Raw genomic sequence first — 57,671 nt, 5'->3', positions numbered from 1 at the left:
GGGCCGGCGACATGGAGAACGCGGTGCCCGGATCGAGGTCCGGGATAAATGGGAAGTCAGTCCAAGCTGACGCTGCCCCCGCAACGGTGGGGCCGTTCCACGGCCGAGCCCGACACCAGCCCGTTCTCCCGAAGCAGGTCGCGGTGGGCGGCCGTGCGGTCGCCAGCCATGGCCGTTCCGGCGCCTTGCCGCCGGTGGTGCGTCCGTTTCCTCTGCCCATCGCCTTTCGATCCGGGATTGGGCATGCCATCTCTACTTTTTTTTCGCCGTTTCGGCCTGGCTGTGCTGCTCGGGCTGCTCGCCCCCTGGGCCTCGGCGACGCAACTGAACACCATCGTTTCCCGCTACAGCGCCGCCGAGTTCGCCGGCGCGGCCGCACAGTTCCAGCGAGATAATCCGCAGTGGCGGATCAGTGCGCGCACCCCGGAGCAACTCGCCGAACTCGATGAGTCGGCGCTGCGCGTCTGGCTGGGCGAGGGCCGGGCGCTGCTCGGCGTCGGCCTGTTCGGCGCCGAGGTGGAGCGCCTGGGCGCGTTGCTCGGCCAGGTCGCGCCGGCGGACAGCTTTCTCATGCATAGCGAGCACGCCCTGGTGCAGCTCAGTCGCAGTCGCGGGCAGCCGCTGTTCGATTCGCGCGAGACGGTCGAGACCCTGGGGCGGCTGCGCCCGCAAGGCGAGCTGGCCGGCTGGATCGCCCGCCGGCAGGCCGAACATCCGCGCCAGGCCGACTGGATCGCCGCGCGCAGTTATTGGCAGGCCGGCGGCATCGACAATATCGCCGGCCTGCTGGCCTGGCTGGCGGCCCGGCACGATCCGGGCGTGGCGGTGCCGGCCGTGCGGGCGCGCCCGCCGCTGCGCTTTTACCAGCAGGGAGCCTTGCGCGGCGAGGACGAACTGGCCTTCTCCGGCGACGCGCTGGTCGCGGTGATCGATCATGGCCGCGCCGACCGTGCCGGCGACCGCGAACTGAACGACGCCATCTGCCGGCGCCTGGAAAGCCAGGGCCTGGCCTGCGTCAGCCTGTTCGCCGACTGGGGGCCGGGCTCGCTGGCAGCGGTGCGCTGGCTGAAGGAGGGACGGCATCCGCCGCTCGCCGCCATCGTCGTGCTGCAGGATTTCGTGGTCGGCGGTGGCGAAGGCCGCGAGGAAGTCACCGGGCTGTTCGAGCGCTTGAACGTGCCGGTGCTCAAGGGCCTGCGCCTGGAGGATCGCGACGAGACCGGCTGGCAGTTGTCCGGCGACGGCCTGGCACGCGACAAGGTGCACTACCAACTGGCCATGTCCGAGCTGCAGGGCAGCGGCCAGGCCATGGTGCTGGCGGCCTGGCACGAGCGCCAGGACGATCCGCTGTCGGGCATCCGCTTCGGCGTCGCCACGCCGCTGCCGGCGCAGCTCGATGCCTTCGCCGCGCGCATCCGGCGCTGGTGCGTGCTGCAGCAGAAGGCCAATGCGGACAAGCGCCTGGCCATCGTCTATTACAATCACCCGCCGGGCCGGCACAACATCGGCGCGGATAATCTCGACGTACCGCAATCGCTGTTCGAGATCCTCACCCGGCTCAAGGCCGATGGCTACGATACCGGTCCGCTGCCCGAGTCGCCGACGGCGCTGCTCGACCTGCTGCAGGAGCGTGGCGTCAACTTGCCGGAGCAGGGCGATGCCCTGACGGCCATGGCGGACAAGGTGCAGACCCTGAGCGCCGGGGATTACCGGCGCTGGTTCGAAACCCTGCCGGCGGCGCTGCGAGCGGAGATGGTGCAAGGACCATTGGGTTACTGGCACGCCCAACTGCGCCGCGCCCTGGACAGCGGCCGCAGCGAGATCGCTCGCGGGCTCTTCGAGAGCGGTTCCGGCGAACTGCATCACGTGCTGGACGGCGTGGTCCATCCGGCGCGGCAGCGCGCCCTGGATCTGCTGGCCCAGCTCGAAGCGATTTACCGCGCCGCCCTGGACGCGCCGGGACAAGCCGACTGGGCGCAGGCCGAGAGGCTGGTGCAGGCGCTCGCCGCCACCGGCATCGAAGGACTGCGCGGCTGGGGCGAGGCGCCGGGACGGGTGATGGTGCAGGGCGAGCGCCTGCTGCTGCCGGGCATCCGCTTCGGCAAGGTGTTCGTCGGCCCGCAGCCGCCGCGCGGCTGGGAGATCGACCAGGAACTGCTGCACGCCAACCTGGTGTTCCCGCCGCCGCACCAGTACCTGGCTTTCTACCACTGGCTGCGCGACGATTTCCGCGCCGATGCGCTGATCCACCTCGGCCGGCACTCTACCTACGAGTTCCTGCCGCGCCGGCGCGCCGGGCTGAGCGACGAGGACTACCCGATGCAGGTGGTCGGCGACCTGCCGAGCATCTACCCCTATATCGTCGATGGCGTCGGCGAGGGCATCCAGGCCAAGCGTCGCGGTCTGGCGGTGATGATCGACCACCTGACCCCGCCGCTGGTGGCCACCCCGCTGTACGACGACCTGCTGCGCCTGCGCCAACTGATCGAGAGCTTCGAGGCCGGCAGCGGCCAGGTGGACGGCCCGGCGCGACGCGCGACCATCGCCGAGATCCGCCGGCTGATCGGCAGCGCCGGGCTCGAGCCGGAGCTGCGCCAGTCGATGGCCGAGCCGCTGGCGGCACGCGGCATCGGTTTCGAGCAGGCCGACGACGACCTGCTGGTGCACGAACTCGGCCACTACCTGACCGCCATCCAGGAGCGCTTCATGCCCATGGGCCTGCACGTGTTCGGCAAGCCCTGGCGGCAGGAGGCAGTGGACACCCTGGTCAGGTCCATGGGCGAGGGCGGCGAGGCCTTCCGCCCGGCGCTGGTCGACTCGCCGCGGGCCGAGATGGCGGCGTTGCTCAATGCACTGAACGGCCGCTTCGTCGCTCCCGGCAAGGGCAACGACCCGATCCGCACCCCCGAGGCATTGCCGACCGGGCGCAACTTCCACGCCCTCGACAGCAGCCTGCTGCCCAGCCGCATCGGCTGGCGCATCGGCAGCGAGATGGCGGCCAAGGCGCGGGCGCGCCCGCTGCCGGCGGATGGCCGTGAGGCGGTGATCCTCTGGGCCTCGGACACGGTGCGCGACGAGGGTGCGATGATCGCCTTCGGCCTCGCTCTGCTCGGCATCGAGCCGCAGTGGAACAGTCGCGGCATCGTCGAGGGCATCCGCCTGCGCGAGCTGGCGCCGGGCGAGCAACGCCGCGACCTGCTGTTCACCACCTCCGGGCTGTTCCGCGACCTCTACGCCGACCAATTGGCCCTGCTCGAACGCGCCGTGCTACTGGCGCTGAATGCCTCCGCCGAGCGCATCCGCCGCGACTACCCGGCCCTGCGCCCGGCGCTGGCCGAGGCGCTGGCACCCTTGCAGGGCGCGGGCGAGGGCGGCGGCGAGAGCCTGGAGGGCAACCGGGTGGCGGCGCACTGGGTGGAGGACGCCGCCGGGCGGCTCAAGAGCGGCCTGTCCGCCGGCGAGGCCGGGCGTCTGGCCGCGTTGCGCCTGTTCGGCGTGGCGCCCGGCGCCTACGGGGCCGGCATCAACCGGCTGGTCGAGCGCTCCGGCAGTTGGCAGGAGCGCGGCGAACTGGCCCGCGCCTACGTCACCCGCATGGGCCACGCCTACGGCCTAGAGCGGCAGGGCGAGGCGGCGCAGGCGGCTTTCGCCGACAACCTCAAACAGGTGCGGCGCACCTACCTGGGCCGCTCCAGCAACCTCTACGGGCTGATGGACAACAACGACGCCTTCGACTACCTCGGCGGCCTGAGCCTGGCGGTCGAGCAACTCTCCGGGCAGGCGCCGGAGAACTTCGTCGCCTGGCACAACGATCCGGCCCAGGTGCGCTTGCAGCCGCTGCCGCAGGCGCTCCTGGCCGAACTGCGCGGGCGCTTTCTCAATCCGGCCTGGATCGAGGCGCTGATGCGCCACGACTACGCCGGCGCGCGCACCATGGGCAGCGAGTTCCTCGAATACCTCTGGGGCTGGCAAGTGACCAACCCGGAGATCATCGGCGACAGTGTCTGGGAGGAGGTCAAGGCGGTGTACCTCGACGACCGCTACCAACTCGGCCTGGCCGACTTCCTCGAACGGGGGCCGAACGTCCATGTGAAGAGCAACATGCTGGCGCTGATGCTGGTGGCGATCCACAAGGGCTTCTGGCAGGCCGACGAGGCCACCGTCCGCCAGCTCGGCGAGCGCTTCGCCCGTCTGGTCGACGCCCACGGCCTGCCGGGCAGCGGCCATACCCGGCCGGATCATCCGATGCTGCAGTGGCTGCTGCCGCAGTTGCCGGCCGAGCTGCGCGCCGGTCTCGAACGGCGCCTGCGGGCCGCGCAGTTGCCGACGTCCGAGGCCAAATCGCCGAGCACACTCAGCGAGTTACAGCCGGCAGCACAAGACGAGGCGGCCGAACAGGACGAGCAGGCAGAGGCCGACAAGGGGAAAAACCTGGCTCAGGCGGCGGATGAGCACCTCTGGCTGGCGCTGGCCGGCCTGATGCTGCTGCTCGGTCTGGGGATCTGGCGCGGGCGTGGCCCGCGCGTTGCGAAAGGAGTGTGAGGATGCTGGACAGCGCGATCTTCGCCTGGATTCACCAACTGGTCGGCTGGCTGCTGGAGCCGGTCACCGTCGCCATGCTGGCGCTGCTGGCACTGGCGATCTGGGACGTCGGCGTGGCCTGCGGCGAGCGTTTCGGCGGCCTGGCGCGCTGGCGCCTGTTGCCGGCGGCCGAGGTCGAGCGGCGCGCCAGGCGGCGCCTGGAGCGTTCCGACCTGATCGCCCGGCTGGGGCCGATTCTCGGCCTGATGGGCACCCTGATCCCGCTCGGCCCAGGGTTGGCGGCGCTTGGCGAGGGCGACCTCAAGGTGCTCGGCGTGGCCATGCGGGTGGCCTTCGACGCCACCGTCATGGGCCTGCTCGGCGGCATGGCCGGCTTCGTGCTCGGCCGCCTGCGTCGGCGCTGGTACGACGAACTGCTGGACGCCATGGAGCGCGAGACGGAGGGAGCACGATGAGGCGCTGGCGATCGAGCCGTTTCGACGAGGTGGACACCGACCCGCTCGGCTCGGTGGCCAACCTGGTGGATCTTATGCTGGTGTTCGCCTGCGGCCTGCTGGTGGCGCTGGCCGCGCGCACCGACCTGCTGGCCCGGCTCGCTGCCGAGCGCCAGCCGCTGGCGGTGGAGCGCGGCCGCGAACTGCCGCGTCTGCCGGAAAGCGTCGAGGGGAGCGCCGGCCAGGGTCTGGAAAGTGTCGGCCAGGTCTACCGCGATCCGAAGACCGGCAAGCTGATCCTGATCGGCAAATAGCCGGCGGGGTTCCGGCCGCCGCCTTCAGGGCACATCTAAAAACTACCTGCGTGGTCATCGCTGCGTTAAAAACAGGCTCAAAATGCTATTTACAGCTCGTAAACTCCGCTTTTTCGCCTGTTTTTGCCTTGCGCTGACTGCCTCGCCTACGTTTTTAGAGGTGCCCTTCAGGGGCTGCTGGCGAACTTCAGGTCGGATGGCGACGGGAAGGGCAGGCTCTGGGTGATCCTGCCCGCCTTGCCGGTGTCCGGGTCGCGCTCCATGACGACGATCGCATTGCTGTTCTGGTTGGCGACCAGGATGAAGCGGCCGCTCGGATCGAAGGTGAATTCGCGCGGTTCTTCGCCCTGCACCGAATGCCGCGAAACCACGCTGAGACGCCCGTCGTCCGGATCGATCCGCAAGACCACCAGCTCGTTGGCGGTGCCGCGGTTGGTCGCGTAGAGGAAGCGGCCGTCCGGCGAGACGTGCAGGGCGGCGGCCTTGCTCTGGCCCTGGAAACCCTCGGCGGCGAGCGCGACGTTCTGCTTGGGCGTGAGTTTGCCGTCGGCATAGTCGAAGACAGCCACGCTTCCCTGCATCTCCAGGGTCAGGTAGGCCTGCTTGCCGTCCGGGCCGAACACCAGGTGGCGGGGCCCCGAGCCTGGCGGCAGTTCGACGAAGGGCTGCGCCTCGTTGGCGCTGAGCGGATGCTCGGGATGGGCCGCCGGGTCGTAGCGGTAGACGTAGATCCGGTCGGCGCCGAGGTCCTGGGCGAACACATAGCGCCCGTCCGGCGACTCGACCGCCGAATGCACGTGGGGCGACTGCTGGCGCTCGGGGTGGGCTTGGCTGGCACGGTGGGTCTTGACCTGGCTGACCGGCTGGAGACGGCCATCGGCATCCACCGGGATCACCACCAGGGTACCGCCCGGATCGGCCGCCACCGAATAGTTGGAGACGAACAGGTGCGTGCCGTCGTGGCTGACGCTGAGGTGCGCCGGTTCGCTGCCGAGCGACTTCACCTCGTTGATCTTTTCCAGGCTGCCCTTGGCCGTGTCGACGCGGTAAGAGGTGACGCGGCCGACGATGTCGCGTTGGCCCGGACCGTTCTCGTTGACCGCGAACAGATACTTGCGGTCGGGGGAAAAGGCCAGCCAGCTGGGGTTTTCCGTTTTCACCACCTGCAGCGGCTCGCGGGAGAGGGTCCCGCTACGGCTGTCGAAGTTGTGTACGTAGATGCCCTCGCTGGGGCCGGCGGTATAGCTGCCGATCCACAGCGGATAGGTGTTTTCCGTCGCCATGCCGGCGAAGGGAAGGGCTGCGAGCAGGCAGACTGCAGCGGCACGCTGCGATGTCGTTTTCGTCATCTGGGGGGATTCGCCTTCGGAGTCTTGTTGTTGTGGCCGGGCCGTGCGCCGGCCCTGGCCGGCGCATACGTGGACGGAATGTCCCTCCTAGCAGGATGGCATGGGCCCGGGCATGCCATCCGTTTTTCCGTGAAGCTCGGCCTCAGGCCGGCTCGACCAGCGGCCGGCCGGTCATTTCCCGCGGCTGCGGCAGGTCGAGCAGCTTCAGCATGGTCGGCGCCACGTCGGCCAGCACACCGCCCGCGCGGATGCGCAGCGCGCGCTTGCCCACGTAGATGAAGGGCACCGGCTCGCAGGTGTGCGCGGTGTGCGCCTGGCCGGTGCTTTCGTCGCGCATCTGCTCGACGTTGCCGTGGTCGGCGGTGATCAGCGCCTCGCCGCCGACCTTCTCCAGCGCCGCGACGATGCGCCCGAGGCTGGCGTCCAGGCATTCCACTGCCTTGACCGCCGCCTCGAATACCCCGGTGTGGCCGACCATGTCGCCGTTGGCGTAGTTGGCGATGATCACGTCGTAGCGCCGGTTTTCAATGGCCTCGACCATGCGCTCGGTGACTTCCGGCGCGCTCATCTCCGGCTTGAGGTCGTAGGTGGCGACCTGCGGCGAGGGGATCAGGATGCGTTCCTCGCCCGCGAACGGCTCCTCGCGGCCGCCGGAGAAGAAGAAGGTGACGTGGGCGTACTTCTCGGTCTCGGCGATGCGCAACTGGGTCTTGCCGTTGTTCGCCAGGTACTCGCCGAGCACGTTGGTCAGTTCCGTCGGCGGGAAGGCGCAGGGCGCCGGGATGCTCGCCGAATACTGGGTGAGGGTGACGAAGCCGGCCAGCCGCGGCACGTGCGGGCGCTCGAACTCCTTGAAATCGGCCTCGACGAAGGTGCGGCTCAGTTCGCGGGCGCGGTCGGCGCGGAAGTTCATGAACACCACGGCGTCGCCGTCTTCCACGCGCACCGGCGCGCCGATGGCGGTGGCCTTGACGAACTCGTCGCTCTCGTCGCGGGCGTAGGCGGCCTGCAGGCCGGCCGCGGCGGTTTCGGCGGCGTATTCGGCCTTGCCGTCGACGATCAGCCGGTAGGCCTGTTCGATGCGGTCCCAGCGGTTGTCGCGGTCCAGGGCGAAGTAGCGGCCGATCAGCGTGGCGATGCGGCCCTTGCCGAGCCGGGCGAAGCAGGCATCGAGCGTCAGGAGAGGGCTCAGGGCGCTTTTCGGCGGGGTGTCGCGGCCGTCGAGGAAGGCGTGCAGGTAGATCTTCTCGGCACCGCGCCGCACGGCCAACTCGGCCATGGCGGCGATGTGGTCCTGGTGGCTGTGCACGCCGCCTTCGGAGAGCAGGCCGAGGATGTGCACCGCCTTGCCGGCGGCGACCGCGCGGTCGACGGCGGCGCAGATGGCCGGGTTGTCGAAGAACTCGCCGTCCTGGATGGCCTTGGTCACCCGGGTGAAGTCCTGGTAGAGCACGCGGCCGGCGCCGAGGTTCATGTGGCCGACCTCGGAGTTGCCCATCTGGCCGTCGGGCAGGCCGACGTCCATGCCGGAGCCGGAGATCAGGCCGTGGGGGCAGGTGGCGAGCAGGCGGTCGTAGACCGGGGTGCGGGCGGCGTGAATGGCGTTGTGAGCAGGGCTATCACTGTGGCCGAAGCCGTCGAGGATGATGAGGACCAGCGGTTTGGGCAAGGCAGTCATGTTGCGACCCTCCTGGGAAGGCGAAGGCTGGGGGAGGGCCCGGTGGCCGGGCGCCTCGGGTTTCGATGGTGGGATGCGGTTCCCGGTTGGCGTGCGCGGGCGTGCCCCGGACCGGACGAAGGGCAGCTTTGGGGCAGAGTGGATCTGCGCCGCTGGCCGTGGCATGCGTTCACGCGTGATCGAGCACGGACCGGATTTCATAGGCACTGGCGAGCGATGCGGGCTTGCATGCGTGTTCTTATTGGTTTTGCGTAATTTTACGTAAATTTATTGGTTTTCAAGCCGGGTGGTCAAGTTTATATACGGTTTATTACGAATCTGAAGCGATTCAGCCATTCGCCGGATGCCGCCATGGAATGGGGCCCGTTCCACTATCGAGCGCCGCAGGCTGCGCAGTGGCGGAAACGGGCCGATGGGATGGCACGAAACCTTGGCCGACCGGCGATCGCCTGCCTAAGCGAGCCAGCGGGCGACGCCCGCCAGTTTGCGATAGTCGGATGGTGTCATGGCCTTGAGCGCCATGAAGTGGCGATTGAAGTTGGAGATATTGGTGAAGCCCACTTCGAAGCAGATATTGGTGATTGGCAGGTCGCTGTGCGCCAGCAGGTCGCAGGCGCGGGTGATGCGCAGGCTGTTGACGAACTCGACGAAGCGCCGGCCGGTCGCCTGGCGGAAAAACCTGGAGAAGTAAGTGGGCTGCATGCCGAGTTCCTCGGCGACCTCCTCCAGGCTCAGGTTCTCGTGGTAATGATCGAAGATGTAGTTGACCGCCTGGTTCACGCGCTGCTGGTTCCTTTCGCCGCCGATGCTCAGATAATGCTCGCTGGACAGCAGTTGGTAGCGGTCCGCCTTGGCGAGAAGACTCATGATCGACAGGAAATGGGCCAGGCACTCCAGTCCGCTGGAAGTCGCTATTTTCTGCATCAGGCGATGCGCTTCGCCGATGGTGTCGTTTCCCTGGAACTCTATGCCGAACCTGGCCCGTTGTAACAGGGTGTCGAGTTCGGTGAACTCCGGCAGGACATTGCGCGCGGTCTGGATCATGTCGTCGGTGAATACGACGACCATGTCCCGTTCCGGATAAATATCCTGCTCTTCCGTATGGCTGATCCAGTTATGCGGAAGGTTGGGTCCGGTCAGAATCAGATTTCCCGGATAGAAGTTGCCGATATAGTCGCCGACGAATACCTTGCCGCTGCTGTGGGTAATCAGATGCAACTCGTATTCCTTGTGATAGTGCCAGCAGACCAGCGGGTCCGGGAAGCCATGTTCACGATAGAGGATCGAGCTGTGTTCCTTGGGATTGATCAGTTCGTAGGAGGGGGATGATTGACGTCTGGCTCTGTTGTTCATCTTCTTTGGATTGGTTTCTTGTCGAGACGCACACGCCATAAACATAGATAAAGAAATTTGGCTTGTACACTTTGTTTTTTCGGTGCCGGCTGCGGGATTTTATAACTAATTGATTTATTGGTTTTTATTTTCCAGGAGTGAGGTTTCGCTCCGCCTTCGACGCTTTTCACGGTGCAAAAAAGTACAGGTTTTGAGGCGGTTATGAGTTTGTTCCGACGAGGGCGGCCGGGTGTAATTCCTCTCACCCTTGCTCCCCGTCGAACGATAGCGATTCGGGGGAGGGTCACAATAAAGATAAGAACGGGCCGATCGCACGATCGGCGCAGGAGTGAACAATAATGAAGTATCCATTGATCCCGGCCGTGCTTGCGCTTTCCATTACGCTTTCATCCCAGGCTTCCAATGCCGCTACCACGGTAACCATAGGTACCGTCAATAACGCCGACATGATCCTCATGCAGCAACTTTCCGAGGAATTCGAGCGTTCTCATCCGGATATCGATCTGAAGTGGGTGGTTCTCGAAGAGAACACCCTGCGCCAGCGCCTGACTACCGATATAGCCACCAAAGGCGGCCAATTCGATGTGGCGACGATCGGTTTATATGAAACCGGTATCTGGGGCGCGCGCGGCTGGCTGACTGCGCTGGAGAATCTGCCGGCCGATTACGCGCTCGACGATATTCTGCCGGCGGTGCGCGACGGTCTGTCCGTCGACGGCAAGCTGTATGCGCTGCCGTTCTATGCGGAAAGTTCGATGACCTACTACCGCACCGATCTGTTCGAGCAGGCAGGCCTGTCGATGCCGGAGCAGCCGACCTGGGAGCAGATACGCGATTTCGCCAAGGTATTGCACAAGCCGGAGCGGGAGCAATATGGCATCTGCCTGCGCGGCAAGGCTGGCTGGGGAGAAAACATGGCCCTGGTTTCCACCCTGGCGAACGCCTTCGGTGCCCGCTGGTTCGACGAAAAGTGGCGGCCGGAATTCACTGGCGCCGAATGGAGCGGCGCCATCGGTTTCTATGTGGATCTGCTCGGGAACTACGGACCGCCGGGGGCCTCCACCAACGGTTTCAACGAAAACCTCGCCCTGTTCAATTCCGGCAAATGCGCGCTATGGGTGGATGCCACGGTCGCCGGCTCCTTCGCCATCGACAAGAGCCAGAGCAAGGTGAGCGAGAGCGTCGGCTTCGCGCTCGCGCCGAAGCAGGTGACCGACAAGGGGACCAGTTGGCTCTGGGCCTGGTCCCTGGCGATCCCGGCCAGTTCCGATGCCAAGGAGGCCGCCACCGAGTTCGTCACCTGGGCCACCTCCAGGGACTACAGCCGGCTGGTCGCCGAAAAGGCCGGCATCACCGCCATTCCACCGGGGACGCGGCAGTCCACCTATGCCCTTGAATCCTACATGCAGGCCGCGCCTTTCGCACGCAAGACGCTGGAGTCGCTGAACCGGGCCAATCCACGCGACGCCACGCTCAAGCCGGTTCCCTATACCGGCATCCAGGTGGTGTCCATCCCCGAGTTCCAGTCGATCGCCACGCAGGTCGGCAAGCTGGTTTCCGGCGCACTGACGGGCCAGATGTCGGTCGAGCAGGCGATGAAAAGCGCCCAGTCGCTGACCGAGCGGGAAATGAAACGCGCCGCTTATTACAAATGAGCCGTCGGGTCGGGAGCACCGTCGCTCCGACCGCATTCTCCCGGCATCCGCAAAGAGGTCATTCATGAATATCTCAGGTCTGCAATCCGGGCTGACCCGGCTTGCGCAGCGAGTCAGTTCCCAGAAAGGGCGTTTTCCCGGCGCCTCGAACCAGCAACCCGGCACCGTCTCGGAGCACTCCAGGCGCATCGGACTGGCCATGGTTTCGCCGTCCGTGGCAGTGCTGCTGGCCTGGATGGTCGTGCCGCTGGCCATGACCCTCTGGTTCTCGCTGCTGCGCTACAACCTGCTCTATCCGGGCGAGAGCGATTTCGTCGGTCTCGAAAACTTCTACTACTTCCTGACCGACGAAGGCTTCGCGGCCGGCGCCTTGAACACCTTCCTGCTGGTCGTATCGGTACTGGCGATCAGCGTCGTCTCCGGCGTGCTGATCGCCGTGCTGGTCGACGGCCCCTTCTGGGGCCGCGGGGTGGTGCGCGTGCTGCTGATCTCACCCTTCTTCATCATGCCCACGGTCAGCGCCCTGGTGTGGAAGAACCTGCTGCTGCATCCGGTGTCGGGCGTGCTCGCCGCGCTCTGGCGCTTCTTCGGCGCGGAGCCGGTCGACTGGCTCGCGGAATACCCCCTCGAAACCATCATCATGATCGTCTCCTGGCAGTGGATTCCCTTCGCCGTGCTGCTGCTGATGACGGCGATGCAGTCGCTCGACCAGGAGCAGAAAGACGCGGCCCGCCTCGACGGCGCCGGAGCGCTGGCCACCTTCTGGCATATCACTCTGCCGCATCTGGCTCGCCCGATCGCCGTCGTGGTGATGATCGAGACCATCTTCCTGTTGTCGATCTTCGCCGAGATCTTCACCACCACCGGCGGCGGACCCGGCTACGAAACCACCAATCTGGCGTTCCTGATCTACACCCAGGCGTTGCTGCAGTTCGACGTCGGCATGGCCTCGGCCGGTGGCCTGGTCGCCGTGGTGATCGCCAATGTCGCCGCTTTCTTCCTGGTTCGGATGGTCGGCAAGAGCCTGACCGACAAGGCCTGAGGGAGTCCATCATGTTGACACTGAAACAGACGCGCAGCCTGCGTACGCTGGTGCTCGGCAGCCTGGCCTGGCTGCTCGCCCTGACCCTTTTCTTCCCGATCTTCTGGATGGTGCTGACCAGCTTCAAGACCGAGGTCGAGGCTTTCGCGACGCCGCCGCAACTGTTCTTCAGCCCGACGCTGGAGAACTACCTGCATATCGACAGCCGCAGCGACTATTTCCACTTCGCCTGGAACTCGCTGGTGATTTCCTTCGGCTCGACGCTCGCCGGCATGCTGCTGGCGGTGCCGGCGGCCTATTCGATGGCTTTCTTCGAAACCCGGCGCACCAAGTCGACGCTACTGTGGATGCTCTCCACCAAGATGCTGCCGCCGGTCGGCGTGCTGGTGCCGATCTACCTGCTGTTCAAGAGCGCCGGCCTGCTCGATACCCGCCTGGGACTGGTGATCGTCTACACCCTGATCAACCTGCCGATCATGGTCTGGATGGTGTACACCGCCTTCAAGGAAATCCCCAAGGACATCCTCGAAGCGGCCCGTCTCGACGGCGCCACCACGACCCAGGAGATCTGCCGCGTGCTGCTGCCGATCAGCAAGGGCGGGCTGGCTTCGACCATCCTGCTGTCGCTGATCCTGTGCTGGAACGAGGCTTTCTGGTCGCTGAACCTGACCTCTTCCGCGGCCGCGCCGCTGACCGCGCTGGTCGCCTCCTATTCGAGTCCGGAAGGACTGTTCTGGGCCAAGCTATCCGCCGTTTCGACGCTGGCCTGCGCCCCCATTCTCATCTTCGGCTGGCTGTGCCAGAAGCAACTGGTCCGTGGCCTTTCCTTTGGCGCCGTGAAGTAAGAGGTTATTCCCATGTCCGATCTGACAATAAAAAATCTGAAGAAGGGCTTCGATGGAACCGAAATCATCAAGGGCATCGATCTGGAAATCAAAGATCATGAGTTCGTGGTGTTCGTCGGACCTTCCGGCTGCGGCAAATCCACACTGCTGCGCTTGATCGCCGGCCTCGAGGAGGTGACCAGCGGCCACATTCATCTCGATGGCCAGGACATCACCGATGTCGCCCCGGCCAAGCGTAACCTGGCGATGGTGTTCCAGACCTATGCGCTCTATCCGCACATGTCGGTGAGCAAGAACATGTCCTTCGCGCTGAGCCTGGCGGGCGCCGACAAGGCCGAGATCGAGCGCAAGGTGAAAGAGGCGGCGCGCATCCTCGAACTCGAACACCTGCTGGAGCGCAAGCCGAAGGCGCTCTCCGGCGGGCAGCGCCAGCGGGTGGCGATCGGCCGCGCCATCGTGCGCCATCCCAAGGTGTTCCTGTTCGACGAGCCGCTTTCCAACCTCGATGCCGCGCTGCGCGTCCAGATGCGCCTCGAACTGGCGCGGCTGCACAAGGAGCTGAACGCGACCATGATCTACGTGACCCACGACCAGGTCGAGGCGATGACCCTGGCCGACAAGGTCGTGGTCTTCAACGGCGGCCGTGTCGAGCAGGTGGGCAGTCCGCTGGAGCTGTACCACCATCCGCTGAACCAGTTCGTCGCCGGCTTCATCGGCACGCCGAAAATGGCCTTCCTCGGCGGCTCGGTCAAGGCGGCGGACGCCTCGGGCGTCACCGTCGCGCTGGCCTGCGGGCCCGAGTATTGCCTGCCGCTCGATGGCAGCGCGCTGAAGGCGGGCGACAGGGTGACGCTCGGCGTGCGCCCCGAGCATCTGCAGATCGCCGCTGCGGAGCACAGTCCGTTCAAGGTGCGGCTCGATGTGTCCGAGCATCTCGGCGCGGACACCTATTGCTACGTGCGGACAGAGAGCGGCGAGCTGTTGACGGTACGCGCGCCCGGCGATTTCGCCGGGCAGTTCGGCGAGCGGGCGAGCCTGATCCCGGACCTGGCCCACTGTCACCTGTTCGATGCCGACGGCCGCACCCTGCCCAAACCGGGAGCATCGGCCAGAGCGGCCTGATTTCCCCACACGACCCTTTCCCTTTTTGGAGGCGCGCCTGCGGGCGCGCCGGGAGCCCCGTTGCCTGACGAAAGGCCGGGTTTTCCGATCTCAGACGGGCCCTGGCGGCCAGAGGTACGAAACATGAAACTGAATAGCGAAAATCTGTCGCAGCTCTCACAGTCCGTCCTGCGTCCGGCGTATGACCGCGGGCAGATCGGGCAGGGGATCGTGCACATCGGCGTGGGCGGTTTTCACCGCGCCCACCAGGCGGTCTATACCGAGATGCTGCTCAATCGGGGCAAGGCAGGCGAGTGGGGCATCTGCGGGGTCGGCCTGCGCCCGGAAGATCGCGGCATGCAGGAGGCGCTGGCCTCCCAGGACTATCTCTACACCCTCTACGAGCTGGGCGACGGCAGCGATACGCAGATCCAGGTGGTCGGCGCCATCGTCGATTTCCTGCTGGCCGACGACGATGCCGAGGCGCTGATCCGCAAGCTCGCCGATCCGGCAACCCGGATCGTCTCGCTGACCATCACCGAAGGGGGCTACTGCACCGACGACAGCACCGGCCAGTTCAATGCCGACTTGCCGCAGATCCGCCATGACCTGGCCAATCCGCAGCGGCCGCGGACGGTATTCGGCTTCCTGAGCGAGGCCCTGGCCCGGCGCCGGGCGGCGGGCATCGAGCCGTTCACCGTGATGTCCTGCGATAACCTGCCGCACAACGGTCGGGTCGCGCGCAACGCCCTGCTGGGGTTCGCCAGGCTGCGCGACGCCGGGCTCCACGACTGGATCGCTGGCAAGGTCAGCTTCCCGAATGCCATGGTCGACCGGATCACGCCGATGACCAGCGATGCGCACCGTGTCCGGCTGCGCGAGGAAACCGGTATCGAGGACGCTTGGCCGGTGGTGGCCGAGCCTTTCCTGCAGTGGGTGGTGGAGGACGATTTCTGCAACGGCCGTCCGGCCTGGGAAGAGGTCGGCGTGCAGTTCACCGAGGATGTCACGCCTTACGAGGCGATGAAGATCCGCCTGCTCAACGGCAGCCACCTGGCGATGGCCTATCTCGGCGCCCTGCTCGGTCATCGCCACGCGCACGAGGCGATGCAGGATGGGCAACTGCGGGACTACGTCCGCGCCTACATGGACCGGGATGTCACGCCGCTGCTGGCCGAAGTGCCCGGCATCGATCTGGCGGAATACAAGGACACCTTGATCGAGCGTTTTTCCAATACCGCGATCTGCGACCAGGTCAGCCGGCTGTGCTCCGACGGCTCGTCCAAGTTCCCGAAGTTCGTGCTGCCGACCCTGCTGGAGCAGATCGAGGCGGGGGCGCCGTTGCAGCGCACCGCGCTGATCGTCGCCGCCTGGTGCCACTACCTGCGCGGCATCGACGAGCGGGGCGAGACCTACCCGATCCCCGATCCGCGTGCCGCCTGGCTGCGGGAGGCGGCCTGCGTCGAGGAGCGCCTGGTCGAGACTTTCCTGGGGCTGGAGGAGGTGTTCGGGCACGAGATCCCGGCTTCCGAAGCCTTCGTCGCCGCCTTCCGCCTGCAGCTCGAACGCCTGCGCTCGCTCGGCGTGCGCGCCACGCTCGAACTGACGATGGCGGAATAGAGGCAAGCAACATGGATATGCAGTACGCGATCTTCGACATGGACGGCCTGCTGATCGATTCGGAACCGCTGTGGATGTCGACCCAGGCCGCGCTGTTGCACGAGCTGTACGGGATCGCGCCCGGCACGCAGGACCTGCACGCCTGGAAAGGCGTCAGCAGCCGGGCCTTCTGCGAGGACATGGCCCGCCTGCATGCCGGACGGGGCGTCGAGGCCGGAACGCTGTTCGAGGCGCTGATCGCGCGCATGGGACGGGCGATCGTCGAGGCGCCGCTGATGCCGGGCGCCGTCGAACTCATCGCCTGGCTGCGCGAGCGGCACGTCGGGCTGGCGATCGCGTCCTCCTCGCCGCTGCCCTTCATCGCGGCGGTGGTGCGCCGGCACGCGCTGCCGATCGCCGTGTTCGCCTCCGGCACCGAGGTGCCGCGTTCCAAGCCGCATCCGGCGGTCTTCGAACTGGCGGCCGAGCGCCTGGGCGCGCAGCGGCACCAGTGCCGGGTCTGGGAAGACTCGCTCAACGGCGTGATCGCCGCCAGGGCCGCCGGCATGCCGGTGGTGGCGGTGCCGGACCCGGCCCATCCCGGCGCGGAGCGCTTCGCCATCGCCGACCGGGTCCATCGCACGCTGCACGAAAGCCTGGCCGAGCTGAACGCCGCGGACCCAGGAACACCAACCATCAAGAGCCCGAATCATGTCCAACCTGCTTGAACAATTGAGACAGCACAGCATCGTGGTGGCGGACACCGGCGATCTCGAGGCGATCCGGCGTTTCGCGCCCGAGGACGCCACCACCAACCCCTCGCTGATCCTCAAGGCCGTCCAGTCCGGCCAGTACGACGGCCTGGTCGCCCGGGTCCTCGGCGAGGTGGGCGGCGCCCGCAGCCCCGAGGCGGCCGTCGACGACGCCTGCGACCGCCTGGTGGTCGCCCTGGGCGAGCGGATCCTCGCATCCGTGCCGGGGCGCGTCTCCACCGAGGTGAACGCGCGGCTCTCCTTCGACCGCGAGGCGAGCATCGCCAAGGCGCGCCGCCTGGTCGGGCTGTACGAGGCGGCCGGCATCGGCCGCGAGCGCATCCTGATCAAGCTGGCCGCCACCTGGGAGGGAATCCGCGCCGCGGAGGTGCTGGAGAAGGAGGGGATCCCGTGCAACCTGACGCTGATCTTCGGCTTCGCCCAGGCGCGCGCCTGCGCCGAGGCGGGCGTCCACCTGATCTCGCCCTTCGTCGGCCGCATCCTCGACTGGTACCGCCAGGCCGACCCGGCAACCGCCTATGCGCCCGCCGAGGAGCCGGGCGTGCGCTCGGTGCGGCGGATCTTCGACTATTTCCGGCGCCACGCTTATCCGACCGTGGTCATGGGCGCGAGCTTTCGCAACGTCGGCGAGATCCTCGCGCTGGCCGGCTGCGACCGGCTGACCATCAGCCCGGCGCTGCTGGAGGAACTCGCCGCCAGCGAAGGCGTGCTGGCGCCGGCGCTGGCCGATACGGGCGAACGCGAGGCCCGCCCGGCGCAGCGGCTCGGCGAGGCCGAGTTCCGCTGGCAGATGAACGAGGACGCCATGGCCACCGAGAAGCTGGCCGAAGGCATCCGCGGCTTCGAGGCCGATCAACTGAAACTGGAGGCGCTGCTGCGCGCCCGACTCGCCGGAGGTGTGGCATGACCCAGAACCTGAAACCGGGCCGACGCGCCCTGGCCAATGCCATCCGCGTCCTGAGCATGGATGCGGTGGAACGGGCGAACTCCGGCCATCCCGGCGCCCCCATGGGCATGGCCGATATCGCCGAAGTGCTCTGGAACGGCCACCTGCGCCACAACCCGGGCAACCCCCGCTGGCCCGACCGCGACCGCTTCGTGCTCTCCAACGGGCACGGCTCGATGCTGCTCTACAGCCTGCTGCACCTCTCCGGCTACGACTTGCCGGTCGAGGAGCTCAAGCGCTTCCGCCAGTTGCATTCGCGCACTCCCGGGCACCCGGAGTACGGCTACACGCCGGGGGTGGAGACCACCACCGGTCCGCTCGGCCAGGGGCTGGCCAACGCCGTCGGCATGGCCCTGGCCGAGCGGCTGCTGGCGGCGGACTTCAACCGCCCGGGACAGGCGATCGTCGACCACCGCACCTACGCCTTCGTCGGCGACGGCTGCCTGATGGAGGGCATCTCCCACGAGGTCTGCTCGCTGGCCGGCACCCTGGGACTCGGCAAGCTGATCGTGTTCTACGACGACAACGGCATCTCCATCGACGGTGAGGTCGCGGGCTGGTTCAGCGACGACACGCCGGCGCGCTTCCGCGCCTACGGCTGGCAGGTCGTCGAGGCGGTCGACGGCCACGACGCCAGCGCGCTCGAGGCGGCGCTGGCGGCGGCCAAGGCCGATACGGAGCGGCCGACGCTGATCTGCTGCAAGACCACCATCGGCTTCGGCGCGCCGACCAAGGCCGGCAGCCACGACTGCCACGGCGCCCCGCTGGGCGGCGAGGAGATCGCCGCGGCCCGCGAGGCGCTGGACTGGCCGCACGCGCCCTTCGAGGTGCCCGCGCAGATCGCCAGGGCCTGGGACGCGCGCGAGCGCGGGGCGGCGCTGGAGCGGGACTGGCGACAACGCTTCGACGACTACGCGCGGGCCTACCCGGCGCTGGCCGCCGAGCTGGAGCGGCGCCTGGCCGGCGAGCTGCCGGCCGACTGGGGCGCGCGGCGCGACGCGCTGATCGCCGGCTGCCAGCAGGCGGCGCGCGAGCTGGCGACCCGCAAGAGCTCGCAGCAGGTCCTGGAAGCGCTGGGCCCGCTGCTGCCGGAACTGCTCGGCGGCTCGGCGGACCTGGCGCCCTCGAACCTGACCCGCTGGTCCGGCTCCCGCTCGGTCGGCGGCGAGGCGCCCGGGGGCAACTACATCCACTACGGGGTGCGCGAGTTCGGCATGAGCGCGATGATGAACGGGCTGGCGCTGCACGGCGGTTTCATTCCCTACGGCGGCACCTTCCTGATGTTCATGGAATACGCCCGCAACGCCGTGCGCATGGCCGCGCTGATGAAGCTGCGCGCGGTGTTCGTCTACACCCACGACTCGATCGGCCTGGGCGAGGACGGCCCGACCCACCAGCCGGTCGAACAGCTCGCCAGCCTGCGCCAGACGCCGAACCTGGAAACCTGGCGGCCCTGCGACGAGACGGAGACCGCGGTGGCCTGGTGCGCGGCGCTCGAACGGCGGGACGGCCCGTCGGCGCTGGTGCTGTCGCGGCAGAACCTGCCGGCCGCGGCGCGCGACGCCGGGCAGCGCGCGGCCATCGAGCGCGGCGCCTATGTGCTGCTCGACTGCCCGGGCACGCCGGAGCTGATCCTGCTGGCGTCCGGCTCCGAGGTGGCGCTGGCGCTGGCGGCGGCGCAGGCGCTGGGCGAGGCGGGCCGGGCGGTCCGCGTGGTGTCGGTGCCGTGCCTGGAGCGTTTCGAGCGGCAGGCGGCGGACTACCGCGAGGCGGTGCTGCCGTCCGCGGTGCGGGCCCGCGTCGCGGTCGAGATGGCGCGTCCGGAGAGCTGGCACCGCTACGTGGGTCTCGACGGCGCGGTGCTCGGCATGGAGGGGTTCGGCGAGTCGGCGCCGGCGGCGGAGCTGTTCCGGCATTTCGGCTTCAGCGTCGAGAACCTGCTCGCCAGGGCGCAGGCCGTGCTGGCCGGGCTGGAGGGGAGGGCGTAGCCATGTATCTGGGCGTCGATTGCGGGACCCAGGGGACCAAGGTGGTGATACTCGATCCGGAGCGGGGGCGGGTGCGCGGAGAGGGCTATGCCCCCCATGAGCTGATCGCCACCGCCGACGGGCGCCGGGAACAACAGCCGGCATGGTGGACGGCGGCCTTCCAGGCCGCCTGGCGCCAGGCGCTGGCGCAGTCCGGTATCGATGGCCGGGCGATCCGCGCGATCGGCGTTTCCGGCCAGCAGCACGGCATGGTCGTGCTCGACGGGGCCGGGGAGGTGATCCGCCCGGCCAAGCTCTGGTGCGATACCGAAACGGCCGCGCAGAACGCCGAGCTGCTCGACCGGCTCGGCGGCGAGCGCGGCTCGCTCGAGCGGTTGGGCCTGGTGCTGGCGACCGGCTACACGCTTTCCAAGCTGCTCTGGCTCCGGCAACGGGAACCGGAGGCGTTCGCGCGGATCGCCCATGTCCTGTTGCCGCACGATTATCTGAACTACTGGCTGACCGGCACGCTCGCCAGCGAATATGGCGATGCCTCGGGAACGGGCTACTTCGATATCCGTACCCGCCGCTGGACGCCGGAGGTGCTGGAGCTGGTCGCCGCCGACGGTCGTCTGGCCCGGGCGCTGCCGCCGCTGCTCGAAGCCGAGCGGGCGGTCGGCAGGGTGCGCCCGGAACTGGCCCGGCAACTCGGCCTGGGCGATTCGGTGCTGGTTTCCAGCGGCGGCGGCGACAACATGCTGGGCGCCATCGGTACCGGCAATATCCGCGACGGCGTGGTGACCATGAGCCTCGGCACTTCCGGCACCCTGTACGCCTGCTCGGCGCGGCCACCGCTACAGCCGCCGGCGCCGGTCGCATCCTTCTGTTCGTCCAGCAATGGCTGGCTGCCGCTGATCTGCACCATGAACCTGACCGGCGTCGTCAACCAGATGCGGCAATTGTTCGGTTTCGATGTCGAGCAGTTCACCCGACAGGCCGCCGAGGTGGAGATAGGCGCCGGCGGTATCACCCTGCTGCCGTTTCTGAGCGGCGAACGGGTGCCGGCGCTGCCCGAAGCCAGCGGCAGCCTGCTCGGCCTGCGCCCGCATAACCTGACGCCGGGCAACCTGTGCCGGGCGGCGCTCGAAGGCACCACCTTCGGTCTGCGCTATGGCCTGGATCTGCTGCAGGAGGCGGGGATTCGCAGCGACCATATCCGCCTGATCGGCGGCGGGGCGAAGAGCCGACTCTGGCGCCAGATGGTGGCGGACATCATGGATGCCGACGTGGTCTGTCCGCAGGCCGGCGAAGCGGCAGCGCTCGGCGCCGCGATCCAGGCGGTCTGGTGCGACCTGCACGAGCAGGGGGAAAAGGTTTCCCTCGATTCGTTGTGCGAACGCTTCGTCGTGCTGGACGAACACAGCGCCGTGTCGCCCGGGCCCGAGGCCGTCGAGCGCTATCGGGAGGTCTACCGGCGCTACCGGCAGCAGTTGTCGATAGTCCACGGCTGAGCGGCGGCATGCAGGGCCGTGTCCGGGCGGTGTTGTCCACGGACGGCGCGCTACGGCGCTGTGCGTGGCGCCCGGAAGGCCTATGGCTCCGGCTGCTGCCGGCGCCACCATGCGTCGATGGCCGCGGCCAGTTGCGGCACGTCCTGGCGCGAGGCGTCCAGGACCAGGGTCAGGGGTTCGCCATGCGGCGCTTCGAGGGTGGCGAACTGGCTGTCGATCATGCTCGCCGGCATGAAGTGGCCGGGGCGCTCGGCGACGCGGCGGGCGGCGACGGCGGGCGTCAGTTCGAGGTAGACGAAGCCGAGTCCGGGCACGGCTTCACGCAGGCGCTCGCGGTAGCTGCGCTTGAGCGCCGAGCAGGCGAGCACCGGACGCCGTCCGGCGGCGACGGCGCGGCGCAGTTCCTCGCACAGCACGCCCAGCCAGCCGCTGCGATCCTCGTCGGTCAGCGGGATGCCGGCGCTCATCTTGCGGATGTTCTCCGGCGGATGGAAGGCGTCGCCCTCGATGGGCGTGGCGCCGTTGAGTCGGCAGAGCGCCTGGCCGACGCTGGACTTGCCGCAGCCGGCGACGCCCATGATCACTAGGGCAGGAATGAGTGAACGCATATGACACCTCGTCGGCTGGATAGTGCCACCTTGGCGGCGGACGGAACAATCCGTCGAAGGGGCTGCCGTGGTTCGCGGTCGTCGTCATGAGCCGTGCACGGAAACTTGCCGGAAATGGCGACGAGCGACCCGATGCTTGCCTGCGATTGTCGTGTTTCGAGGACAGCGCTATCCTGTGGGCTGTCTTCTGGTTTGACAAGCCGGTCGGAGAGGATGGGGGAGACGGCGGCAGCGTAGCGGGGCGAGAATGGCCACCCTGGGCGCCGTGGCCTTTCGCGCTGCCCGCCGTTCCATTCCGATACTGCTCATGGTGCGACTGCCTAGATGACCACCCCCAAGAACGATAAGAACCCCCGTACCACCGGACGTCCGACACTCAACGAAGTGGCGCGCCGCGCCGGCGTCAGTCCGATCACCGCCTCGCGGGCCCTGCGCGGTATTCCCAGCGTCGCCGAGGAGTTGGCGCAGCGGGTCCGCGAGGCGGCCAGCGAACTGGGCTACGTGGCCAATCCGGCGGCGCGGGCCCTGGCTTCCGCGCGCAGCCAGACCGTGGCGGTGGTGGTGCCCTCGCTGGGCAACCAGTTGTTCGTCGAAACCCTCGAGGCCATCCACGCGGTGATGCGGCCGAGAGGGCTGGAGGTGCTGATCGGCAACTCCCACTACTCGCGCGACGAGGAAGAGGACCTGATCCGCAACTACCTCGCCTACCAGCCGCGCGGCCTGCTGCTCACCGGCTTCGAGCGGACCGAGAGCGCGCGGCGCATGCTTGAGTCCAGCGGGATTCCCTGCGTCTACATGATGGATCTGGATTCCGGCGCCGGTCTGCACTGCGTCGGCTTCTCGCAGATACGCGCTGGCGCGGCGGCGGCCGAACACCTGATCTCCCGCGGCCGGCGGCGGATGGCCTTCGTCGGCGCCCAGCTCGACCAGCGCACCCTGCTGCGCGGCGAAGGCTTCCGCCGGGCCCTGCAACAGGCCGGACTCTACGATCCCGCCCTGGAACTGCTGACCCCGCGGCCATCCTCCGTCGGTCTCGGCTGCGAACTCTTCGCCCAGCTCATGGCCAGTCATCCGCAGATCGACGCCATTTTCTTCGGCAACGACGACCTGGCCCACGGTGCCCTGCTGGAGGCCATGCGCCGTGGCGTGAAGATTCCCGAGCAGGTGGCGGTGATCGGTTTCAACGACCTGCCGGCCTCGTCCTTCACCGTGCCGCGGCTGAGCAGCATCCGTACGCCGCGCGAGGCCATCGGGCGCCGTGCCGCCGAGTTGCTGCTCGCGTTGATGGCCGGCCAGCCGATCGCCGAACCGGTGCAGGACATCGGCTTCGAACTGATGGCGCGCGAAAGCACCTGAGGTCATCGCGATTCCGGGATGGGCCTGGCGGGGACCGGCGCCAGGGCTGCGGGAAGGGGCGTGTGCGGCTCCACCTTTGGTGGATGGAGCTTGTTGCTAATTTATGTTGTTTAAATAATTAAATATTATCTTTTTGGCTAAGTTTTTTATTGAAAATAGCTGTTTTTGTTGTTATAAAAACAAATATACCCGCTACCTGGAGCCTATCCATGCATCCCCGCGTCCTTGAGGTAACCGAGCGTCTGGTCGAGCGCAGTCGCGCCACGCGCGAGCGCTATCTGGCCATGATCCAGGCAGCCGCCGATGAGGGACCGCAGCGCGGCAAGCTGCAGTGCGCCAACTTCGCCCATGGCGTGGCCGCCTGCAGCGGCAGCGACAAGCAGCGCCTGCGGCTGATGGATTCCGTCAACGTGGCCATCGTCACGGCCTACAACGACATGCTTTCCGCCCACCAGCCCTATGAGCACTATCCCGAGCGGATCAAGCGCGTCCTGCACGACCTGGGCTCGGTCGGCCAGGTCGCCGGCGGCGTGCCGGCCATGTGCGACGGCGTCACCCAGGGCGAGCCGGGCATGGAGCTGGCCCTGGCCAGCCGCGAGGTGATTGCGCTGTCCACGGCGGTTGCCCTGTCCCACAACATGTTCGATGCGGCCCTGTACCTCGGCATCTGCGACAAGATCGTCCCCGGCCTGCTGATGGGCGCCCTGCGCTTCGGTCATCTGCCGGCGCTGTTCATGCCCAGCGGGCCGATGCTGTCGGGCCTGTCGAACAAAGAAAAGGCGGATGTGAGACAGCGCTACGCCGAAGGCAAGGCCGGTCGCGACGAGTTGCTCGAGTCCGAGATGAAGGCTTACCACGACGTCGGCACCTGCACCTTCTACGGCACCGCCAACACCAACCAGATGCTGATGGAGGTGATGGGGCTGCACCTGCCGGGTTCTTCCTTCGTCAATCCCGGCACCCCGCTGCGCGATCTCCTGACCGATGAGGCCGCCCGGCAGGTCACCCGGCTGAGCCGGCAGGGCGGCCACTTCATGCCGCTCGGCCGGATCGTCGACGAGCGCGTGCTGGTCAACTCGGTGGTCGCGCTGCACGCTACCGGCGGCTCCACCAACCACACCCTGCACCTGCCGGCCATCGCCCAGGCCGCCGGCATCCAGTTGACCTGGCAAGACATGGCCGACCTCTCCGAGGTGGTGCCGACCCTGACCAAGGTCTATCCGAACGGCAAGGCCGACATCAACCACTTCCAGGCCGCCGGCGGCGTGGCTTTCCTGGTCCGCGAACTGCTCGACGCCGGCCTGCTCCACGAGGATGTCGAAACCGTGGTCGGCCGTGGCCTGCGCCACTATGCCCAGGAGCCCTTCATCGACGGGGAGCGGCTGGTCTGGCGCGACGGTCCGGCGCAGAGCCTCGACGAGAACATCCTGCGCCCGGCGACGCGGCCCTTCTCGGCCGAGGGCGGCCTGCGGGTGATGGTCGGCAACCTGGGCCGGGGCGTGATGAAGGTGTCCGCGGTGGCGCCCGAGCATCAGGTGGTGGAGGCGCCGGCGCGGGTGTTCCGCGACCAGCAGGAACTGGCCGATGCCTTCAAGGCCGGCGAGCTGGAGCGCGACCTGGTGGCGGTGATGCTGTTCCAGGGCCCGCGCAGCAACGGCATGCCCGAGTTGCACAAGATGACCCCCTACCTGGGCGTGCTGCAGGACCGCGGCTTCAAGGTCGCGCTGGTCACCGACGGGCGCATGTCCGGCGCTTCCGGCAAGGTGCCGGCGGCCATCCACGTCTGTCCGGAGGCCATCGACGGCGGCCCGCTGGCCAGGCTGCGCGACGGCGATGTGATTCGCGTCGACGGTCGCACCGGCACTCTGGAAGTCTTGGTCGACGCCGCCGAACTGGCCGCCCGCGAGCCGGCGCGTGTCCCGCAGGGCGCGGGCGTCGGCTGCGGCCGCGAGCTGTTCGCCTTCATGCGCTCGGCATTCAGCACGGCGGAGCAGGGCGCGAGCGCCTTCACCGCCAGTCTGGAGGGGTTGAAGTAAGGGGCTAGAGGAGTTCGTCGTCGCTTGGATAGCGCGTGCTGTTGAGGCTTTCCTTGATCTTGCGCAGATGCGGCTGGAAGTCGATGCCGCGGCGCAGGGTCATGCCGGTGGCCAGTACGTCGAGCACGGTGAGCTGGATGATCCGCGAAGTCATCGGCATGTAGATGTCGGTGTCTTCCGGCAGCGGGATGTTCAGGCTCAGGGTACAGGCCCTGGCCAGCGGCGAGCCGGCGGCGGTCAGGCCGAGCACCGAGGCGCCGTTCTCGCGGGCCAGGTGCGCCACCTCGACCAGCTCGCGGGTGCGCCCGGTGTAGGAAATGATCACGAAAAGGTCGCCGGTGTGGGCCACCGAGGCGAGCATGCGCTGCATCAGCACGTCGCACTGCGCCGACACGGCGAGGTTGAAGCGGAAGAACTTGTGCTGGGCGTCCTGGGCCACCGAGGCCGAGGCGCCGAGGCCGAAGAAATGGATTTGCCGGGCCTGGATCAGCAGGTCGACCGCCCTGTCGATGGCCTGGGGGTCGAGCGTCTGGCAGGCGCTGTCCAGCGAGGCGATGGTGCTGCCGAAGATCTTGCGGGTGTAGGCCTCGGGGCCATCGTCGGCCTCCACGGCGCGGCTCACGTAGGCGGCGCCGCTGGCCAGGCTCTGCGCCAGTTGCAGTTTCAGCTCCGGGTAGCCGCTGACCCCGAAGGAGCGGCAAAAGCGATTGACGGTCGGCTCGCTGACCTGGGCGGCCTGGGCGAGCGAGGCGATGCTGTAGCGGGTGGCTTGCTGCGGGTCCTGCAAGATGACTTCGGCGACCTTGCGCTCGGCCTTGTTCAGGTCTTCTAGGCGGCTCTGGATCTGTTCCAGCAGATTGCGCGTGCGATCCATGTTGGTTCCTGGGATGGATGATGCATGAGGAGGCTTATCGTAACTGGGCGCTTCCGGAGGGGGCCACTGAAAATGCCTGGTTATGGAGAAATGTAGTTTTATTACGCAATTATTGTTGATGAATCGATTCAATGATGCTTTCATTAATCCATACTTTGACAAAAGAACGAATATCATGACCGCCACTCCTGTCGAGCCTTGCACCTTCGCCCTGTTCGGAGCCCTGGGTGACCTGGCTCTGCGCAAGCTGTTCCCCGCCCTTTACCAACTGGACCGGGCCGGCCTGCTGTGCCCGGATACGCGGCTGCTGGCCCTGGCCCGCGACGCCGGCGAGGAGAGCCGCCACCTGGCGACCATCGCCGAGCACCTGCGCCGCCACGTCCCCGGCGCGGAGCTGGACGAGGGCGTGCTGCAGCGCTTTCTCGGCCGCCTGGACTACCTGTCGATGGATTTCCTCCAGCCCGGCGACTACGCCGCGCTGGCCGACCGGGTCGGCGCCGCCGAGCGGCTGATCGCCTACTTCGCCACCGCGGCCGCGCTCTACGAGCCGATCTGCGCCGGGCTGGCCGAGGTCGGCCTGGCCGGACGCGCCCGGGTGGTGCTGGAGAAGCCGATCGGCCACGACCTGGCCTCCTCGCGCAAGGTCAACGACGCGGTGGCCCGGCATTTCCCCGAGGACCGCACCTACCGGATCGACCACTACCTGGGCAAGGAGACGGTGCAGAACCTGATCGCCCTGCGCTTCGCCAACAGCCTGTTCGAGACCCAGTGGAACCAGAACCACATCTCCCACGTGGAGATCACCGTGGCCGAGCAGGTGGGCATCGAGGGCCGCTGGGGCTACTTCGACAAGGCCGGGCAACTGCGCGACATGATCCAGAACCACCTGCTGCAACTGCTCTGCCTGATCGCCATGGACCCGCCGGGCGACCTGTCGGCCGACAGCATCCGCGACGAGAAGGTCAAGGTGCTCAAGGCGCTGGCGCCGATCGACGCCGCCCAGCTCAGCCAGCAGGTGGTGCGCGGCCAGTACGTGGCCGGCAACATCCTGGGCAAGTCGGTGCCGGGCTACCTGGAGGAGGACAACGCCAACGCGCAGAGCGACACCGAGACCTTCGTCGCGCTGCGCGCGGAGATCCGCAACTGGCGCTGGGCGGGGGTGCCGTTCTACCTGCGCACGGGCAAGCGGATGCCGCAGAAGCTGTCGCAGATCGTCATCCACTTCAAGGCGCCGCCGCACTACATCTTCGCCGAGGAACAGCGTCCGCTGATCGGCAACAAGCTGATCATCCGCCTGCAGCCGAACGAGAGCATCGCCCTGCAGGTGATGACCAAGGAGCAGGGGCTGGACAAGGGGATGCAACTGCGCAGCGGTCCGCTGCAACTGAATTTTTCCGACACCTACCGCAGCGCGCGGATTCCGGACGCCTACGAGCGGCTGCTGCTGGAGGTGATGAAGGGCAACCAGAACCTGTTCGTGCGCAAGGACGAGATCGAGTACGCCTGGCGCTGGTGCGACCGGCTGATCGCCGGCTGGCGCCTGCAGGGCGAGGCGCCCAAGCCGTACGCGGCGGGTAGCTGGGGGCCGCTGTCGTCGATCGCCCTGATCACCCGTGACGGCAGGAGCTGGTATGGAGATTTCTGACTCCGCCCGACGGATTGCCGCTCGGCCGCTTCCAACCGTTCCCGGTGTTTTTCCGACTCGCCGTGGACAGCGCTGTCTCATGGCCTGCCAGGCGTCACTGCCTCTTTTCCCGCGTTTTTCCGACTTCTACCGGTGCCCCTGAGCCCGAAGGACCAACCGATATGAACAGCATCCAGAACAACAAACCGGCCACTTCCCAGAGCGTGCCGAGCATGGCCGACAAGGTCGCCCTGATCGATCGGCTGTGCGCGGAAGCCCGCATCCTTCCGGTCATCACCATCGAGCGCGAAGCGGACATCCTGCCGATGGCCGATGCTCTGGCCGCCGGCGGCCTGCGTACCCTGGAGGTCACCCTGCGCTCCGAGCACGGCCTGACCGCCATCCGCGTGCTGCGCGAGGCGCGCCCGGAGCTCTGCGTCGGCGCCGGCACCGTGCTCGACGAAAGCATGCTGGCCGACGCCGTGGCGGCGGGCGCGCAGTTCATCGTCACTCCCGGCAGTACCCCCGAACTGCTGAAGGCCGGGATGAACTGCCCGGTGCCGCTGCTGCCGGGCATCGGCAGCGCCTCGGAACTCATGCTCGGCTACGCCCTGGGCTACCGCCGCTTCAAGCTGTTTCCGGCCGAGATCGCCGGCGGCATCCCGGCGTTGAAGGCGCTCGGCGGGCCGTTCGGCAACGTCCGTTTCTGCCCCACCGGCGGTGTCAACCCGAGCAACGTCAAGAACTACATGGCCCAGCCCAATGTGATGTGCGTGGGCGGTACCTGGATGCTGGACAGCGCCTGGACGCGCGCCGGCGACTGGCAACGCGTTCAGCAGGCCAGTGCCGAGGCACTGCAACTGCTGGGCTGACCGGCCCGAAACTTTTCCATCTGCCCGCTGTTGCACCGATAAAAAGTTCCCCTGGAGGACGCTACAAGATGCTGCGTAGAACCAAGATCGTCGCTACCCTCGGCCCAGCCACCGAAACCCCCGAAGCCATCGAAGGCCTGGTCAAGGCCGGGGTCGATGTGGTGCGCCTGAACTTCTCCCACGGCAAGGCCGAGGAACACCAGGCCCGCGCCACCCTGGTCCGCGAGATGGCCGCCAAACACGGGCGCTTCGTCGCCATCCTCGCCGACCTGCAGGGGCCCAAGATCCGCATCTCGCGCTTCGCCGACGGCAAGGTGCTGCTGGAGAAGGGCCAGACCTTCGTCCTCGACGCCGCCCTCGACAAGAACGCCGGCGACGCGACCCGCGTCGGCATCGACTACGAGGCGCTGATCACCGACAGCCGCCCCGGCGACATCCTGCTGCTCGACGACGGCCGCGTGGTGCTCGAGACCCGCGAGGTCAAGGCCAGCGAACTGGTCTGCGCGGTGCTGGTCGGCGGCCCGCTGTCCAACAACAAGGGCATCAACCGCCAGGGCGGCGGCCTGTCCGCCTCGGCGCTGACCGACAAGGACTGCGCGGACATCCAGACCGCCGCCGCCATGCAGGTCGACTACCTGGCGGTGTCCTTCCCGCGCGATGCCGCCGACATGCAGCACGCCCGCCGCTTGATGCAGGAGGCCGGCGGCAACGCCGGGCTGGTGGCGAAGATCGAGCGCGCCGAGGCGGTGGCCGACGACCAGGTGCTCGATGGCATCATCCTCGCCTCCGAGGCGGTGATGGTGGCGCGCGGCGACCTGGGCGTGGAGATCGGCGACGCCGAACTGGTCGGCGTGCAGAAGCGCATCATCGAGCGGGCGCGGGTGCTCAACCGCGCGGTGATCACCGCCACGCAGATGATGGAGACCATGATCACCCAGTCGCTGCCGACCCGCGCCGAGGTGTTCGACGTGGCCAACGCGGTGCTCGACGGCACCGACGCGGTGATGCTCTCGGCCGAGACCGCCGCCGGCGCCTACCCGGTGGAGACCGTGGAGGCCATGGGGCGGATCATCCTCGGCGCCGAGCAGCACCCGCTGGCGCACCGCTCGAAGCACCGCATGGACCAGGTGTTCCACCGCATCGACGAGACCATCGCGCTGTCGGCGATGTACGCGGCCAACCATCTGGAAGGGGTCAAGGCGATCGTCTGCCTGACCGAGAGCGGCGACACCCCGCGGCTGATGTCGCGGATCCGCTCGCACCTGCCGATCTACGCCTTCTCCCGGCATCCGCGCACGCAGAGCCGGGTGGCGCTGTTCCGCGGGGTGCACCCGATCCCCTTCGAGGCCGATCGGATCGCCGAGGCCGAGCTGAACGCCCGGGCGGTCAAGGAGCTGCTGCAGCGCCGCCTGGTGGCCGAGGGCGACCTGGTGCTGATCACCAAGGGCGCCGGCCATGCCCAGGGCGGCACCGACACCCTGCGCATCGTGCGCGTGGGCGACGTCATCCATTGAGCGGAGGGGGCTTCGATGCAACCGAGCGAACATCAGGACTGGCCGCGCGACTTCGACATCCGCGCCTCGCATGCCGAACAACAGGAGCTGCTCGCCGCGGGCGAGGCCGTTCCGACCCCTGCACAGGACCCGACACACGATGAGTAACCCCAGCACCTCGATCCAGCACGTCGCCGCCCGCGAGATCCTCGATTCGCGCGGCAATCCCACCGTCGAGGCGGTGGTCACCCTGGCCGGCGGCGCCACGGGGGTGGCCAGCGTGCCCTCCGGGGCCTCCACCGGCAGCCGCGAGGCCCTCGAATTGCGCGACGGCGCGCTGCGCTATAAAGGCAAGGGCGTGATGAAGGCGGTGGACAACGTCAACGGCGCGATCCGCGAGCGGGTGGTCGGCCTCGACGCGCTCGACCAGCGCGCGGTCGACCAGGCCATGCTCGAACTGGACGGCACCGACAACAAGGCGATCCTCGGCGCCAACGCCATCCTCGCCGTGTCCCTGGCTACCGCCAGGGCCGCCGCCGCGGCCCGCGGCCTGCCGCTCTACGCGCACCTGGCCGAGCTGTACGGCAGCCCCGGCGAGTACAGCCTGCCGGTGCCGATGATGAACATCCTCAACGGCGGCGAGCATGCCGACAACAACGTCGACCTCCAGGAGTTCATGATCCAGCCGGTCGGCGCGGCCAGCTTCAAGGAAGCGCTGCGCATCGGCGCCGAGGTGTTCCACACCCTCAAGCAGGTGCTTGCCGAGCGTGGGCTGAGCACCGCGGTGGGCGACGAGGGCGGCTTCGCGCCGTCCCTGTCCTCCAACGAGGAAGCGCTGGTGGTGATCCAGGCGGCGGTCGAGCGCGCCGGCTACGTGCTGGGCCAGGACATCACCCTGGCGCTGGACTGCGCGGCCTCGGAGTTCTACCACGACGGCGAGTACCGGCTGGCCGGCGAGGGCAAGACCTTCGACTCCCGGGGCTTCGCCGACTACCTGGCGGGCCTGTGCGAGCGCTATCCGATCGTCTCGATCGAGGACGGCCTGGACGAGAGCGACTGGGTGGGCTGGGCCTACCTGACCGAAAAACTCGGGCAGAAGGTGCAACTGGTCGGCGACGACCTGTTCGTGACCAACCCGAAGATCCTCCGGGAAGGCATCGAGCGGGGCATCGGCAACTCGATCCTGATCAAGTTCAACCAGATCGGCAGCCTGAGCGAGACCCTGGAGGCGATCCGCCTGGCGCAGCAGGCCGGCTACACGGCGGTGATCTCGCACCGTTCGGGGGAGACCGAGGACACCACCATCGCCGACCTGGCGGTGGCGACCCGCGCCGGGCAGATCAAGACCGGCTCGCTGTGCCGCTCGGACCGGGTGGGCAAGTACAACCAGCTGCTGCGCATCGAGGAGGCCTTGCAGGGCAAGGCGCCCTATGACGCCACGGCGCTGCTGAAGCGCCGCTGCTGCAGCCGCTGAATCCGTTCGGACGGTCGATGCGCCCGGTGCGAGCCGGGCGCGTTTCCACATCACAACAACGAGGACGACACAAGCCATGAGCACCGAGAGCCGTCTGCACAACCTTTTCCCCGCCGCCGCCGATATCCCCGAGCAATACCGCCCGGGCGCGCCCCTCGAACAGCGCGACTACCTGGTCGACGGCGAACTGCGCCGCTGGGACGGCCCGCTGGCCACCGTGCGCAGCCCCATCCACCTGAAGACCGCCAAGGGCGACGAGCAGGTCGTCCTCGGCAGCACCCCGCTGCTCGACGCCCAGGCTGCGCTGGGCGCCCTGGACGCCGCGGTCAGGGCCTACGACAACGGCCAGGGCCTGTGGCCGAGCATGCCGGTGGCCGGGCGCATCCAGCACGTCGAGACCTTCCTGGCGCGCATGCGTGAACAGCGCGAGGCGGTGGTCAAACTGCTGATGTGGGAGATCGGCAAGAACCTCAAGGACGCCGAGAAGGAATTCGACCGCACCTGCGACTACATCGTCGACACCATCCACGAACTCAAGGAGCTCGACCGCCGCTCCAGCCGCTTCGAGCTGGAGCAGGGCACCCTCGGCCAGATCCGCCGCGTGCCGCTGGGCGTGGCGCTGTGCATGGGCCCCTACAACTACCCGCTGAACGAGACCTTCACCACCCTGATCCCGGCGCTGATCATGGGCAACACCGTGGTGTTCAAGCCGGCCAAGTTCGGCGTGCTGCTGATCCGCCCGCTGCTGGAAGCCTTCCGCGACAGCTTCCCGGCCGGGGTGATCAACGTCATCTACGGGCGCGGCCGCGAGACCGTCAGCGCGCTGATGGAAAGCGGCAAGGTGGACGTGTTCGCCTTCATCGGCACCAACAAGGGCGCCAGCGACCTGAAGAAGCTGCACCCACGCCCGCACCGCCTGCGCGCCGCGCTCGGCCTGGACGCCAAGAACCCCGGCATCGTGCTGCCCGAGGTGGACCTGGACAACGCGGTCGGCGAGGCGATCACCGGCGCGCTGTCGTTCAACGGCCAGCGCTGCACGGCGCTGAAGATTCTCTTCGTCCACGAACAGGTGGTCGACGCCTTCCTCGAGAAATTCAACCAGAAGCTCGCCGCGCTCAAGCCGGGCATGCCCTGGGAGCCGGGGGTGGCGCTGACCCCGTTGCCGGAGCCGGGCAAGACCGATTTTCTCGCCACCCTGGTGGCCGACGCCCTGGCCAAGGGGGCGAAGGTGGTCAACCCCGGCGGCGGCGAAGTGCGCGAGACCTTCTTCTACCCGGCGCTGCTCTACCCGGTGAGCCCGCAGATGCGCGTCTACCAGGAGGAGCAGTTCGGCCCGCTGATCCCGGTGGTGCCCTACCGCGACCTGCAGACGGTGATCGACTACGTGCGCGAGTCGGACTTCGGCCAGCAGTTGTCGATCTTCGGCAACGATCCGAAGCAGGTCGGCCGGCTGGTGGACGCTTTCGCCAATCAGGTCGGACGGATCAACATCAACGCCCAGTGCCAGCGCGGCCCGGATAGCTTTCCGTTCAACGGCCGCAAGAACTCGGCGGAAGGGACCCTGTCGGTGTACGACGCGCTGCGCGTGTTCTCGATCCGCACCCTGGTGGCGACCAAGTTCCAGGACGACAACAAGCGGCTGATCAGCGACATCATCCGCAACCGCGAGTCGAGCTTCCTGAGCACCGACTATATCTTCTGAATCTTCTGACGGGCGATGATGCCGGACAGCGCTTTCCAGCGCTGTCCGGCAGTTATCCGATCTGTGTCCTGCCTATGCTTCCCTCGCTTGAAAACAGGCGGAGAAAACGATGTCCGGATAGCGGACTCGGCTATACCTTCGAGCAAAGTTGCTCTATCATGCGCGGCAGCTGAAACGTTTCAGCTTCAGCCGGTTCACTGCACCGTTTCGGTCTTAGGAATATCTCCTCGTAGCTTCGAATAAATATAAGAAGGTTCGCAGACATGCTGTATCGCCCACCCTTGTCCCAAGAATTCATTGGTTATCCCCCTCTTGTCCGTTCTCCGGCTGTCCGCCTCTGTCCGAGCGACGCTGTGCGAATGCGTTCCTCCACGCCGGTACGAAACGCCTCGATCACGCCTGGTTCCTGACGGTCCGCGAAGCCTTGGGCACTGGAGTCGTCGGCGCCGTGGCTGAGATAGCGCTATCTAATCGATTGCAACTTCCAGGCAGTAATTGGCGGCTGGTTCTGGCGCTGGTTTTACCGGCCAGAAAACAATAAGAATTGGAGCGGATATGAAAAGAAGTTCGGTAAAAAAGGCACTTTATCCACTGTGTGCCTTTCTTGCGTTTCCCTTGGCGGCCCAAGCGGTCAATTTCAGCGGCTATTACCGTCTCGGGGTTGGCGGCAATACCAAGGGCGGCACGCAATCCTGCTTCCAGCTACCCGGCGCACCCTCGAAATACCGGCTCGGCAACGAATGCGAACTGTGGAGCGAGCTTGCCTGGGACCACGATATCGCCCTGGCCGATGGGTCGACGCTCTCCGGCATGGTCATGGGCGGTTTCTACAACCCCATCGGGCATAAGCCGAAGTTCAAGGACTCCAACGAACATGGCGGCGGTTCCTCGCGGATCCAGCAGATGTTCGTCGAGTGGAAGAATGCCCCTGTGCTCAATGGCGGCAACTTCTGGATCGGGCGCCGCTACTACAAGCGTAACGATATCCATATGACCGACTACTACTACTGGAACCAGAGCGCCACCGGTTTCGGTTTCGACGAAGTGCCGATCGGCGACCTGCGCTACAGCTATGTCTTCTCGCGCAAGGACAATTACGATCAGGAACCCTACGTCAACCGCCACGACTTCAACGTCAACGGCTTCAAGACCAATCCCGGCGGCGAGCTGCAGGTGGGGGTCAGCTACCTGCAGCGGCCGGATAGCGAAGACGCTCACAGCGGCTGGTCGGTGGCCGTGCAGCACAAGCAGGAAGGTTTCCTCGGCGGCAAGTACAACACCTTCGCCCTGCAATACGGCGAGGGAGCGGGCACGCGGCTGGGCTATACCGGCGATAGCGAGCTGGACAAGGAAAACAAGAGCTGGCGCATGGTCGAGTACTTCGACTGGCAGACCACGGAGCGTTTCGGCGGCCAGTTCCAGCTCGTCTATCAGAAGGATGTCCGCCCCGATGGCGACAATATGCGCTGGCTGTCGGTCGGCGTGCGGCCGGTGTACGCCTTCACCGAGACCTTCAAGGTGAGCGCCGAGATCGGCCACGACCAGATCAAGGCGACCGACGGCACCCGCAAGTTGACCAAATTCACCATCGCGCCGACTTGGTCGCCGGGCGGCCCGGGTTTCTGGGCGCGGCCGGAACTGCGCCTCTACTACACCTATGCGACCTGGAACGAGGCGGCACAGCGCGCGGCCACCGAAATGAACCCCGAGTCCGCGCTGTCCGAGACCGGCGCCTTCGGCACCGACCGCCACGGCGGCAACTTCGGCGTACAGGTCGAGTATTGGTGGAAGTGACGCAGTAGTCTGTATGGACATACAGATAACGGTTGCTTGATCGCACGTTAATGCACATGCTTGCGCCATCGCGACAACCCACGATGGCGACCATGCGGCTCTTCCTCTGTGAAAAACCTTCCCAGGCCAAGGACATCGCCAAGGTGCTCCAGGCCACCCGGCGCGGCGACGGCTGCTGGCTCGGCCCGGACCTAGCTGTGACCTGGTGCATCGGCCATCTGCTGGAAACTGCGCCGCCGGATGCCTACGACGCCCGCTACAAGCGTTGGGATCTGAGCGACCTGCCGATCGTCCCCGAGCACTGGAAGATGCTGGTCAAGCCCAAGACCGCCAGCCAGTACAAGGTAATCAAGCGCCTGCTCGGCGAGTGCCGCGAACTGATCATCGCCACCGACGCCGACCGCGAAGGCGAGATGATCGCCCGCGAACTGGTGGAGCATTGCCGTTATCGCGGCCCGATCCGCCGGCTGTGGCTGTCGGCGCTGGACGATGCCTCGATCCGCAAGGCGCTGGCGGCGCTCAAGCCGGGTACCGAGACTTTCAGCCTTTACCATTCCGCGCTGGGCCGTTCCCGCGCCGACTGGCTGATCGGCATGAACATGAGCCGGCTGTTCACCCTGCTCGGACGCCAATCCGGCTATCAGGGGGTGCTGTCGGTGGGGCGGGTGCAGACGCCGACCCTGCGCCTGGTGGTGGACCGCGACCGCAGCATCGCCGACTTCGTGCCGGTGCCCTGGTGGGCCATCGAGGTGCAACTGCTGGCCGAGGGCACACCTTTCACCGCCCAGTGGCGTGCGCCGGAGGATGCCTGCGACGACCAGGGGCGCTGCCTCAAACAGGAGCTGGCGCAGCAGGCGGCGCAGGACATGCGCCACGCCGGCAGCGCGCGGCTGGTCGCGCTCAAGACCGAGCGGATACGCGAGATGCCGCCGCTGCCGTTCGACCTGGGCACGCTACAGGAAATCTGCTCGAAGAAGCTCGGCCTCGGCGCCCAGGAGACCCTGGACATCGCCCAGGCGCTCTACGAGACGCACAAGGTCATCACCTACCCGCGCAGCGACTGCGGCTACCTGCCGCAGAGCCAGCACGGCGAGGCTCCGGCGATCCTTGCCGCGCTGGAGCGGACCGATCCGGCGCTGGCCGGGCTGATGCACCACATCGACCCGCGACGCCGCTCGCGGGCCTGGAACGATGCCAGGGTCGGCGCCCACCACGGCATCATCCCCACCGCCGCCGCGCAGAGCCTCGACCGTCTGGTCGGCAAGCAGTGCGCCGTCTACACCCTGATCCGGGCGCGCTACCTGGCGCAGTTCCTGCCCAACCACGAGTACGATCGTACCCAGGCCGACTTCGACTGCGCCGGCCATGCCCTGCGCGCGGTGGGCAAGCGCATCGTTGAGCCCGGCTGGCGGCGCGCATTGCCCGAAGCCCTGACCCCGGCCAAGGGCCGCGAAACACCGCCGTCGCAGGAACTGCCGGCCTTGCGCGAAGGGCAGGACTGTGCGGTGGCCGAGGTGACGCTCAAGGACCTCTGGACCCAGCCGCCCAAACCCTACACCGAGGGCGACCTGATCAAGGCGATGAAGAACGTCGCCAAACTGGTGGACGATCCGCGCCTCAAGCAGAAGCTCAAGGACACCACCGGCATCGGCACCGAGGCGACCCGCGCCGGGATCATCCAGGCTCTCATCGAGCGCGGTTATCTGCTCAAGCAGGGCAAGGCGCTGGCCGCCACGCCGGCCGCCTTCAGCCTGATCGACGCCGTGCCGCGGCCCATCGCCGACCCCGGTACCACAGCGATCTGGGAGCAGGCGCTGGACATGGTGCAGAGCGGCGAGATGAGTCTGGAGGCGTTCGTCGCCAAGCAGTCGGCCTGGATGAGCAAGCTCATCGAACGCTGCGCCGGCCTGCGTCTGACCATCAGTGGTCCGGCGGCTCCGGTCGGACGAGGCGCCGGGCCCTGGAAGAAGAAGCGCAAGGCGGGCAAGCCCGGAGCCGGCGGCAGGCGTCGCGCCAGGCCGGCCGCGCCGCCCTGAAGGTTGAAAAACGGCGGGAGAAGGAAATCTCGGCGCCGTTTCAGCCGATACACCGTTTCTTCGGGGGGTATCCCGGTATATCGCTATCCCGCGTTTTCCCTGGCCGATCGACCGTCGGGGGACGCTTCGTCAAGCGATATGCCGGAGCATCAAAGCCCGCCTTCGGTGAGTTTCTCCGGATCGAGCAGTTGTTCCAGCTCCTCGCGTTTGAACTCGGTGTGTTCGAGTGCCACCTCGATGATCGGCCGACCCTCCTTGTAGGCCAGCTTGGCGATTTCCGCCGCTTTCAGGTAACCGATCAGCGGGTTCAGGGCCGTGACCAGGATCGGGTTGCGATCCAGCGCCTCCTTGAGTTTCGGCTGATTGACCTTGAAGGTCGCGATGGCCCGGTCGGCCAGCAAGTGGCTGACGTTGCCGAGCAACTGAATGCTGTGCAACAGGTTTTGCGCGATGACCGGCAGCATCACATTCAACTCGAAGTTGCCGGATTGACCGGCGACAGCGATGGTCGCATCGTTGCCGATCACCTGCGCCGCGACCATCGCCGTGGCTTCGGGAATCACCGGGTTGACCTTGCCCGGCATGATCGAGGAGCCGGGTTGCAGGGCTTCCAGCTCGATCTCGGCGAGGCCGGCCAGGGGACCGGAGTTCATCCAGCGCAGATCGTTGGCGATCTTCATCAGCGACACGGCGGTGGTCTTCAGTTGGCCCGACAGGGCGACCGCGGTGTCCTGGGAACCGATCAGGGCGAAAAGGTTGTCTCCCGGTGTGAACGAGAGCCCGGTCAGAGCCTTGAGTTCGGTACAGAAGCACTCGGAGAAGCGCGGGTGCGCATTGATCCCGGTTCCCACCGCGGTCCCGCCCTGCGCCAGGGCATGCAGGCTCGGTTGCAGGCTTGTCAGGTGCTCGATGTTCGACCGAATCTGGTGCGCCCAGCCATCCAGCACCTGGCTCATGCGCACCGGCATGGCATCCATCAAATGGGTTCGGCCGGTCTTCACGAAGGGGTGTACTTCCCGGGATTTCTCGCCTATCGCCTTCGACAGATGTTCCAAGGCCGGCAGCAGGCGCTCGCTCAGTTCGATGGCCGCACTCACATGGATGGTCGACGGGATGATGTCGTTGCTGCTCTGACCGCAGTTGACGTGGTCGTTCGGGCTGACCTTGTCGCCGAGAATACGGCTCGCCAGCGTGGCGATCACCTCGTTGGCATTCATGTTGGTGCTGGTGCCGGAGCCGGTCTGGAACACGTCCACGGGGAAGTGCTGCATGAAATCGCCCTCCAGCAATTGCCGGCAGGCAGCGGCGATGGCGTCGCCCAACTCCGGAGCGAGCTGTCCCAACTCGACGTTGGCTCGCGCTGCCGCAGCCTTGGCGAGGATGAGCGCCCTCACGAACGCCGCCGGCATCCGCTGGCCGGATACCGGGAAATTGTTCACGGCACGCTGAGTCTGCGCACCGTAAAGCGCTTCGGCCGGAACAGCCAATTCGCCCATGCTGTCGCGTTCGATCCTGTGGTTACTCATAGGGATTTCCTTCTGCTAGTTCCGAGGGGGAGAGGGAAGGCTGCAATTGCAGGGTGGCCAGGCGATTGCGCACCGTATCGAGCGTGCGCTGCTGCATGCGGTCGCTCACCAGTTGTTGCAAGACATGAAGGGGGCGCCAGGCATGGTCGAGACACAGGTTGCGCCAGTGCCATGGCAGTGCGGGATCGCATGCGGTATCGAGGAAAAGGTTCAGGCTGGCAAGCGACATATGCCACGGGCTTATCTGGCCATGTTCGACCAGGCTGACGCCAAGGCTCATGAAACACTCGATCAGACGTGGCTCCTCGGGTCTCAGTGCACAGCGGATCATGAAGCTTTGCCAATACCAGCAGTCCCGGCATGGCCTGTTACGAGGTTTGAACATCGGTCTACCCTCCTGGCGAAAATTATATTAATCACAATATGCAAATAATAATCAATATCATTTTATGGGTATCCTGCTTCCTGTGCCCGCCTGCCTGGCAGGCATCGAGCACGGGCAATTGGCCGGCAAGGTCATCGGTGGCTGGCTCTCGAGACGGTATGGGCGACGGTTTCGATGTGGTCCCAGAGCGCTTCCGGTCGATGCTTCTTCGCCTTTCTCGATCGGCATGGGTCGTTTGTGAAGCATCGTGGCCTGTGCGACAGTGCGCTGTGCCTCGGACCAGGTTCATGCCGATGGGTGGGGGACGCTTGCGTGACATCGGTTCCGAGGGTTACCGGACGATGTCCTGATCCGTGGCTTTCTCGGTCGCCTGTGCGGCATTGCCGGCGCTTGGGGACGAACATTTGGAGGAGGTCATTTGATCGACCGCTTCGCTCGGGATGGTTTCGTGCTGTTGCGCGGCTATTTCCGTCCGGTGGAGTTGCAACGCATATGTGAGGTGGTACGGCGTTTCCACCGGGCCTGGCTGAGGGATAACCGCCGGGGCTTTCGCGACGGGCTGGTGAATTCTGCGTATCTGACCGCCCGGGGCGAGTTGGCCGAGCCGGATCGTCTGCTGCTCTTCAGGTTCGTCGCTCAGAACAAGTTGCTGCGCCTGGCGCGTCCGCTGCTCGCGGGGCGGCCGACGTTCATCAATACCCAGTTGTTCTTCGCGCCATACGATCGCGCCCGGAAGAACTATTGGCATCGGGATGTGCAGTACACCGGCCTGAGCGAAGCGCGGCAGCGGGAGGCGTTGCAATCCCAGGAGGTGTGGCATTTCCGTATCGCCCTGGCCGACGATCCGGGGATTGAACTGATCCCGGGTTCGCATCGGCGCTGGGACAGCGAGCTCGAACGTGACGTTCGCCTGGAGCGGGGCGGCCGTCGCAATTGGGAGGATCTGCCCGATGGCCGCCTGTTGCCGATGCGCCGCGGGGATCTGCTGGTATTTTCCACCAACATGCTGCATCGGGCGGTCTACGACCAGCAGCGCTTCAGTCTGGATGTCCTGTTGAGCACCCCGGACCCGCTGGTCACTCGCTACGTGCGGCGCGACTGTCTGCCCGGGCGCCTGCAGGCCCGGCGCTTGCGGCGACTGGCGCTGTTCGAGCGCGGCCGGCGGCGCCCGGGTGTCCGAGCCACTGATCGGCAGCGTGGCCGACCTTCGCGGCGGAAACGCTCTTCGCCATGATGGTCCGGAGCGCATTCCTGGCGGGAATCGACCATGCAACCCAGCGTAGCCGCGTCACCGATCCTATAGCGGGTAATGGCACTGCCGACCTCGGTGACGCGGCCGACGATATGCCGCATGACCGATGGTTTTCATATCGACGGAGTCCTTCGTTCATGAGTGGAGGGGAAATGGCGGCGGGCGCGAACCGGCTCCTACACCTTGGCGATCACCCGATCAACAGGGGCGTGGATGGCATCGTCCGTCGGATCGGCCGCCGGTCGTCGCGAAAACGCGCTGAAGGCGATCACCTCGATCAGTTCTTCCCGGCTGACACCGTTCTCGATGGCTTCCTTCAGGTGAAAGGGCAATTCACGGGTACGACGCAGGGCGACCAGGTTCGCCACGGTGATGAGGCTGCGGTCGCGCGGGGAAAGCCCGGAGCTTTTTCGGACGTCCCCATGCGCAGCAGAGGGTTTATCGGACATGGGGATCTCCAGGCGTGTACCGCGAGGCCTCGTCTTCAAGGGGCCGTATGGGCGTTTTTCATGGACTGCGCATGGCCGGCCGTAGCGCTGGTGGCCGTGTCGGCGAACGCCGAAGCCGGCGGAAATGATAAGCAGCGCGCTGGTTATCGATAAAGGTCAGTAAATCGAATGTACTTATCAATGAAATTCATGAGTCACGGCTGTTCGCCGCGATAGCGACAGGCTGTCGACCACCAGGATCAGCGCGCGAAGACTGGCGCCTGCCCGGCTAGGGCCTGTTAACACTACTCTCCGCGAGCCGCGTTGCTGCGGCAAATGGCGCCAGGCGAGGCGCGGGACGCAGGGAATGGCATTCCCTTGCCAAGTCCCGCAACGACGCATGGCGCCATTTGCCGCGCAACCCGCAGGGACGGGCCCGTTTTTGCGCGGAGCGTCGTTACTCGTCGTTCGTTTGGAATGACCAAACTTCTTTCCTCGCGCCTAACCCCGCGCAAAAACAGGCTCCGTCGCGGCCGCGCGGAGTAGTGTTAACAGGCCCTAGAGGACGTGCAAGTCCGGGAGGGGCGGGAACCAGCCTTCCAGCACGTACTGCAGGTGCCCCGCCGTGACATGTCGTTGCACCGATTCTTCCGGTATGTGCCAGGCCGAATCCAGCCAGGATAGCCAGACGGCCTGAGCGATTGATGGGGCCCAAGACATGGGTACATGCGATTTCCCCGGCTCGATGCCGAAGGCGCCGCATGTCGCTCGGGCAGACGCATCGTGGCTTCCGGCCAAGGCTGGATACAGGAATGGAATGGCTGGAAAAAGTCGGCGACGAACGATACGCCAATCGGGGCGTTTATCCAGCGTACTGGTTTCGGCGTGCGGAGAGCCGATCGACGGGCACGGATCGCCTGAAGGTGTGATCGGAGTCCGACCTTCGGATCGACTCCCGGCTTCCATGGAGGACGGGAGTCGACCCTGCGGCTGCTACCTGTCTGCTCTCAAACCCGCAGATCCTGCTGTCCAGTCGCAAGAGCCTGGGGGACGAGCGGTTTGCTGAGGCGATAAGTCATCGCGCAACAGAACAGCAGTCCACCCATGGCCAGCAGGCCGCCGGTGGTACCGACGTCCGCGATTCCCAGATGGCTGCTCACCGCGCTGCCGAGCAGGGCGCCGCCGCCGATGCCGATGTTGTAGATGCCCGAATGCAGGGCCATCGCCACGTCGGTGGCGTCCGGGGCCAGCGCCATGACCTTGGACTGCTGCGTCATCCCGAAGCACATGATGGCGACCCCCCATGCCAGGCTCAATGCGCCGAGCGTCCAGGCTTCTCCGGCCAGGGGCAGGAGCAGCAGCATGCACAGCGCCATGGCGGAGAGCGCGGTGATCAGCAGGCCGTTCGGGGTCCGGTTGTAGAAATGGCTGAACACCAGGGAACCGATGATGCCGGCGCCGCCGAAGATCAGCAGCAGGATGGTCGTCGCCTCGCCGGTCAGGTGGCCGATGGCCTCGGCGAAGGGTTCGATATAGCTGTAGGCGGTGAAATGCGCGGTGATCGCCACGGCGGTCAGCACGTAGCAGGCCACCAGCGCCGGACGCTTGAACAGCACCGGGAGGCTGCGCAGCGACCCCGAGTTCTGGCTGGGCAACGGCGGCAGCGTCCAGGCCAGGCACAACAGCGTCAGCATGGCGATCCCGGCGATTGCCGCGAAGGCCGTGCGCCAGCCGAGCATTTCGCCTACCACGCGCCCCAGCGGAATACCCAGCACCATGGCCAGGGAAGTACCGGTCGCCAGCAGGCCGAGGGCCTGGGTCTGCTTGCCAGGCGGGGCCATGCGCACCACCAGGGAGGCCGTGATCGCCCAGAACACGGCATGCGCAAAGGCGACGCCGATCCTGCTCAGCAGCAGGACGATGAAGTTGGAAGACAGCGCCGACAGGACATGGCTGGCGACGAACAGGGCGAACACCAGCATCAGCAGCCGGCGCCGGTCGATATTGCGCGTCAGCAGCATCATCGGCAGCGAGGCGAGGGTGACCACCCAGGCGTAGATCGTCAGCATCAGGCCGACCCGGTCGGTCGACAGGGAGAAACTGTCGCCGATGGCGCTCAGCAGGGCGACGGGGATGAACTCGGTCGTGTTGAAGATGAAGCCTGCCAGGGCCAGCGCGATCACGCTCGGCCAACTGCCGGCGGGGGCATTCGGTTGGGTATTCATTTAAGACGTGCACCTTCGAAAGGGAGGCGACAGGAGCTGTCCGCCTGGCATGGGAAGAACACACCAGGCGCCTGTGCGCGAAATTAGGAACACGCCCTCATACCAAAGCGCGGGCGCACCGAAACTCGCCGCCTTGACGAGAAGCCAGGGCGCACGACGTGGTGCGTAGCGGGGGATTTATTATGGGTATGGGGGGAGACAGCCGGAACTGAATCGATTCTATGGCGCGCCTGTCTGGACTACAACTGGACGATCATGGGCTTTTTTCTGTTCCTGACAGCCGGTACTGTCGGCGATCCAGGCATGGCCCGGTGTCCGCGTCGCCTGAGTGATCCGGGTCGTCTCCAGACCCTGGCCGATCCGTGCTCGCCGTCCGGTTCGAGGTTCGGGCCGGCGCTCCGCTGGCGGTTTCGGGACGCCGCGCGGAGCCCGTCCAGGGAGGAAAACCGCAAGGGCCTTCCTCCGTGCTTCTGCAGATCCGAAAGGCAGGCGGGACGTCCGCTCGGAGCCGCAGCCGCCATGCTCAGGCCTCGGCCGTGTGGGCTGTCTCGCTGGCCTCGAGGGTGGCCAGCGCCGGGCGGATATCGTCGTTCAGCCGCCAGAAGCTGTGCGTCACCGACACGAAGTCGGCCAGCGGGCCGAGGAGGGCACTGTTGACCCTGGCCGCTTCCTGGTCGAGGGTGCGCGCGATGTCCTTGGTGCGCGCCTGGCCGTTGTCGTGCAGGAACTGCAGGATCCGCAACTGTCCTTTGGGCAGCCGGGCCAGCCGGGCCGATTCTTTCCCGGGCGGGCTGGCGGCAGCGAGTGGCGATGCCGCCAGACTCTCCATGATGCGCGACTTGCGCTCGGGAGTCGCGTCCACGGGGTCGTCGTCGACTTCCGGCCCGGTTGTCCGGAGCGGGACTTCGGCTCGATCGCCGCTCGGAATCCGCTCGACCATCGCCGGCTTGATGGTGTAGCGGCCCTGGGCGTCGCGGTCCAGCCAGTCCCGGCGCAGCGTGACCAGCGACACCGAGGCCGGTTCGTCCGGCCCCATCGCCTCCATCACCTCGTTCGGCGAACATCCCGGATGGTTGCGGATGTATTCCAGCACTTGCCTGTCGAGCCCGCTCAGGTCGGCCAGCGCGGATGAGCCGGTGGCTCCGGCCGGTTTCGCCGGCGCCGGAGCGGCTTCCGGCCGGGCTGCCGGCATGGGCGCGCGCGGCGTTTCGACGACCCGCGCAGGGGAGGGCGACGGCGTGCGGCTGGCGCCGGCCGGCATGGACTGGCGGGCTCCAGCCGGCGCCTGCTTGCCCATGGACATGCACTCCAGCACATAGTCGCGGACTGTGTAGCCGGCGAAGGTGAAGGGATCGAGCCAGAGGCCGGTCAGGCCCTTGAGCGCGGTGGCGACCTCCGCGTTGCCGAGTTCGGTGCTCCTGGCGATCTGGGCGGCGTTCTGGTTGGGGTTGGCCATGATCCAGGCCAGCAGCTTGCGCTCGGTCTTGCCGAGTCTGGCGAAGGCTTCGCGCAGGCGGGCGAAGAGTTGTTCCTTGGGCTCGTCCGGAGCGGGTATCTCGACGGGCGCAGGATCGGGCCTGACGGCCGGAGCAGCGACGGCGGTTATCGCCGGCTTTTCTTCGGCCGGCACGATCCCGGCCCGCTTCTGCATGGCTTCCTGTGCCCTGGCGCGTGCCTTGAGCAGTTCTTCGGCCACCCATCGCGGCGGCTCGGCGACCGGCGCCTTTGCCGCGGATTCCGCCGTTCGATCGGCTTGTTCGGCTGGCGGGCGCGTTTCCACGCGAGGTGGAACTGCCTGGGGTTTGGGCGGGATGGCCGGTTTGGCTTCGCTACGCACCGCGTCGGTTGGCGCCGCGGCCGCTTGCGGCGGTCGCGCGTCAGGAGCGGCAGCTTCGGGCCGGGCGGCCTCGACCGCCGGCACGCTGATCCGGTCGGCGCCGCGGCGCAGGTGCAGGCGGCCCAGCAGTTCGTACAGTTGCGGGGCCGCGCTGGCTTGGGCGGCCTTGCCCACCAGGTCGAGCGCTTCGTCCAGCCGGTCGGCCTGAACCAGTTCGCGAACCCGTTTCTCCAGCGTGGCGAGATCCGGGACTCCCTCCGCGTCCTGCTTGCCGGCGGCTTCGGGGTGTCCGAGCAGCAGGAGCATTTCCAGGCGCCAGAAAATCTGCGGCGAGGCGACATGGTTATCCAGGGATTCGGCCAGCAGTTCCTGTGCGAGCCTGTGCTGGTCGGCACCGGCCAGATGGCGCAGGGCGCCGGTCAGGGCCTTGAGCGAGCCGTCGGGGCTGGCTTCGTGCAGAGAGGATTCGAATGCGGCAAAACTGTGGGTGCGAGCGATGCCCCACAAACGCTCGATGAGAGGTTTGTGTTCCAAACGGGGATACCTGTGCGTTGGGTCGGCAGGCCGACATGGTGGTGCGGAAAAGGGCGCGGACTATACCACGGCTGCCCGGCCTGCCGGCCTTCGGATCGCCTCTTTCAGGGGCTTGCCCCTTCCCGCGGAGATGAGCGGAGGAGGCGGCGATAGCGCTCTTGCAGAAGCGAATTCATTCGCGATGCTTTCGTTTTCGGCGACGATCACGGATGAATCCACTCCTACAGAGCGGTCTTCAGCTCACCAGCCGATAGCAGGGCACGTAGGGCGTGCCGCCCGGCAGCTTCATCCGGTGCTGCTCGACGAAGGCCTGCAGCAACTCGTCCAGTGGGCGCATCACCGTCGGTTCGCCGTGGATCTCGTAGGGGCCGTGCTGTTCGATCAGGCGGATACCCTTGTCCTTCACGTTGCCGGCCACGATGCCGGAGAAGGCGCGGCGCAGGTCGGCCGCCAACTGGTGCGGAGGCAGGTCGCGGCTCAGTTGCAGGCCGGCCATGTTGGCGTGGGTCGGGTCGAACGGACGCTGGAAGCCTTCCTCGATCCTGAGCAGCCAGTTGAAATGGAAGGCGTCGTTGCGCTCGCGGCGGAACTGCTTGACCTCCTTCAGTGCCTGGGCCATCTGCCGTGCCACCTCGACGGCGTCCTCGATGATGATTCGGTAGTGGCGCTGTGCCTTTTCTCCCAGCGTGGCGCCGACGAAGGCGTGCAACTGCTCCAGGTAGGGCGCCGCGCTCCGGGGGCCGGTGAGGATCACCGGGAACGGCAGCTCCCGGTTGTCCGGGTGCATCAGGATGCCGAGCAGGTAGAGGAATTCCTCGGCGGTGCCGGCTCCACCGGGAAAGATGATGATGCCGTGGCCGACGCGCACGAAGGCTTCCAGGCGCTTCTCGATGTCCGGCAGGATCACCAGTTCGTTGACGATGGGGTTGGGCGTCTCGGCGGCGATGATTCCCGGTTCGGTCAGGCCCAGATAGCGGCCGCCGACGTGCCGCTGCTTGGCATGGGCGATGGTGGCGCCCTTCATCGGCCCCTTCATCACTCCGGGCCCGCAGCCGGTGCAGATGTCCAGACGGCGCAGACCGAGTTCGTGGCCGACCTTCTTGGTGTATTTGTACTCGTCGAGGCTGATCGAGTGGCCGCCCCAGCACACCACCATCTTCGGTTCCACGCCGGGGCGCAGGGTGCGGGCATTGCGCAACAGGTGGAAGAGGTAGTCGGTGATGCCCTGGGAGGTGCTCAGGTCGATACGCAGGCTGTCCAGTTCGCTCTGGGTGTAGACGATGTCGCGCAGGGCGCTGAACAGCATCTCGCGGGTGCTGGCGATCATCTCGCCGTCGACGAAGGCATCCGCCGGTGCGTTGAGCAGTTCCAGGCGGACGCCGCGGTCCTGTTGATGGATGCGCACCTCGAAATCCTCGTAGGCCTCGAGGATGGTCTTGGCGTTATCGGTGTGGGCGCCCGTGTTGAGGATCGCCAGGGCGCACTGGCGGAACAGTGTGTAGAGGCTGCCCGACCCGGTTTCGCTCAGTTGCTGGACTTCGCGTTGGGACAGTGTCTCCAGGCTACCCTTGGGGCTTACCGAAGCGTTGATTACTGGTCTTGAGTCCATTTTCGGTCCCCTGTGAACGATGCCCCGGGCCGTTGATGGCCGGTCGCATCGGAATGGTGAAAGCCGAACGCGGTCGCGCGCAGAGGGCATTTTCTTCATCAGCCGGGCCTTCCCGGCTGGGCAGTCCGGCAAATCTCTGCCGGAATCGCCGGCCGTGGGCGCCTCCGCCAGGGGAGAAGGCAGCCGCGCGGGCCGGCGGGCCTGTCCGATCTTACGCCGGTCGCGAGCGAAGCGGAGAGCGATGCGTGCGGATCGGCAGCTCTGCTGGATGCCGCCGCGGCAGGTGCATGCCCGACATTGCCGGGAAAGACGCAATTGCCACGCCCGATGCGCTTCGAATCCCGCAGCCGGGATCTGTCCCGTGGATAGGCTCCCGGCGAGGCAAAACGCTTTCCCATTGAGGCGCCGTGCTCTTTCTTCTGCTGCAATGGAAGGGTTTCCGATCAATTGCGAAGGAAGGGAATATCATGGCGGAATCGCAATCTCCCCGGGGTTCGGGGCTGTCGTGCGCAAGCGTGCCGGCGTTCTGGCCGATGACGATGGCTGCCGAACTGGCCGAGAAAGGGCTGGAGCTTTATGCGCGAAACCTCAGGTTCATCCAGGAGGAAATCAGGATCCACGGCGAGCTGAGACCCAGCCTGGCGACCCCGAACCAGGTCCGGCTCGGTCTCAGGACCATGTTCCTGCGCGACTACGGCAGGCCCGGCGAGGGGATTCCCACGCTGGTTGATGCGCCATACGCCGGGCATACCGCGATGATCGCCGATTACCACGCGGGGCAGAGCCTGGTCGAGACGCTGCTGGCCAACGGTATCGGGCATGTCGCCCTGACCGACTGGAAGTCGGCGACGGAGGATATGAAGGACTTCGAGATCGACAATTATCTCGGCGAACTCGTGGTGGCGATCGACGACCTCGGCGGCCGGGTGAACATCGTTGGTCTTTGCCAGGGCGGCTGGACGGCGGCCATGCTGGCGGCACGCTTTCCGGACAAGGTGAATTCGCTGGTGCTCGCCGGCGCGCCCATCGATACCGATGCCGGCGATGGTCCGATCCGGGGCATGGTCCACGAGTCGCCGATCTCCTTCTACGAAGACCTAGTGGCCCTCGGCGGCGGCCTGATGAAGGGCGAGTTCATGCTGCAGGGCTGGAAGAACATGCGCCCCGGCGAGCACTACATCCTGGAGCACATCGATCTCTACGAGCATATCGATGACCCGGTCTACCTGCGGAAGAAGGAAACCTTCGAGAGCTGGTACGAAAACCCGATCGACCTGCCGGGACGCTGGTATCTCCAGGTCATCGGCCAACTGTTCAAGGAAAACCGTCTCGCCCGGGGCGAATTCGCCGGCCTGGGACGGAGGCTGGATCTGCGCGATATCACCTGTCCGCTCTACCTGCTGGCCGGAGAAGGCGACGACATTACCAGCCCGGAGCAGGTGTTCAACGCCGCCAATCTGGTCGGCACCCCGCAGGAGCGCATCGTCCGGCAACTGGTGCCCGGCGGCCATATCGGCCTGTTCATGGGGGCCAGGACGCTTACGGAACGCTGGCCGGGGATCGCCCGCTGGATCGCCGCGCAGTAGCGGGCGATTGCAAGCGCGCGGAGACGCCTGTTCGGGACCGGTATCGCATGGCGGGCGAATGCTGCGAGGGTACCTTTTCGAGGATTCAGGCATCGCCCAGCAGGTCGTGGGCATCGAGCAGCCGGTAGGCGATCTCCGGACGCTTCTCCAGGCCGCGGCGAATCGCCGCCGGGATCGACTGGCGGGTCTTGCGGCACAGGCCGGGCAACTCGTCGATGCGAATGGCGAAGCCGCGCATGCTGCGCACTTCGTTGAAGCTCGGAGCGATTTCCAGACGGATGCCGAGCTGCTCGAACATCCGCCGCTGCATATGTTCGAGATCGGCCAGATCCGCAAGATTCTCCAGGCGCTCGAGCAGGCGTTTTTCTTCCTGGCGGGTCAGGCACAGGATGCGCAGATCGGCACCCGGCGCATCCGACAGGCGCTCGCGCCCGCAGGTGCAGACACCGGGCGGGCAGGGGGGACGGATCGGCACGGAGGGAGTCATGAGTGCCGATCATAGCGGTCCGCGCTCGTTCTTGCCCATTGCCTGGATACGTCGTGGCTCGAACCGATGGTCAGGTCCGCAGGGCGTCCATGCGGTTCGCCGGATGTTGCGATCGGGAACTGTCTGGAGCGCTGCAGGGAATATGAACGGTGACGGATTGGGATGCGCTTGGAGTCGATGGCATCCATCATGCCGGAATCGATACGCCTGTATCGGTTGCACTGTCTTGCTGGTATTCAATGGGTGCGGGTTGTAGAGACTGTCTTGGGGTGGAAGTGTCGTTTTTCGACTTTGTTTTTGCCTTTGGCAAGCAGGATTTTACAGCGTGACTTGGTATCTGACTTTCTGGAAAGAATTGAGATCAATAATAAGTCGTTCTCATGGAAGGCAAATTATTGGCGTGCTGCCGAGAGAGCGAAACAAGTCAGCGTAAGTTGCGCTACTTTTGTCATGAATATAGGGGTAGCCCGGAATGCGGTAGAAATATCTGCTCGGAGTTTTATTTTCATTTCTCCGGTAATGTATTTCGAATGCTGGATATTCAGTCGGTAGAGAAACGATGAAAGTCTTTCGGTAGGTCGTTAGAACGAATGCGCTTTTACTGGTCTTTACATTTATCCGATGTCTGTTCGGGTAGCGAAGAGCTTCGAGTCTGGATCGATTGGTGTACTCCATGGATTCTGTCGGCTTTTAATAATGAAAATAATTATCATTATTTTTTGATTTGAGTCAATTTTTATCGATCGAGAAGCTGTAGGCTATGGGAAGGCCGATTCTGGAGCGGTCCGCTGGTTTATCCCGGAGCATGACTCATGGTCCGAGTCATTTACCGATCTGTATCCCATGCTTGCGCCCACGATCTGGTTTTATTGCCTGTCTTGGGTTTCCTGGTGCTGTTCCTGGACTTTCTGGAGTTCGATTTTGGACTGGTATGGCAGGTGATGATTCCGCTGTTTTCCATCGGTGCGGGTCTTGCCATCCATGTTTCGGGCAGGCTCGGAGGGGATGAGTGATATCCAATGGTCCGCTTGGATTGATTTATTCCGTCGGCATCGCGGTCGTGATCGGCGCTTCGGGTTTTGTTTCGGGATATTTTTCCTTGGGCTCATGCGTAAGGCTTGATGATGCTGTTTTTCATGGCTTTGCTCTTCATGGCTGATAAAGCTTTTGGATAAATCCGCCGGATGAGTTTCGTAGGGCTGGGCTGCTGGTGATGGCCGGATAAAGGATCGGTTTGGAGTTTGCCGTGCTGAACACCGGCACTCGGGCTGGTTCGTTACTTCATTCGTCTTTCCGTTGGCGAGCGAAGTTCCGAACCTTGATGGATGCTTTCCAAGATTAAAGGACTATTGATTATCTTATGCTCAAGAACCGTTATCTGATCCTGGTATGGACACTATTCTGCATCCCCACCGTACAAGCTGACATTTCCGCCCCGGTGGTGCAGCGCGACGGTATCAGCGAATACCGCCTGGAGAATGGTCTGCGGGTGATCCTCGCTCCCGATGCGGCCAGCCCGGCCATTGCCTTCAACATGCTTTACCTCAGTGGTTCCCTGGCCGATCCGCCGGGCAAGTCCGGTACGGCCCATCTGCTCGAGCATCTGCTGGCCAAGGGGGCGGACAAGCAGTTGATCGAGGGGCTGAATCGGCGCGGCATCCGCTTCAACGCCACCACCAGCTACGACCGCACCCGCTATGCCGCCCTGCTGGCCGCCGAGCAGGGCACGCTGGACTACCTGATCGCACAGGAAGCCGAGCGCATGCGCAATACCCGCTTCGGGCAGGCGGAGCTCGATGCCGAGCGGGAGGTCGTGCTGCGCGAACTGGAGCAAACCCAGGATGTTCCCCTGACCGCCCTGACCCAGGGCATGCTGGCCGCGGCGATGCCCGGTACGGGGTTCGGCCGTCCGGTGCTGGGCAGTCGCGAGGAGCTACGGCGGATCGATGTGGAGGACCTGCGCGCCTTCTACGCCCGTCATTACCAGCCGGGCAACGCGCTGATCGTCATCACCGGCCGCTTCGAGGCCGACAAGGCCCTGCAAGCGATCGAGCGGCATTTCGCCGGGCTGCCCGGCCAAGCCATCGCTGCGCCCCGGGTGGCGACCTCGCCCGGCAAGGCCGCCGTCGCGCGGACCGAGGGCGGTAACACCGAGTGGATCGCCCTGGCCTATCCGCTGGCCGCCGCCTCGGCCCCGGCCAATGCCATGCTCGCGCCCCTGGCCGACATCCTCGCCTCCGAACCCCATGGGCGCCTGTACCGGGAACTGGTGGTCGCCGACAAGACCGCCGGTGTCGTGGCCCAGACCCTCAGTTTCCGCCAGGGCGGCTATTTCCTGGTCGCGGCGCCCCTGGCCAAGGGACAGTCCATGGCTGCGGCCCAGGCTGCGCTGGTCGCCCAACTGGAAGGGCTGGCGCGCCAGCCCATCGACGAAGCGGAACTGCAACGCTTCAAGAGCAGCGTGCAGCCGGCGAAGGCCCGCGTGCTCAAGGACCACGCCACCCTGGCCGATCTGCTCGCCGAACACGCGGCGCTGGGCGACTGGCAACTGTTCTTGAACCACTATGAGCGCATCGCCCGCCTGACGGCCGCCGAGGTACAGCAGCAGGCGCAAAGCCATTTCCGCAGCGATCGGCGCATCGTCGGCGAGCTGCGCGTCGCATCCGCGCAGAGTGCCCCTCGGGAGAAGCGCGACCCGGCTCCCGCTGCCTCGCCCGCGCGATCCTCTTCGGCGACCGCCGCCCCCACGAGCCGCGTGGGAGACGGCGCCGAGCCGGTGGATCTGGCCGCTTTCAACCGGCAGGTCATGGCGGTGGAAAGCACCATCCGCCGTACCAGCCTAGACAACGGCCTGAAACTGGTCCTGCGCCCCTTGCCGGATTCCGGCAAACCCGTACAGGGTGTGCTGAACCTGCGCTTCGGCGATGAAACCGGCCTGTTCGGCAAGCGGGCCCTGGCGGATCTGGTCGGCGCCTTGCTGGCCCGCGGCACGCAGAGCCACAGTTACCAGCAGATCGTCGATCAGGTCACTCGCATGGGGGCCACCGTGTTGATCAAGCCGGAAGGGGAACTGCTGACCGTGCACTTCTCCGCCGGACGGGACGATCTGCCCACGCTGCTCGAACTGATCGCCGATATCCTCAGGCATCCCGCCTTCCCGGCAACGGAATTCGACTTGGCCAAGCGTTTGCGGCGCACCGCGCTGTCCCAGCCGGCCGCGGTCGCCGCCCTGTACCTGAACCGGCATGCCGCTCCCTATCCCGTCGGCGACGTGCGCCGCCATGCCGAGTCGGCGGAAATGCTCGTCGCCCTGCGACCACTGGGCCGCGATGACGTACTGGCCTTTCACCGGGATTTCTACGGTGCGGATCGTGGCGAGTTCGTGCTTTCCGGCAACTTCGACCCGCAGCAGGTGGAGCGGCAGGTACGGCGTCTGTTCGGCGACTGGAACAGCAAGGCCCGCTACGCCAGGCCGGCCCGTCCCTACCGGAACGTCTCCGCCGCCCGCCTGCATGTACATGCCGAGGCGCCACGGACCGGCTACTACCTCGCCCGCCTGCATTTCGATGCCGGCAGCCAGTCGCAAGAGCAGGCCGCCCTGTTCATCGCCGAACGCATCCTCGGCCGCCACCCGCTGGTTTCGCGCCTGGGACAACGCCTGCGCGAAGGGGAAAAGCTGAGTTACGACGTCCGTACCTCGATTCGGGTCGATCCGCTCGACCATGCCGGCTGGGTCGCCATCCAGGCCGATTATCCGCTGGGCCAGGGCCGGCGCCTGGCCGACCTGGTCAAGGACGAGGTCGCCCGGCTGATCGAGCATGGCATCACCGAACAGGAGCTCGAGCAGGCCCGGCAAGCCATCCTGCACGAGCGGCGCCTGAACTTCGGCCAGGAGCGGGGCGTCCTGTCCCTGCTGCAAAGGCTGCTTCACGAAGGTGCCACCCTGCAGCCCTGGGCGGAGCGCAACGAGGACTTCGCGCGCATCCGCCTGGAACAGGTCAATGCCGCCATCCGCAAGCATTTCAGGCTGGACACCTTCGTCGAGGTGCTGGCCGACGCGGATGGCGAGACGCAGCAACGCCTGTGAGATCCTCGCTCGAAAGAGAGCCCGGGGCGCTTCGGACCTCGTGCCGCGAATTGCCGGGACCGGCTTTGAGCTTCGTGCCAATGGTCGTAACCTGAGCGTCCCCACTGTCTCCACACAGGACATGCAATGACTTCGAAAGTTGATGTGACGATGCTCGCCGACCTGCTGCGGCGGGCGGCGAAAGCCGAGATAGTGCCCCGTTTCCGACGCCTGGGCAGCGCCGACGTGCGATCCAAGAGCGAAGCGACGGATCTCGTGACAGAGGCCGATGAACAGGCCGAACGCATGATGAAGGCGGAGAGCGCAAGGCTCTGGCCGGACGCCCTGTTCGTCGGCGAGGAGTCGGTCGCGGCGGAACCCGCGCTGCTGGACAGGCTGAAGGATGCCGAACTCGCCATCGTCGTCGATCCCGTCGATGGTACGTTCAACTTCGCCTCGGGTATCCCGGCGTTCGGCGTCATGGCCTCGGTCGTTCTCGCCGGCGAGACGATCGCCGGCATCATCTACGATCCCATGGGCGATGACTGGGTGATGGCGGAGAAAGGCGGCGGCGCCTGGCTGAGGCGGCCGGACGGCGAGGCGCAGCGGCTTTCCGTGGCCGCCCCGGTCGCGCTCGACCAGATGGTCGGCATGGCCTCGACCGGCTATCTGCCGAAGGACCGGCAGCCGCAAATCCTCGCGAACCTGTCCAAGGTCCGCTTCGTCGCCAACTACCGCTGCGCGGCGCACGAACACCGGACCTTCGCCGCGGGTCACGTGCATTACCTGATGTATTACAAGCTGATGCCCTGGGATCATCTGGCCGGCGCCCTGATCTGCCAGGAGGCGGGGGCCTACGTCGCCCGTTTCGATGGAACACCCTATCTGCCGCACCATCTGGACGGCGGCTTGCTGATCGCACCGGACAAGTCCTCCTGGGAATCGCTCCGGCGCGAGGTTTTCACGCTTTGAACGAGCCTTTCGCCTTGCCGGGATAGCGCTTTCGCGGCCTGCCGGTGCGGAGCCGGCAGGCACGCGACACCCCTTGCGGGCTCGATCGCGGCGCCGTGCCATCGATCCGCTCGGGTATCGCCGACATTCGTACGGCGCCTCGGCTCATCCAGGGTCATGACAAGGCTGAAAAACGGAACGCGACCGGGAATGGCCCTTCATTCGCCCGATGCCTTTTTCCAATTGTCGAACAGTTGCAGCAAGGACGGGTCCGTCACGGTGCTTTCAGCGGCCTGGATCAGGCAGAGCCCGAGTTCGCGGGCGCTCGACGGGTGGATGTACAGATCATGCACGTTATCCTGGCTGCTCAACCTGAGTACCACGGTCCCATCCTGGGTTATAACCTGCGCTATTTCCACTTCCAGCTCGAAGTTGTTCATGGCCATGCCTCCGGTACTGGTAACAAGTCATCGCGAGGACGACTTTGTACGCTCCGAACTTGCCAAGTCGTTCCGCCTTTTCAAGAGTCACCGTCCAAAGCGATCACTCAATGTACGGTCTTTTGCGGGGACGCCGAGAGCAGCTCGAACAGCTTGTCTCCGACGCGCAAGAGCTGCTCCAGATCCAGCGCCGCGTCGATCATCCGGCCGTACAAACGAACCAGCTCGATCCGCTCCAGGGTTTCAGAGTCCAGCGTTTCCAGCCTGCAGCAAGCCATATTGTCCAGAAATGTATCCACTTCCCGTCGAAAGCATCGTTTCAGCTCGGTTACTTGCTTGCTCATGTTTCAAGCTCCTCGCACTCTTTCAGTACAGCATGCCCTGTTCGTCGATCCGGATAGAGAGAAGAATGCACCTATGGATATCTATTTCAACAGGCAAGTGCATAGGGGGCGATAAATGGATTGGCCGAACTTTACCGATTGTTCGATCTTGTGATGGGTGATTTTAGAGTGTTTCGATATATGAGTTCTTGCGCTTTGCTTCAGAGTAAAGGCCGTCGCGCATGTTTTCTCAAGGTCCGTTTGCCGGTAACTGCCGATTCCGGACAAGCAGGATCGATACGCCCACGATGAACTTCGTGCTGGCGTTCCAGGGCTGGCGGGAGGCTGCACGCATCCCTGCGTGCGCAGAGGGCTCAGGCCTGTTTCAGGCGCTCGGCCAGGCGTAGGGCAAGGGCGGCGATGGTCAGGGTGGTGTTCACCGAGCCCACGCTGGGCATCACCGCGCCGCCGGCGATATAGAGATTGGCGTGGTCGTGGCTGCGACAGTCCCTGTCGACCACCGAGGTCTTCGGATCGTTACCCATCAGGGCGGTGCCGGCGATGTGGTTGTTGTTGGCGAAGTGGTCCTCGAACACCACCTCGCTGCCGCCCAGCAGCTTCGCCGCCCGGGCGTAGACCTCGCGGGTGTGTGCGGCGCTCCGGCGCACGTAGTCGTCCAGCGCGTAGGTGAATTCCGGCTTGGGAATGCCGGCCATGCGCTCGGTGGCGCTGGGCACGATGCGGTTTCTCGGGTCGGGCAGGATTTCGTGGAAGCTGTCGAAGCGCACCGAGCGGGCGACCCGGTCACGGATCTTCGCCTCCAGTTCCGCACCGAAAAGCAGGGGGCCTTCGTGGATCAGCTCGCCGGCGATCCGCTCCAGCGGCGACATGTTCGACAGGTGAATCTTCTTCGCGGCGTACCGGCTGCGGAACGGCCCGTCGCGGAAGTCGATCAGCGAGGTCATCTCCTGCTGGGCCGGCTTCGAGGATCAGCATGTCCTTGCCGGCCAGGGCCAGTTGCTGGGCGATCAGGGCGCCGGCCACGCCGGAGCCGACGACGACGAAATCGGCTTGTTGTGCGTTGGCCATGCTCAGGTCCTCCCGAAGACCGGCTTCCCGGCCCAGGCGCCGGGCATGCCGAAGCAGAAGGCCCGCAGCTTCAGGACGCCGCCGGCGGCCTTGAACATCAGGGCGTCCGGGTAGCCGACCAGCGTGGCGCGGTGATCGTTGCCGACCATGCCGAGATACCAGGCGGAAAGAATCTGCCGGGCCGTGTTCCGGGTTGTGCCCTCCAGTTCCTGGGTATGGGTCTGGTCGAGCCCGTTCCGCAGTTCGCCGAGACGCGTGGCGAAGTCTGCGTCGCGCTCGACCAGGGTGTCGTGGAGACGCTGGCCGAATCGGGCGTCGAGGTCGTCGCGCCCGGTGAGGCGTCTGGACAGCTCCATGAAGGTCGCCAAGCCGGTTTCGGAGGGCGTCGCCCAGGCCGGAGCGAGCGGGCCAATGAGTAGCAAGGCGCCAGTGCAGGTCGCGCCCAGCAGGCGGCGACGGGAGAGAGAAAACGCAGGCGAGGACGACGCCTCGGACGTCGCGCAGGCATGTTTTGGCATCTGGATTTTCCATTGTCGTTATGGAGGGGCACCGGGCCGCGTGGCGGAGCAGCCCGGCGCCGGGTGGGGCTCAACTCATCTGGCGAGTTTTTCCGGGACGACCGGGTAGTGATCCCAGACCTTCTGGTCGGTCAGCGAGCGGACCAGCTTGACGTATTCGGCATGGCTCCAGGCCAGGGGCGTGGCCGAGTCCGTGCCTTCGCCCTTCACGTAGCCGTGGCGGCTGTTGTCGCCTACGCCGTCCCAGACCTGCTCCGGCAGCATCAGGCCCTCGTTGGCGAACAGCTCCATGGCCTTGACGTAAGTGTTCCTCAACTGCGCCAGTTGCTCGGCGCTCAGTGCCTCGATTCCTGCCGGCAAGCGGGCCTTGCTGCGGGCCAACTCGTAATGGCCGCGCTCGCCGGTGAAGATCGGCCAGACGCGGCCGCGCAGCCCGGAGTTCATCTGCGGGGCCTCGGTGGCCGGGAAGTTGATGGCGGAAATTTCGCTCTCGCCGTAGCCGTCGTTGCCGTAGCGGCGCCAGCCGGGGAATTCGCCCTCGACGCCCGGATAGCTGAACAGGTATTTGACCTTCAGGTTTTCCGGCAGCTCCTGGCTATCGAGTTCGTCCAGGCTGCCGACGATGTTCGGGTCGGTGGCGGGGCGTACGCCGTAGCGCACCAGCTCCAGGAAGCCGGCATCGAGCACCTGATGTTCCGGCAATCCGGGGCGGCTGTTGTTGTCGAGCAGGGGGGCGCCGTCGTCGGGGTCGTCGTTCTGGGTGATGCGCAGATAGTAGTGCCCGTCACCCAGGCTGCCTTTCCGGGTGACCATGCTCGCCTCCAGCTTGTCGGAATAGCCCTTCGCGGCGTCCAGGAAACGCTGCGCCGCCTCGCCATCCCCGGCATGGCCGGCGACTTCGGAGGCCGCCACCAGGCCGGCGATGACCGCCGCCGTGGTCGAGGGCGAGTAGCCCCATTGCTCTTCCCAGCGTTCCTGCTGGGTCTGCGGCGGGACGACCTTCCAGTCGTTCCAGCCGACCTTCACCTGGCCGCCCCTGGTCAGGAATTCCGCCGCCGGCTTGAGCATGTTCTGGTACCAGTGCTTGATCCGGGCGTCGTCCAGTATCCCGGCCTTCCACAGCTTGTATCCCAGCATGATGGGCATGGCGGTCTGGTCGAGCTGGACCCCGACCCATTCGATCTCGCCATCGACGTGGGTCTTCTGCAGGAACCAGCCGGTGGCGCCGGGGCCGGCGTCTTCGGTCTTGCCTTCCTGCTTCTGCTCGTGGATGTAGGCCGAAGTGTCGCCCTGCGTGAGAGAGGTGGCTTCGCTGACCTGGACCTTCTTCAGGTATTCGAAGGCGACCTGCGGTGTCTGCCGGTCGCCGAGGGCCAGCAGCGCCATCGCGCACTGGTAGAAATCGCGCGGCCAGACCGCCTTGTAGCCGGTGGTGCC

The 57,671-nt window shown here is 66.1% G+C and carries 44 protein-coding genes and 1 riboswitch (1 of these 45 running past the window's edge); of the genes, 27 read left to right on the top strand and 17 right to left on the bottom strand.

Translation table 11 applies throughout. The features are described from left to right. Positions 1 to 4 precede the first annotated feature (4 nt). A riboswitch (cobalamin riboswitch) is annotated at positions 5 to 137 on the top strand. Between the two features lie 106 nt (positions 138 to 243). The 3 genes from AVCA_RS12515 to AVCA_RS12505 are packed head-to-tail and all read left to right on the top strand — an operon-like array spanning position 244 to position 5,290. Beyond that, the gene (locus tag AVCA_RS12515) at positions 244 to 4,542 is read left to right on the top strand and encodes a cobaltochelatase subunit CobN (RefSeq protein WP_236616146.1); all 4,299 of its coding nucleotides are present in this window, start codon (positions 244 to 246) and stop codon (positions 4,540 to 4,542) included. A gap of 2 nt (positions 4,543 to 4,544) precedes the next feature. Continuing rightward, a complete protein-coding gene (locus tag AVCA_RS12510; RefSeq protein WP_012701309.1) occupies positions 4,545 to 4,997 on the top strand; it encodes a MotA/TolQ/ExbB proton channel family protein in 453 nt (150 codons plus the stop codon). Next, the gene (locus AVCA_RS12505; protein ID WP_012701308.1) at positions 4,994 to 5,290 is read left to right on the top strand and encodes a DUF2149 domain-containing protein; all 297 of its coding nucleotides are present in this window, start codon (positions 4,994 to 4,996) and stop codon (positions 5,288 to 5,290) included. The genes AVCA_RS12510 and AVCA_RS12505 overlap by 4 nt, the downstream gene beginning before the upstream one ends. A 167-nt stretch (positions 5,291 to 5,457) precedes the next feature. On the opposite strand, the gene AVCA_RS12500 is transcribed toward AVCA_RS12505, so the two are convergent. The 3 genes from AVCA_RS12500 to AVCA_RS12490 form a co-directional block, all read right to left on the bottom strand. After that, entirely contained in the window at positions 5,458 to 6,573 is a 1,116-nt protein-coding gene (locus AVCA_RS12500) for a lactonase family protein (protein ID WP_201765948.1), read from the bottom strand. A 208-nt stretch (positions 6,574 to 6,781) separates the two neighbouring features. Then, a complete protein-coding gene (gene gpmI / locus AVCA_RS12495; RefSeq protein ID WP_012701306.1) occupies positions 6,782 to 8,317 on the bottom strand; it encodes a 2,3-bisphosphoglycerate-independent phosphoglycerate mutase in 1,536 nt (511 codons plus the stop codon). Between the two features lie 453 nt (positions 8,318 to 8,770). Beyond that, positions 8,771 to 9,670 carry a helix-turn-helix domain-containing protein gene (locus tag AVCA_RS12490; protein ID WP_012701304.1) on the bottom strand — a complete coding sequence of 300 codons (900 nt, stop codon included), beginning with the start codon at positions 9,668 to 9,670 and terminating at the stop codon, positions 8,771 to 8,773. 338 nt (positions 9,671 to 10,008) lie between these two features. Here AVCA_RS12490 and AVCA_RS12485 point away from each other — a divergent pair, with 338 nt between their 5' ends. The 9 genes from AVCA_RS12485 to xylB all read left to right on the top strand — a co-directional run bounded on the left by AVCA_RS12485 (position 10,009) and on the right by xylB (position 21,109). Continuing rightward, entirely contained in the window at positions 10,009 to 11,325 is a 1,317-nt protein-coding gene (locus AVCA_RS12485; RefSeq protein WP_012701302.1) for an ABC transporter substrate-binding protein, read from the top strand. Between the two features lie 199 nt (positions 11,326 to 11,524). Then, positions 11,525 to 12,367, top strand: coding sequence for a carbohydrate ABC transporter permease (locus AVCA_RS12480; RefSeq protein ID WP_231876437.1), 843 nt, complete (start codon positions 11,525 to 11,527; stop codon positions 12,365 to 12,367). Between the two features lie 11 nt (positions 12,368 to 12,378). Continuing rightward, positions 12,379 to 13,212, top strand: a complete 834-nt coding sequence (locus tag AVCA_RS12475) for a carbohydrate ABC transporter permease (RefSeq protein ID WP_012701300.1) — start codon at positions 12,379 to 12,381, stop codon at positions 13,210 to 13,212. Positions 13,213 to 13,224: 12 nt separating this feature from the next. Next, on the top strand, positions 13,225 to 14,334 hold the full coding sequence (locus AVCA_RS12470) for an ABC transporter ATP-binding protein (RefSeq protein ID WP_012701299.1): 1,110 nt from the start codon (positions 13,225 to 13,227) through the stop codon (positions 14,332 to 14,334). 123 nt (positions 14,335 to 14,457) lie between these two features. Further along, positions 14,458 to 15,933 (top strand): mannitol dehydrogenase family protein, encoded by a 1,476-nt coding sequence (locus AVCA_RS12465; RefSeq protein ID WP_012701298.1) that lies wholly within the window; start codon positions 14,458 to 14,460, stop codon positions 15,931 to 15,933. Between the two features lie 11 nt (positions 15,934 to 15,944). Continuing rightward, positions 15,945 to 16,640, top strand: coding sequence for an HAD family hydrolase (locus AVCA_RS12460; RefSeq protein WP_236616144.1), 696 nt, complete (start codon positions 15,945 to 15,947; stop codon positions 16,638 to 16,640). Beyond that, entirely contained in the window at positions 16,624 to 17,592 is a 969-nt protein-coding gene (gene tal / locus AVCA_RS12455; RefSeq protein WP_012700804.1) for a transaldolase, read from the top strand. The genes AVCA_RS12460 and tal overlap by 17 nt, the downstream gene beginning before the upstream one ends. After that, on the top strand, positions 17,589 to 19,619 hold the full coding sequence (gene tkt, locus AVCA_RS12450) for a transketolase (RefSeq protein ID WP_050764380.1): 2,031 nt from the start codon (positions 17,589 to 17,591) through the stop codon (positions 19,617 to 19,619). The genes tal and tkt overlap by 4 nt, the downstream gene beginning before the upstream one ends. Positions 19,620 to 19,621: 2 nt before the next feature. Next, complete coding sequence (xylB, locus tag AVCA_RS12445) at positions 19,622 to 21,109, top strand: xylulokinase (RefSeq protein WP_012701296.1); 1,488 nt, start codon at positions 19,622 to 19,624, stop codon at positions 21,107 to 21,109. 80 nt (positions 21,110 to 21,189) lie between these two features. Here xylB and AVCA_RS12440 read toward each other — a convergent pair whose 3' ends face one another. Continuing rightward, positions 21,190 to 21,717: a gluconokinase gene (locus tag AVCA_RS12440; RefSeq protein WP_012701295.1), complete on the bottom strand. Its 528-nt coding sequence runs from the start codon at positions 21,715 to 21,717 to the stop codon at positions 21,190 to 21,192. A gap of 324 nt (positions 21,718 to 22,041) precedes the next feature. Here AVCA_RS12440 and gntR point away from each other — a divergent pair, with 324 nt between their 5' ends. Continuing rightward, positions 22,042 to 23,073, top strand: coding sequence for an HTH-type transcriptional regulator GntR (gntR, locus tag AVCA_RS12435; protein WP_012701294.1), 1,032 nt, complete (start codon positions 22,042 to 22,044; stop codon positions 23,071 to 23,073). Between the two features lie 209 nt (positions 23,074 to 23,282). Then, positions 23,283 to 25,109, top strand: a complete 1,827-nt coding sequence (gene edd / locus AVCA_RS12430; protein WP_012701292.1) for a phosphogluconate dehydratase — start codon at positions 23,283 to 23,285, stop codon at positions 25,107 to 25,109. Positions 25,110 to 25,113: 4 nt separating this feature from the next. Here edd and AVCA_RS12425 read toward each other — a convergent pair whose 3' ends face one another. Beyond that, the gene (locus tag AVCA_RS12425) at positions 25,114 to 25,983 is read right to left on the bottom strand and encodes a MurR/RpiR family transcriptional regulator (RefSeq protein WP_012701291.1); all 870 of its coding nucleotides are present in this window, start codon (positions 25,981 to 25,983) and stop codon (positions 25,114 to 25,116) included. Positions 25,984 to 26,158: 175 nt separating this feature from the next. Between AVCA_RS12425 and zwf the strand changes: the two genes are divergently transcribed. From zwf to AVCA_RS12390, 8 genes are all read left to right on the top strand, one after another. Further along, on the top strand, positions 26,159 to 27,628 hold the full coding sequence (gene zwf / locus AVCA_RS12420; RefSeq protein WP_012701290.1) for a glucose-6-phosphate dehydrogenase: 1,470 nt from the start codon (positions 26,159 to 26,161) through the stop codon (positions 27,626 to 27,628). A gap of 161 nt (positions 27,629 to 27,789) precedes the next feature. Further along, positions 27,790 to 28,479, top strand: coding sequence for a bifunctional 4-hydroxy-2-oxoglutarate aldolase/2-dehydro-3-deoxy-phosphogluconate aldolase (locus tag AVCA_RS12415; protein WP_231876467.1), 690 nt, complete (start codon positions 27,790 to 27,792; stop codon positions 28,477 to 28,479). Positions 28,480 to 28,547: 68 nt separating this feature from the next. Next, complete coding sequence (pyk, locus tag AVCA_RS12410; protein WP_012701288.1) at positions 28,548 to 29,993, top strand: pyruvate kinase; 1,446 nt, start codon at positions 28,548 to 28,550, stop codon at positions 29,991 to 29,993. 15 nt (positions 29,994 to 30,008) lie between these two features. Then, a complete protein-coding gene (locus tag AVCA_RS27045) occupies positions 30,009 to 30,140 on the top strand; it encodes a hypothetical protein (RefSeq protein WP_012701287.1) in 132 nt (43 codons plus the stop codon). Then, the gene (gene eno / locus AVCA_RS12405; protein WP_012701286.1) at positions 30,133 to 31,446 is read left to right on the top strand and encodes a phosphopyruvate hydratase; all 1,314 of its coding nucleotides are present in this window, start codon (positions 30,133 to 30,135) and stop codon (positions 31,444 to 31,446) included. Before AVCA_RS27045 ends, eno begins: the two co-directional genes overlap by 8 nt. A gap of 76 nt (positions 31,447 to 31,522) precedes the next feature. Further along, entirely contained in the window at positions 31,523 to 33,148 is a 1,626-nt protein-coding gene (locus AVCA_RS12400; RefSeq protein ID WP_012701285.1) for an NADP-dependent glyceraldehyde-3-phosphate dehydrogenase, read from the top strand. A 555-nt stretch (positions 33,149 to 33,703) separates the two neighbouring features. Beyond that, a complete protein-coding gene (locus AVCA_RS12395; RefSeq protein ID WP_012701284.1) occupies positions 33,704 to 34,942 on the top strand; it encodes a maltoporin in 1,239 nt (412 codons plus the stop codon). A gap of 92 nt (positions 34,943 to 35,034) precedes the next feature. After that, on the top strand, positions 35,035 to 36,978 hold the full coding sequence (locus AVCA_RS12390; RefSeq protein ID WP_236616142.1) for a DNA topoisomerase III: 1,944 nt from the start codon (positions 35,035 to 35,037) through the stop codon (positions 36,976 to 36,978). A gap of 149 nt (positions 36,979 to 37,127) precedes the next feature. On the opposite strand, the gene fumC is transcribed toward AVCA_RS12390, so the two are convergent. Both fumC and AVCA_RS26775 read right to left on the bottom strand, forming a co-directional pair. Next, entirely contained in the window at positions 37,128 to 38,504 is a 1,377-nt protein-coding gene (gene fumC / locus AVCA_RS12385) for a class II fumarate hydratase FumC (RefSeq protein WP_012701282.1), read from the bottom strand. Next, positions 38,497 to 38,889 (bottom strand): FagA protein, encoded by a 393-nt coding sequence (locus AVCA_RS26775; RefSeq protein ID WP_236616141.1) that lies wholly within the window; start codon positions 38,887 to 38,889, stop codon positions 38,497 to 38,499. The genes fumC and AVCA_RS26775 overlap by 8 nt, the downstream gene beginning before the upstream one ends. 418 nt (positions 38,890 to 39,307) lie before the next feature. On the opposite strand from AVCA_RS26775, the gene AVCA_RS12375 reads away from it, so the two are divergent. Further along, positions 39,308 to 40,123 (top strand): phytanoyl-CoA dioxygenase family protein, encoded by an 816-nt coding sequence (locus AVCA_RS12375; RefSeq protein WP_012701280.1) that lies wholly within the window; start codon positions 39,308 to 39,310, stop codon positions 40,121 to 40,123. Positions 40,124 to 40,317: 194 nt separating this feature from the next. Here the strand turns inward: AVCA_RS12375 and AVCA_RS12370 are convergent, their stop codons facing one another. The 4 genes from AVCA_RS12370 to ppnN all read right to left on the bottom strand — a co-directional run bounded on the left by AVCA_RS12370 (position 40,318) and on the right by ppnN (position 46,774). After that, complete coding sequence (locus AVCA_RS12370) at positions 40,318 to 40,590, bottom strand: carboxymuconolactone decarboxylase family protein (RefSeq protein WP_072432799.1); 273 nt, start codon at positions 40,588 to 40,590, stop codon at positions 40,318 to 40,320. A 986-nt stretch (positions 40,591 to 41,576) separates the two neighbouring features. Continuing rightward, entirely contained in the window at positions 41,577 to 42,794 is a 1,218-nt protein-coding gene (locus AVCA_RS12365; protein WP_012701277.1) for a sugar transporter, read from the bottom strand. Positions 42,795 to 43,317: 523 nt separating this feature from the next. Then, positions 43,318 to 45,165, bottom strand: coding sequence for a hypothetical protein (locus AVCA_RS12360; RefSeq protein ID WP_236616140.1), 1,848 nt, complete (start codon positions 45,163 to 45,165; stop codon positions 43,318 to 43,320). Between the two features lie 235 nt (positions 45,166 to 45,400). Further along, a complete protein-coding gene (gene ppnN, locus AVCA_RS12355; RefSeq protein WP_012701273.1) occupies positions 45,401 to 46,774 on the bottom strand; it encodes a nucleotide 5'-monophosphate nucleosidase PpnN in 1,374 nt (457 codons plus the stop codon). Between the two features lie 467 nt (positions 46,775 to 47,241). On the opposite strand from ppnN, the gene AVCA_RS12350 reads away from it, so the two are divergent. Further along, positions 47,242 to 48,360 carry an alpha/beta fold hydrolase gene (locus AVCA_RS12350; RefSeq protein ID WP_012701272.1) on the top strand — a complete coding sequence of 373 codons (1,119 nt, stop codon included), beginning with the start codon at positions 47,242 to 47,244 and terminating at the stop codon, positions 48,358 to 48,360. Between the two features lie 85 nt (positions 48,361 to 48,445). Here AVCA_RS12350 and AVCA_RS12345 read toward each other — a convergent pair whose 3' ends face one another. Beyond that, the gene (locus AVCA_RS12345; RefSeq protein WP_041807216.1) at positions 48,446 to 48,847 is read right to left on the bottom strand and encodes a hypothetical protein; all 402 of its coding nucleotides are present in this window, start codon (positions 48,845 to 48,847) and stop codon (positions 48,446 to 48,448) included. Positions 48,848 to 49,659: 812 nt separating this feature from the next. On the opposite strand from AVCA_RS12345, the gene AVCA_RS12340 reads away from it, so the two are divergent. The 3 genes from AVCA_RS12340 (at position 49,660) to AVCA_RS12330 (ending at position 53,885) form a co-directional block, all read left to right on the top strand. Beyond that, on the top strand, positions 49,660 to 49,860 hold the full coding sequence (locus tag AVCA_RS12340; protein WP_041807214.1) for a hypothetical protein: 201 nt from the start codon (positions 49,660 to 49,662) through the stop codon (positions 49,858 to 49,860). A gap of 347 nt (positions 49,861 to 50,207) precedes the next feature. Further along, entirely contained in the window at positions 50,208 to 52,934 is a 2,727-nt protein-coding gene (locus AVCA_RS12335; protein WP_012701268.1) for a M16 family metallopeptidase, read from the top strand. A 150-nt stretch (positions 52,935 to 53,084) separates the two neighbouring features. Beyond that, a complete protein-coding gene (locus tag AVCA_RS12330) occupies positions 53,085 to 53,885 on the top strand; it encodes an inositol monophosphatase family protein (RefSeq protein WP_231876354.1) in 801 nt (266 codons plus the stop codon). 197 nt (positions 53,886 to 54,082) lie between these two features. Here the strand turns inward: AVCA_RS12330 and AVCA_RS12325 are convergent, their stop codons facing one another. The 5 genes from AVCA_RS12325 to AVCA_RS12305 all read right to left on the bottom strand — a co-directional run. Continuing rightward, positions 54,083 to 54,304, bottom strand: coding sequence for a hypothetical protein (locus tag AVCA_RS12325; RefSeq protein ID WP_231876353.1), 222 nt, complete (start codon positions 54,302 to 54,304; stop codon positions 54,083 to 54,085). A 107-nt stretch (positions 54,305 to 54,411) separates the two neighbouring features. After that, positions 54,412 to 54,648: a hypothetical protein gene (locus tag AVCA_RS12320; protein WP_012701265.1), complete on the bottom strand. Its 237-nt coding sequence runs from the start codon at positions 54,646 to 54,648 to the stop codon at positions 54,412 to 54,414. 353 nt (positions 54,649 to 55,001) lie between these two features. Continuing rightward, a complete protein-coding gene (locus AVCA_RS12315) occupies positions 55,002 to 55,592 on the bottom strand; it encodes a GMC oxidoreductase (RefSeq protein ID WP_081434886.1) in 591 nt (196 codons plus the stop codon). 126 nt (positions 55,593 to 55,718) lie between these two features. Then, a complete protein-coding gene (locus AVCA_RS12310) occupies positions 55,719 to 56,234 on the bottom strand; it encodes a sugar dehydrogenase complex small subunit (protein ID WP_012701264.1) in 516 nt (171 codons plus the stop codon). Between the two features lie 75 nt (positions 56,235 to 56,309). Further along, positions 56,310 to 57,671 carry the 3' portion of a glucan 1,4-alpha-glucosidase gene (locus tag AVCA_RS12305; RefSeq protein WP_012701263.1) on the bottom strand. Its footprint extends 1,104 nt past the window's final position, so only the last 1,362 of its 2,466 coding nucleotides appear in the window; its start codon lies beyond the right edge, outside the window — the gene reads right to left on this strand; it ends in the stop codon at positions 56,310 to 56,312.

It is taken from the genome of Azotobacter vinelandii CA (genome assembly GCF_000380335.1).
GTDB classification, from domain to species: domain Bacteria; phylum Pseudomonadota; class Gammaproteobacteria; order Pseudomonadales; family Pseudomonadaceae; genus Azotobacter; species Azotobacter vinelandii.
The sequence above is the reverse complement of the archived record's forward strand: the minus strand, read 5'-3'. Positions and strand labels throughout refer to the sequence as shown.

What these genes read in the sequence shown, in the direction of transcription:
- AVCA_RS12480 (WP_231876437.1), top strand. Translation starts at nt 11,525, where the DNA reads ATGGTTTCGCCGTCCGTGGCAGTGCTGCTGGCCTGGATGGTCGTGCCG.
- AVCA_RS12500 (WP_201765948.1), bottom strand. Translation starts at nt 6,573, where the DNA reads ATGGCGACGGAAAACACCTATCCGCTGTGGATCGGCAGCTATACCGCC.
- AVCA_RS12510 (WP_012701309.1), top strand. Translation starts at nt 4,545, where the DNA reads ATGCTGGACAGCGCGATCTTCGCCTGGATTCACCAACTGGTCGGCTGG.
- AVCA_RS12465 (WP_012701298.1), top strand. Translation starts at nt 14,458, where the DNA reads ATGAAACTGAATAGCGAAAATCTGTCGCAGCTCTCACAGTCCGTCCTG.
- AVCA_RS12475 (WP_012701300.1), top strand. Translation starts at nt 12,379, where the DNA reads ATGTTGACACTGAAACAGACGCGCAGCCTGCGTACGCTGGTGCTCGGC.
- AVCA_RS12460 (WP_236616144.1), top strand. Translation starts at nt 15,945, where the DNA reads ATGGATATGCAGTACGCGATCTTCGACATGGACGGCCTGCTGATCGAT.
- fumC (WP_012701282.1), bottom strand. Translation starts at nt 38,504, where the DNA reads ATGAGTAACCACAGGATCGAACGCGACAGCATGGGCGAATTGGCTGTT.
- gntR (WP_012701294.1), top strand. Translation starts at nt 22,042, where the DNA reads ATGACCACCCCCAAGAACGATAAGAACCCCCGTACCACCGGACGTCCG.
- AVCA_RS12400 (WP_012701285.1), top strand. Translation starts at nt 31,523, where the DNA reads ATGAGCACCGAGAGCCGTCTGCACAACCTTTTCCCCGCCGCCGCCGAT.
- xylB (WP_012701296.1), top strand. Translation starts at nt 19,622, where the DNA reads ATGTATCTGGGCGTCGATTGCGGGACCCAGGGGACCAAGGTGGTGATA.
- AVCA_RS27045 (WP_012701287.1), top strand. Translation starts at nt 30,009, where the DNA reads ATGCAACCGAGCGAACATCAGGACTGGCCGCGCGACTTCGACATCCGC.
- tal (WP_012700804.1), top strand. Translation starts at nt 16,624, where the DNA reads ATGTCCAACCTGCTTGAACAATTGAGACAGCACAGCATCGTGGTGGCG.
- AVCA_RS12320 (WP_012701265.1), bottom strand. Translation starts at nt 54,648, where the DNA reads ATGAGCAAGCAAGTAACCGAGCTGAAACGATGCTTTCGACGGGAAGTG.
- AVCA_RS12310 (WP_012701264.1), bottom strand. Translation starts at nt 56,234, where the DNA reads ATGCCAAAACATGCCTGCGCGACGTCCGAGGCGTCGTCCTCGCCTGCG.
- edd (WP_012701292.1), top strand. Translation starts at nt 23,283, where the DNA reads ATGCATCCCCGCGTCCTTGAGGTAACCGAGCGTCTGGTCGAGCGCAGT.
- AVCA_RS12425 (WP_012701291.1), bottom strand. Translation starts at nt 25,983, where the DNA reads ATGGATCGCACGCGCAATCTGCTGGAACAGATCCAGAGCCGCCTAGAA.
- pyk (WP_012701288.1), top strand. Translation starts at nt 28,548, where the DNA reads ATGCTGCGTAGAACCAAGATCGTCGCTACCCTCGGCCCAGCCACCGAA.
- AVCA_RS12515 (WP_236616146.1), top strand. Translation starts at nt 244, where the DNA reads ATGCCATCTCTACTTTTTTTTCGCCGTTTCGGCCTGGCTGTGCTGCTC.
- AVCA_RS12490 (WP_012701304.1), bottom strand. Translation starts at nt 9,670, where the DNA reads ATGAACAACAGAGCCAGACGTCAATCATCCCCCTCCTACGAACTGATC.
- AVCA_RS12315 (WP_081434886.1), bottom strand. Translation starts at nt 55,592, where the DNA reads ATGACCTCGCTGATCGACTTCCGCGACGGGCCGTTCCGCAGCCGGTAC.
- AVCA_RS12350 (WP_012701272.1), top strand. Translation starts at nt 47,242, where the DNA reads ATGGCGGAATCGCAATCTCCCCGGGGTTCGGGGCTGTCGTGCGCAAGC.
- AVCA_RS12390 (WP_236616142.1), top strand. Translation starts at nt 35,035, where the DNA reads ATGCGGCTCTTCCTCTGTGAAAAACCTTCCCAGGCCAAGGACATCGCC.
- tkt (WP_050764380.1), top strand. Translation starts at nt 17,589, where the DNA reads ATGACCCAGAACCTGAAACCGGGCCGACGCGCCCTGGCCAATGCCATC.
- gpmI (WP_012701306.1), bottom strand. Translation starts at nt 8,317, where the DNA reads ATGACTGCCTTGCCCAAACCGCTGGTCCTCATCATCCTCGACGGCTTC.
- AVCA_RS12345 (WP_041807216.1), bottom strand. Translation starts at nt 48,847, where the DNA reads ATGACTCCCTCCGTGCCGATCCGTCCCCCCTGCCCGCCCGGTGTCTGC.
- eno (WP_012701286.1), top strand. Translation starts at nt 30,133, where the DNA reads ATGAGTAACCCCAGCACCTCGATCCAGCACGTCGCCGCCCGCGAGATC.
- AVCA_RS12395 (WP_012701284.1), top strand. Translation starts at nt 33,704, where the DNA reads ATGAAAAGAAGTTCGGTAAAAAAGGCACTTTATCCACTGTGTGCCTTT.
- AVCA_RS12365 (WP_012701277.1), bottom strand. Translation starts at nt 42,794, where the DNA reads ATGAATACCCAACCGAATGCCCCCGCCGGCAGTTGGCCGAGCGTGATC.
- AVCA_RS12415 (WP_231876467.1), top strand. Translation starts at nt 27,790, where the DNA reads ATGAACAGCATCCAGAACAACAAACCGGCCACTTCCCAGAGCGTGCCG.
- AVCA_RS12325 (WP_231876353.1), bottom strand. Translation starts at nt 54,304, where the DNA reads ATGAACAACTTCGAGCTGGAAGTGGAAATAGCGCAGGTTATAACCCAG.
- AVCA_RS12505 (WP_012701308.1), top strand. Translation starts at nt 4,994, where the DNA reads ATGAGGCGCTGGCGATCGAGCCGTTTCGACGAGGTGGACACCGACCCG.
- AVCA_RS12440 (WP_012701295.1), bottom strand. Translation starts at nt 21,717, where the DNA reads ATGCGTTCACTCATTCCTGCCCTAGTGATCATGGGCGTCGCCGGCTGC.
- AVCA_RS12470 (WP_012701299.1), top strand. Translation starts at nt 13,225, where the DNA reads ATGTCCGATCTGACAATAAAAAATCTGAAGAAGGGCTTCGATGGAACC.
- AVCA_RS12485 (WP_012701302.1), top strand. Translation starts at nt 10,009, where the DNA reads ATGAAGTATCCATTGATCCCGGCCGTGCTTGCGCTTTCCATTACGCTT.
- AVCA_RS12370 (WP_072432799.1), bottom strand. Translation starts at nt 40,590, where the DNA reads ATGTCCGATAAACCCTCTGCTGCGCATGGGGACGTCCGAAAAAGCTCC.
- ppnN (WP_012701273.1), bottom strand. Translation starts at nt 46,774, where the DNA reads ATGGACTCAAGACCAGTAATCAACGCTTCGGTAAGCCCCAAGGGTAGC.
- AVCA_RS12330 (WP_231876354.1), top strand. Translation starts at nt 53,085, where the DNA reads ATGCTCGCCGACCTGCTGCGGCGGGCGGCGAAAGCCGAGATAGTGCCC.
- zwf (WP_012701290.1), top strand. Translation starts at nt 26,159, where the DNA reads ATGACCGCCACTCCTGTCGAGCCTTGCACCTTCGCCCTGTTCGGAGCC.
- AVCA_RS12340 (WP_041807214.1), top strand. Translation starts at nt 49,660, where the DNA reads ATGGTCCGAGTCATTTACCGATCTGTATCCCATGCTTGCGCCCACGAT.
- AVCA_RS26775 (WP_236616141.1), bottom strand. Translation starts at nt 38,889, where the DNA reads ATGTTCAAACCTCGTAACAGGCCATGCCGGGACTGCTGGTATTGGCAA.
- AVCA_RS12335 (WP_012701268.1), top strand. Translation starts at nt 50,208, where the DNA reads ATGCTCAAGAACCGTTATCTGATCCTGGTATGGACACTATTCTGCATC.